The sequence below is a fragment of the Chelativorans salis genome, assembly GCF_025336525.1.
Classification (GTDB): Bacteria; Pseudomonadota; Alphaproteobacteria; order Rhizobiales; family Rhizobiaceae; genus Chelativorans; species Chelativorans salis.
Map to the genome: position 1 here is coordinate 678,458 of NZ_JAOCZP010000003.1, position 57,054 is coordinate 735,511.

At 64.9% G+C, this 57,054-nt stretch carries 52 protein-coding genes and 1 pseudogene (2 of these 53 only partly in view); 13 read left to right on the forward strand and 40 right to left on the reverse strand.

Features of this window, described 5'->3' with window-relative positions; genetic code table 11:
- Positions 1–1,094 carry the 5' portion of an acetolactate synthase 3 large subunit gene (locus N5A92_RS13390; protein WP_260903435.1) on the reverse strand. It extends 709 nt beyond the left edge of the window, so the window shows 1,094 of its 1,803 coding nt (coding positions 1–1,094); its start codon is at positions 1,092–1,094; the stop codon falls past the left edge of the window.
- A gap of 307 nt (positions 1,095–1,401) precedes the next feature.
- Here N5A92_RS13390 and N5A92_RS13395 point away from each other — a divergent pair, with 307 nt between their 5' ends.
- A complete protein-coding gene (locus N5A92_RS13395; RefSeq protein ID WP_260903437.1) occupies positions 1,402–1,968 on the forward strand; it encodes a GNAT family N-acetyltransferase in 567 nt (188 codons plus the stop codon).
- Positions 1,969–2,052: 84 nt separating this feature from the next.
- Complete coding sequence (locus N5A92_RS13400) at positions 2,053–3,828, forward strand: ATP-binding protein (RefSeq protein WP_260903439.1); 1,776 nt, start codon at positions 2,053–2,055, stop codon at positions 3,826–3,828.
- 5 nt (positions 3,829–3,833) lie between these two features.
- Here the strand turns inward: N5A92_RS13400 and N5A92_RS13405 are convergent, their stop codons facing one another.
- Positions 3,834–4,535, reverse strand: coding sequence for a glutathione S-transferase family protein (locus tag N5A92_RS13405; RefSeq protein WP_260903440.1), 702 nt, complete (start codon positions 4,533–4,535; stop codon positions 3,834–3,836).
- A 172-nt stretch (positions 4,536–4,707) separates the two neighbouring features.
- On the opposite strand from N5A92_RS13405, the gene N5A92_RS13410 reads away from it, so the two are divergent.
- Entirely contained in the window at positions 4,708–4,908 is a 201-nt protein-coding gene (locus tag N5A92_RS13410) for a hypothetical protein (RefSeq protein WP_260903441.1), read from the forward strand.
- 46 nt (positions 4,909–4,954) lie between these two features.
- Positions 4,955–6,451 (forward strand): AMP nucleosidase, encoded by a 1,497-nt coding sequence (locus tag N5A92_RS13415; protein ID WP_260903445.1) that lies wholly within the window; start codon positions 4,955–4,957, stop codon positions 6,449–6,451.
- Between the two features lie 322 nt (positions 6,452–6,773).
- On the opposite strand, the gene N5A92_RS13420 is transcribed toward N5A92_RS13415, so the two are convergent.
- Complete coding sequence (locus tag N5A92_RS13420) at positions 6,774–6,995, reverse strand: hypothetical protein (protein WP_260903447.1); 222 nt, start codon at positions 6,993–6,995, stop codon at positions 6,774–6,776.
- An 87-nt stretch (positions 6,996–7,082) separates the two neighbouring features.
- On the opposite strand from N5A92_RS13420, the gene N5A92_RS13425 reads away from it, so the two are divergent.
- Positions 7,083–7,985 (forward strand): LysR substrate-binding domain-containing protein, encoded by a 903-nt coding sequence (locus N5A92_RS13425; RefSeq protein WP_260903448.1) that lies wholly within the window; start codon positions 7,083–7,085, stop codon positions 7,983–7,985.
- A gap of 54 nt (positions 7,986–8,039) precedes the next feature.
- Positions 8,040–9,032, forward strand: coding sequence for an endonuclease/exonuclease/phosphatase family protein (locus tag N5A92_RS13430; RefSeq protein ID WP_260903449.1), 993 nt, complete (start codon positions 8,040–8,042; stop codon positions 9,030–9,032).
- A gap of 102 nt (positions 9,033–9,134) precedes the next feature.
- On the opposite strand, the gene N5A92_RS13435 is transcribed toward N5A92_RS13430, so the two are convergent.
- Positions 9,135–10,817, reverse strand: coding sequence for an electron transfer flavoprotein-ubiquinone oxidoreductase (locus tag N5A92_RS13435; RefSeq protein WP_260903450.1), 1,683 nt, complete (start codon positions 10,815–10,817; stop codon positions 9,135–9,137).
- Positions 10,818–10,989: 172 nt separating this feature from the next.
- Positions 10,990–11,667 (reverse strand): 5,6-dimethylbenzimidazole synthase, encoded by a 678-nt coding sequence (gene bluB, locus N5A92_RS13440; protein ID WP_260903452.1) that lies wholly within the window; start codon positions 11,665–11,667, stop codon positions 10,990–10,992.
- 157 nt (positions 11,668–11,824) lie between these two features.
- Between bluB and N5A92_RS13445 the strand changes: the two genes are divergently transcribed.
- Both N5A92_RS13445 and N5A92_RS13450 read left to right on the forward strand, forming a co-directional pair.
- Positions 11,825–12,415, forward strand: coding sequence for a hypothetical protein (locus N5A92_RS13445; RefSeq protein WP_260903453.1), 591 nt, complete (start codon positions 11,825–11,827; stop codon positions 12,413–12,415).
- A gap of 56 nt (positions 12,416–12,471) precedes the next feature.
- Positions 12,472–13,293: a uracil-DNA glycosylase gene (locus N5A92_RS13450; protein ID WP_260903456.1), complete on the forward strand. Its 822-nt coding sequence runs from the start codon at positions 12,472–12,474 to the stop codon at positions 13,291–13,293.
- Positions 13,294–13,338: 45 nt separating this feature from the next.
- Here the strand turns inward: N5A92_RS13450 and N5A92_RS13455 are convergent, their stop codons facing one another.
- Positions 13,339–13,734 (reverse strand): hypothetical protein, encoded by a 396-nt coding sequence (locus N5A92_RS13455; RefSeq protein WP_260903459.1) that lies wholly within the window; start codon positions 13,732–13,734, stop codon positions 13,339–13,341.
- A 182-nt stretch (positions 13,735–13,916) separates the two neighbouring features.
- Between N5A92_RS13455 and N5A92_RS13460 the strand changes: the two genes are divergently transcribed.
- Both N5A92_RS13460 and N5A92_RS13465 read left to right on the forward strand, forming a co-directional pair.
- On the forward strand, positions 13,917–14,720 hold the full coding sequence (locus N5A92_RS13460; protein WP_260903626.1) for a helix-turn-helix domain-containing protein: 804 nt from the start codon (positions 13,917–13,919) through the stop codon (positions 14,718–14,720).
- A gap of 336 nt (positions 14,721–15,056) precedes the next feature.
- The gene (locus N5A92_RS13465) at positions 15,057–15,602 is read left to right on the forward strand and encodes a hypothetical protein (protein WP_260903462.1); all 546 of its coding nucleotides are present in this window, start codon (positions 15,057–15,059) and stop codon (positions 15,600–15,602) included.
- A 225-nt stretch (positions 15,603–15,827) separates the two neighbouring features.
- On the opposite strand, the gene N5A92_RS13470 is transcribed toward N5A92_RS13465, so the two are convergent.
- Positions 15,828–16,784 carry a DMT family transporter gene (locus N5A92_RS13470; protein ID WP_260903465.1) on the reverse strand — a complete coding sequence of 319 codons (957 nt, stop codon included), beginning with the start codon at positions 16,782–16,784 and terminating at the stop codon, positions 15,828–15,830.
- Positions 16,785–16,852: 68 nt separating this feature from the next.
- The gene (locus tag N5A92_RS13475; protein ID WP_260903468.1) at positions 16,853–19,165 is read right to left on the reverse strand and encodes a xanthine dehydrogenase family protein molybdopterin-binding subunit; all 2,313 of its coding nucleotides are present in this window, start codon (positions 19,163–19,165) and stop codon (positions 16,853–16,855) included.
- A 170-nt stretch (positions 19,166–19,335) separates the two neighbouring features.
- Between N5A92_RS13475 and pepN the strand changes: the two genes are divergently transcribed.
- The 3 genes from pepN to N5A92_RS13490 all read left to right on the forward strand — a co-directional run bounded on the left by pepN (position 19,336) and on the right by N5A92_RS13490 (position 25,803).
- Positions 19,336–21,981, forward strand: a complete 2,646-nt coding sequence (pepN, locus tag N5A92_RS13480) for an aminopeptidase N (RefSeq protein WP_260903470.1) — start codon at positions 19,336–19,338, stop codon at positions 21,979–21,981.
- Positions 21,982–22,164: 183 nt separating this feature from the next.
- Positions 22,165–24,492, forward strand: a complete 2,328-nt coding sequence (locus tag N5A92_RS13485; protein ID WP_260903472.1) for a PAS domain-containing sensor histidine kinase — start codon at positions 22,165–22,167, stop codon at positions 24,490–24,492.
- A 126-nt stretch (positions 24,493–24,618) separates the two neighbouring features.
- Positions 24,619–25,803: a serine hydrolase gene (locus N5A92_RS13490; RefSeq protein WP_260903474.1), complete on the forward strand. Its 1,185-nt coding sequence runs from the start codon at positions 24,619–24,621 to the stop codon at positions 25,801–25,803.
- 27 nt (positions 25,804–25,830) lie between these two features.
- Here the strand turns inward: N5A92_RS13490 and N5A92_RS13495 are convergent, their stop codons facing one another.
- The 32 genes and pseudogenes from N5A92_RS13495 to N5A92_RS13650 all read right to left on the reverse strand — a co-directional run.
- Positions 25,831–28,797 carry a bifunctional [glutamine synthetase] adenylyltransferase/[glutamine synthetase]-adenylyl-L-tyrosine phosphorylase gene (locus tag N5A92_RS13495; RefSeq protein ID WP_260903475.1) on the reverse strand — a complete coding sequence of 989 codons (2,967 nt, stop codon included), beginning with the start codon at positions 28,795–28,797 and terminating at the stop codon, positions 25,831–25,833.
- Positions 28,798–28,875: 78 nt separating this feature from the next.
- A complete protein-coding gene (locus N5A92_RS13500; protein ID WP_260903476.1) occupies positions 28,876–30,279 on the reverse strand; it encodes a sensor histidine kinase in 1,404 nt (467 codons plus the stop codon).
- Positions 30,280–30,287: 8 nt separating this feature from the next.
- Entirely contained in the window at positions 30,288–30,962 is a 675-nt protein-coding gene (locus N5A92_RS13505) for a response regulator transcription factor (protein ID WP_260903477.1), read from the reverse strand.
- Positions 30,963–31,134: 172 nt separating this feature from the next.
- The gene (locus tag N5A92_RS13510) at positions 31,135–32,640 is read right to left on the reverse strand and encodes a Do family serine endopeptidase (protein WP_260903479.1); all 1,506 of its coding nucleotides are present in this window, start codon (positions 32,638–32,640) and stop codon (positions 31,135–31,137) included.
- Between the two features lie 184 nt (positions 32,641–32,824).
- A complete protein-coding gene (locus N5A92_RS13515) occupies positions 32,825–33,280 on the reverse strand; it encodes a cytochrome c-type biogenesis protein (RefSeq protein ID WP_260903482.1) in 456 nt (151 codons plus the stop codon).
- On the reverse strand, positions 33,277–35,268 hold the full coding sequence (locus tag N5A92_RS13520; protein ID WP_260903485.1) for a heme lyase CcmF/NrfE family subunit: 1,992 nt from the start codon (positions 35,266–35,268) through the stop codon (positions 33,277–33,279). The genes N5A92_RS13515 and N5A92_RS13520 overlap by 4 nt, the downstream gene beginning before the upstream one ends.
- Positions 35,269–35,278: 10 nt before the next feature.
- Positions 35,279–35,713, reverse strand: coding sequence for a cytochrome c maturation protein CcmE (ccmE, locus tag N5A92_RS13525; RefSeq protein WP_260903487.1), 435 nt, complete (start codon positions 35,711–35,713; stop codon positions 35,279–35,281).
- Between the two features lie 7 nt (positions 35,714–35,720).
- Complete coding sequence (gene ccmI, locus N5A92_RS13530) at positions 35,721–36,845, reverse strand: c-type cytochrome biogenesis protein CcmI (protein ID WP_260903489.1); 1,125 nt, start codon at positions 36,843–36,845, stop codon at positions 35,721–35,723.
- Positions 36,846–36,929: 84 nt separating this feature from the next.
- Positions 36,930–37,355, reverse strand: coding sequence for an RT0821/Lpp0805 family surface protein (locus N5A92_RS13535; protein ID WP_260903492.1), 426 nt, complete (start codon positions 37,353–37,355; stop codon positions 36,930–36,932).
- Positions 37,356–37,449: 94 nt separating this feature from the next.
- On the reverse strand, positions 37,450–38,802 hold the full coding sequence (locus N5A92_RS13540) for a sensor histidine kinase (RefSeq protein ID WP_260903493.1): 1,353 nt from the start codon (positions 38,800–38,802) through the stop codon (positions 37,450–37,452).
- Between the two features lie 67 nt (positions 38,803–38,869).
- On the reverse strand, positions 38,870–39,535 hold the full coding sequence (locus N5A92_RS13545) for a response regulator transcription factor (protein WP_260903494.1): 666 nt from the start codon (positions 39,533–39,535) through the stop codon (positions 38,870–38,872).
- Between the two features lie 70 nt (positions 39,536–39,605).
- Positions 39,606–39,896 carry a hypothetical protein gene (locus N5A92_RS13550; RefSeq protein ID WP_260903495.1) on the reverse strand — a complete coding sequence of 97 codons (291 nt, stop codon included), beginning with the start codon at positions 39,894–39,896 and terminating at the stop codon, positions 39,606–39,608.
- 120 nt (positions 39,897–40,016) lie between these two features.
- Entirely contained in the window at positions 40,017–40,223 is a 207-nt protein-coding gene (locus N5A92_RS13555; RefSeq protein ID WP_260903504.1) for a hypothetical protein, read from the reverse strand.
- Positions 40,224–40,255: 32 nt separating this feature from the next.
- Complete coding sequence (locus tag N5A92_RS13560) at positions 40,256–44,149, reverse strand: baseplate multidomain protein megatron (protein WP_260903507.1); 3,894 nt, start codon at positions 44,147–44,149, stop codon at positions 40,256–40,258.
- A gap of 5 nt (positions 44,150–44,154) precedes the next feature.
- The gene (locus N5A92_RS13565; RefSeq protein WP_260903511.1) at positions 44,155–44,610 is read right to left on the reverse strand and encodes an NlpC/P60 family protein; all 456 of its coding nucleotides are present in this window, start codon (positions 44,608–44,610) and stop codon (positions 44,155–44,157) included.
- Entirely contained in the window at positions 44,607–45,491 is an 885-nt protein-coding gene (locus tag N5A92_RS13570; protein WP_260903512.1) for a DUF2163 domain-containing protein, read from the reverse strand. Before N5A92_RS13570 ends, N5A92_RS13565 begins: the two co-directional genes overlap by 4 nt.
- Positions 45,491–46,129: a DUF2460 domain-containing protein gene (locus N5A92_RS13575; protein WP_260903513.1), complete on the reverse strand. Its 639-nt coding sequence runs from the start codon at positions 46,127–46,129 to the stop codon at positions 45,491–45,493. The genes N5A92_RS13570 and N5A92_RS13575 overlap by 1 nt, the downstream gene beginning before the upstream one ends.
- Before the next feature lie 128 nt (positions 46,130–46,257).
- Positions 46,258–46,821: a phage tail tape measure protein gene (locus N5A92_RS13580; protein ID WP_260903515.1), complete on the reverse strand. Its 564-nt coding sequence runs from the start codon at positions 46,819–46,821 to the stop codon at positions 46,258–46,260.
- Positions 46,811–46,999: pseudogene (locus N5A92_RS13585) on the reverse strand (phage tail assembly chaperone); the annotation flags it as partial. The gene N5A92_RS13580 and the pseudogene N5A92_RS13585, both read right to left, overlap by 11 nt.
- 41 nt (positions 47,000–47,040) lie before the next feature.
- Positions 47,041–47,376, reverse strand: a complete 336-nt coding sequence (locus N5A92_RS13590) for a gene transfer agent family protein (RefSeq protein WP_260903517.1) — start codon at positions 47,374–47,376, stop codon at positions 47,041–47,043.
- A complete protein-coding gene (locus N5A92_RS13595; protein WP_260903518.1) occupies positions 47,373–47,789 on the reverse strand; it encodes a phage major tail protein, TP901-1 family in 417 nt (138 codons plus the stop codon). The genes N5A92_RS13590 and N5A92_RS13595 overlap by 4 nt, the downstream gene beginning before the upstream one ends.
- A 51-nt stretch (positions 47,790–47,840) precedes the next feature.
- The gene (locus N5A92_RS13600) at positions 47,841–48,245 is read right to left on the reverse strand and encodes a DUF3168 domain-containing protein (RefSeq protein WP_260903520.1); all 405 of its coding nucleotides are present in this window, start codon (positions 48,243–48,245) and stop codon (positions 47,841–47,843) included.
- A complete protein-coding gene (locus tag N5A92_RS13605; RefSeq protein ID WP_260903522.1) occupies positions 48,226–48,417 on the reverse strand; it encodes a hypothetical protein in 192 nt (63 codons plus the stop codon). Before N5A92_RS13605 ends, N5A92_RS13600 begins: the two co-directional genes overlap by 20 nt.
- A complete protein-coding gene (locus N5A92_RS13610; protein WP_260903524.1) occupies positions 48,414–48,749 on the reverse strand; it encodes a phage head closure protein in 336 nt (111 codons plus the stop codon). The genes N5A92_RS13605 and N5A92_RS13610 overlap by 4 nt, the downstream gene beginning before the upstream one ends.
- Entirely contained in the window at positions 48,749–49,318 is a 570-nt protein-coding gene (locus N5A92_RS13615; protein ID WP_260903526.1) for a head-tail connector protein, read from the reverse strand. The genes N5A92_RS13610 and N5A92_RS13615 overlap by 1 nt, the downstream gene beginning before the upstream one ends.
- Before the next feature lie 230 nt (positions 49,319–49,548).
- Positions 49,549–50,805 carry a phage major capsid protein gene (locus N5A92_RS13620; RefSeq protein ID WP_260903531.1) on the reverse strand — a complete coding sequence of 419 codons (1,257 nt, stop codon included), beginning with the start codon at positions 50,803–50,805 and terminating at the stop codon, positions 49,549–49,551.
- 10 nt (positions 50,806–50,815) lie between these two features.
- Positions 50,816–51,484, reverse strand: coding sequence for an HK97 family phage prohead protease (locus N5A92_RS13625; protein ID WP_260903537.1), 669 nt, complete (start codon positions 51,482–51,484; stop codon positions 50,816–50,818).
- On the reverse strand, positions 51,481–51,813 hold the full coding sequence (locus N5A92_RS13630) for a DUF6107 family protein (RefSeq protein WP_260903539.1): 333 nt from the start codon (positions 51,811–51,813) through the stop codon (positions 51,481–51,483). Before N5A92_RS13630 ends, N5A92_RS13625 begins: the two co-directional genes overlap by 4 nt.
- A 58-nt stretch (positions 51,814–51,871) precedes the next feature.
- Positions 51,872–53,044 (reverse strand): phage portal protein, encoded by a 1,173-nt coding sequence (locus N5A92_RS13635; protein ID WP_260903540.1) that lies wholly within the window; start codon positions 53,042–53,044, stop codon positions 51,872–51,874.
- 301 nt (positions 53,045–53,345) lie between these two features.
- Positions 53,346–53,633: a hypothetical protein gene (locus tag N5A92_RS13640; RefSeq protein WP_260903543.1), complete on the reverse strand. Its 288-nt coding sequence runs from the start codon at positions 53,631–53,633 to the stop codon at positions 53,346–53,348.
- Entirely contained in the window at positions 53,630–53,797 is a 168-nt protein-coding gene (locus N5A92_RS13645; RefSeq protein ID WP_260903545.1) for a hypothetical protein, read from the reverse strand. Before N5A92_RS13645 ends, N5A92_RS13640 begins: the two co-directional genes overlap by 4 nt.
- Before the next feature lie 230 nt (positions 53,798–54,027).
- Positions 54,028–57,054, reverse strand: partial view of an L-type lectin family protein gene (locus N5A92_RS13650; RefSeq protein ID WP_260903546.1) — the 3' portion only. 519 nt of this gene lie beyond the right edge of the window; only the last 3,027 of its 3,546 coding nucleotides appear in the window; the start codon falls outside the window, past its right edge; it ends in the stop codon at positions 54,028–54,030.

A 57,054-nucleotide genomic window follows, 5' to 3' on the forward strand; every position in this document is an offset into this window, starting at 1 on the left:
TCCCACCAGGGTTTCAGCGCCGCCTTGTCCGCATGTGCGCTCGCCCGCCACAAGCGCACCATGTCTTCGAGTACCCGTCCCGCGTCGCCGATGATGGGGATGTCGACATGCACGTTCTTGTTGATCGAAGAGGGATCGATATCGATGTGGATCTTCTTTGAATCGGGCGAGAAGGCATCGATGCGGCCGGTGATGCGGTCGTCGAAGCGCGCGCCAATGCACACCATCACGTCGCAATCATGCATGGCCATGTTGGCTTCGAACGTGCCGTGCATGCCCAGCATACCGAGCCAGTTCTTGCCGGACGCCGGATAGGCGCCGAGCCCCATCAAGGTCGAAGTGATGGGGAAGCCGGTGAGATCCACCAGCTCGCGCAGCAGGTGGCTCGCCTCCGGGCCGGCGTTGACCACGCCGCCGCCCGAATAGATGACGGGGCGCTTGGCGGCTGCCATCAGCGCGATGGCCATCTTGATCTTGTCCTGGTCACCTTCAACGCGCGGATTGTAGCTCGTGCGCGGAGCCGTCTGCGGCGGCGTGTAGGTGCCCTTGGCAAACTGAACGTCCTTCGGAATGTCGACCACGACCGGCCCCGGCCGCCCCGTATGGGCAACATGGAAGGCCTCGTGAAGGACTGCCGCAAGCTGATTGACGTCGCGCACCAGCCAGTTGTGCTTTGTGCAGGGGCGGGTGATGCCCACTGTGTCGCATTCCTGGAAGGCATCGGAGCCAATCAGCGTCGTCGGCACCTGGCCGGTGATGCAGACCAGCGGAATGGAATCCATCAGCGCGTCCTGCAACGCTGTGACCGCGTTGGTGGCGCCGGGACCGGAAGTGACCAGCATGACGCCGGCCTTGCCCGTCGATCGGGCATAGCCTTCGGCGGCATGCCCCGCCCCCTGCTCATGGCGCACCAGGATGTGCTGAACCTCTTCCTGTTGGAAGAGCTCATCGTAGATCGGAAGCACGGCGCCGCCCGGATAGCCGAAAATGTGCTTTACGCCGTTGTCCTTCAGCGCCTGCACCACCATTTCGGCGCCCGTCATCTCCTGCATGCCCGTTTCCTGCCCCTTGGGCGCCGGCACTTGTGCGTTCATCGCTTTCGTGTCCCGTCTCGATCCGTCGTCTTCGCTGTCGTTCGGCCAATAAAAAAGGCCCCCGGAGGAGCCCATCTTTGCACATGAGTGGCTGTCGCCCGGCGGCTACGCCGCCCTGCTCATGTGCGTTCCTACTACGAGAATACCTGTGGTCATCATGGTCGCGGACCATAAGGGGCAACCGCCCATGGTGTCAACGCAGAAAGCGCGCCAAATGCGACACGGATCGATTTTCCGGCACCGGGTGGCCTTCTCCACCGGCCAGGTTTAGTAGAGTCGTCTCCGCAAATCAGATTCTGAGCCGGCGATGAGACTGACGACCGAACGCCTGATCTTGCGCCCTTGGGAGGATCGCGACCGCGCGCCGATGGCCGCCATCCACGGCGATCCGCATGTCAGGCGCTTCTTTCCCAGGCTTCTGACGCCAGAGGAGACGAACACCGATATCGACCTCGCTATCTCGCGCGCGCGGGCGAACGGGTTCCACTTCCAGGCAGCGGAGCTGAAGGAAACGGGTGAGCTTGTCGGGCTGATCGGGATCGGAGTCCTGCCCGACGTGATGCGCGAGGCAATTCCAAGCCGTCCACAAGTCGAGATCGGCTGGGTGACTGCCGAGCGGTTCTGGGGCCGGGGCTTGGCGCCGGAGGGTGCACATGCCTGGCTCGACTACGCTTGGTCGATCGGCCTGCCCGAGGTAGTGGCCTTCACCGCGCGGGTGAACCTGCCAAGCCAGCGGGTGATGCAGAAGATCGGTATGGAGCACGATCCTTCGGACGACTTCACGCATCCCAAGCTGTCCGACGGCCATCCCCTGCGCCCACACGTGGTGTACCGAAAGCGGAACCCGGCACTTCAAGGGCAAGTTCCCGGTTAACCCCACCTCAACCATCCCCCCTCATCCGGCTTTAACCTCGCCGCGATAGCTTGCCGCGATCCAAGGGGCAGATGGGGCGGGCAAATGTATATCGATGGCGATGCCATGCAGGGCGAGACGACATCGCAGGAGCGCAGGATGGCGGGCCAGCCGGCCGCCCGGGTGCTCGGTCACGTCGTGCAGTGCGACGGGGCGCGGGCCGTCATCGCCGCCACCATCGGCAAGGACGAAGTAGGCATCGCCGGCACCTGGACGGTCGGCAAACTGATCTCCATCAACCTCGGCACCACCCGCACGGTCGGCCTCATCTACGCCATCGAGCGTCCGCAGCGGCGTTGGGACGATGAGGGGGGCAACCCCATCATGGTGTGCGTCGAACTGATCGGAGAGGTGCGCGACGGCGACGGCGCGCCCATCTTCGACCGCGGCATTACCGAGTATCCGCATATCGGCGCACTTGCCCACCGCATCCGCGCCCGTGACCTGCGCGCCATCTACGATCTCGGCGGGCGGCGTTCCGTCACTATCGGCCAGCTCTCGCAGGACAACGCCATCGACGCCTGTCTGGCGGTGGACGAGACACTCAGCCGCCACTTCGCCTTCGTCGGCACCACGGGCGTCGGCAAGTCGACCGCAGTCTCGCTGCTTCTGCGCAAGACAATCGAGGCGCGGCCGGATCTCAGGGTGCTCATTCTCGACCCGCACAACGAGTTCGCCGCAGCCCTTCCCGAACATAGCGTGCGCATCGATACCAACTCGCTCGACCTTCCCTTCTGGCTGTTCCGGCTGGAGGAGTTCGTCGAGGTGCTTTACCGCGGGCGCGAGCCGGTTATGGAGGAAGTGGAGCTTCTGCGTGACCTGATCGCCACCGCCAAGCACGCCTACCGCAATTCCGGCGCCGGCGTGCTGAAGCGCGGCGGCGACAGCGGGATTACCGCCGACACGCCCCTGCCCTACCGAATGGCCGACCTCGTGCATGAGATCGACGAGCGGATGGGGCAGTTGGAGACGAAGACCGAGCGTCCCTACTACCGCCAGCTGCGCGCGCGCATCGAGGCGGCGCTGAACGACCCGCGCTATCGGTTCATGTTCTCCTCGCATCTGATCGAGGATTCCATCCACGAGACGGTCGGACGTATCTTCCGCATCCCGAGCGAGGGGCGGCCGGTGACCTGCTTCGAGATGGCCGGCTTGCCATCGGAGGTGGTGAACTCGGTCTGCTCCGTCTTGGCGCGGCTCGCCTTCGACCTGGCGCTTTGGAGCGATGGCAGGTTGAAGCTTCTCGTCCTGTGCGAGGAGGCGCACCGCTATATGCCGGCCGACCCCAGACTCGGCTTTGCGCCGACGCGCCATGCGCTGTCGCGCATCGCCAAGGAGGGGCGCAAGTACGGGTGCTATCTGGGCGTCGTCACGCAGCGGCCAGGCGATCTCGATCCGACCGTACTTTCGCAGTGTTCGACCGTTTTCGCCATGCGGCTTGCCAACGAGCAGGACCAGTCGATCATCCGCTCGGCGATTGCCGATTCCTCCGCGTCCACGCTTGCCTTCCTGTCGGCGATGGGCCAGCGCGAGGCGATCGCATTCGGCGACGGGGTAGCGACGACCATGCGCATGAAGTTCGAAAAGCTGCCCGACGAACGCCTGCCCGGGATCAAGGACAAGCTCGCGGACGCTGCACCGGCATCTGACGGCCGCTCGGTCGACGGGGTCGACCTGGCGCGGATCGTCGAGCAGATGCGCAGCTCCGGCAAGCGCACCCGCACGACCTCCGGCGTCTTCGGAGCAGGCACCCTCGGCTCCGTCCGCGACCTGCCGAGGGACGAGGAGATTGCCGTCCCCCGCAGCCGCTTCACGCGGTAAGGCGCTCAGCTCGCGCGCTGGCCGAAAAGCACCTTCTTGGCTTCCTCGTCTTCAGCGATATTGCGGCGGTGCTCCTGGCCGACGGCAAGGCCGCGCTCCACCGCGGGACGCGCCGTGATCGCTTCAAACCAGCGCTTCAAGTTGGGGAAGTCGTTCAGGTCCTGCCCTTGGTTCTGGTGCGGCTTGATCCAGCCGACGCAGGCAATGTCGGCGATGGAATAGTCGCCCGCCAGATAGTCGCGGTTGGCCAGACGCTTGTTCATGACGCCATAGAGGCGATTGCACTCATTGGTGTAGCGCTCGATGGCGTAAGGCACCTTTTCCGGTGCGTACTGACGGAAATGGTGGGCCTGGCCGGCCATCGGCCCCAGTCCGCCCATCTGCCAGAACAGCCACTGGTCGACCTCCACCCGCTGGCGCTCATCCGTGGGGTAGAAGCGGCCAAACTTGCGTCCGAGATACTGTAGAATGGCACCCGATTCAAAGATAGAAATGGGTTCGCCGCCAGGCCCCTCGGGGTCGACGATGGCGGGCATCCGGTTGTTGGGCGCGATCTTTAAGAACTCCGGCTGAAACTGCTCGCCACGGCCGATGTTGACGTAGCGCACCGTGTAAGGAGCCCCGAGCTCTTCCAGCATGATGCTGATCTTCCAGCCGTTGGGGGTGGGCCAGTAATGCAGCTCGATGGGACGGGACTGTTCGGTCATGGGCGTCTCCTAGATCTACGCCTTTTGAGGTAAGGGCAAAGTGCGGCCTTCGCAATTGCGGGCCGCGTCAATAATCTTGAACGCAGCATGAACGGTCATCTCAGCGGCCATTCAGTCGCGCCGGGGCAATCTCGTGGAAGGGACGAAGAGATGACCTTGGGAACAGGTACCAATGCCGAACATGAAGACGATGATCACACACTTGCGCCGGGCCGCGCCGCGGGCGCTGATCCTTCTCTGCCTGCTGGCGCTGCCCATAGCGGCAGTGGGTATTGTGCACAACGGCAACGACGGGAAAGCCATGGAAAGCGCGTACCGGATGCCAGGCGGCATTGGGCCGGCGGGCGGAATGTCTCCGCAGCGCATGCGGTGAGGCGATCACACCTCGAAACCGCCACGGGAAACTCCTATAATGGGTCATGGACAAGCGAATCTATCCTCAACCCATTGAAACCATCTCGAGCCCGGAAGCGGTCACCCGGAAAGGCTTCAACGATGCCAAAAAGGCCGTCGAAGCGCTGAAGACGGTCTACGAGCGCAATACCGCCTTCCTGCGCGACGCCTTCGCCCAGGTGTCTTCCACTGGGGCAAGCAACCACCGCTACCGCGCCTTCTATCCTGAAATCAGCGTTTCCACCTCCTCCTTCGCGCAGATCGACACGCGGCTCGCCTTCGGCCATGTGCCGTCGCCGGGCACCTATTCCGCCACGGTTACGCGGCCGGATCTTTTTGAGAACTATCTGACGGAACAGCTCGACCTCATCATCCGCAATCACGGGGTGGAGGTGACTGTGGCTGAATCGGAGGTGCCTATCCCCCTCCACTTTGCCTTTACGAAGGACACCTATGTGGAGGCGTCCATCCCGGACCAGTTGAAGCGGCCTTTGCGCGACCTTTTCGACGTTCCCGATCTCAGCGCCATGGATGACGACATCGTCAACGGCACCCATGAGAGCACGCCGGGCGAGCCGATGCCGCTGGCGCCCTTCACCGCCCCGCGCATGGACTATTCCCTGCACCGGCTGTCGCACTACACGGCGACGGCGGCGGAGCACTTCCAGAACTTCGTGCTGTTCACCAACTACCAGTTCTATATCGATGAGTTCTGCGCCTTCGCGCGGGAGATGATGGCGGGCGGCGGCGGCGGTTACGATTGCTTCGTGGAGCCTGGCAACATCGTCACGCGCGCCGGTGAGGCGCCGCCGGAAACCGCGCTTCAGCGCCTGCCGCAGATGCCCGCTTATCACCTGAAGAAGGGCGACCATAGCGGCATCACCATGGTCAATATCGGCGTCGGTCCATCCAATGCCAAGACCATCACCGACCACATCGCGGTCCTGCGCCCGCATGCCTGGCTGATGCTCGGCCACTGCGCCGGCCTGCGCCACACACAGGCGCTCGGCGACTATGTGCTGGCGCACGCCTATGTGCGAGAGGATCACGTCCTCGATGACGACCTGCCGGTCTGGGTGCCGCTGCCGGCGCTTGCCGAGGTGCAGGTGGCGCTGCAGGAGGCGGTGGCGGAGATTACCGGGCTCTCGGGCTACGAATTGAAGCGCATCATGCGCACGGGCACGGTCGCCACCATCGATAACCGCAACTGGGAGCTGCGCGACCAGCGCGGACCGGTGCAGCGGCTTTCGCAGTCGCGGGCGATCGCGCTCGACATGGAGTCGGCGACGATTGCAGCCAACGGCTACCGCTTCCGCGTGCCCTACGGCACGCTTCTGTGCGTCTCCGACAAGCCGCTGCACGGCGAGTTGAAGCTGCCAGGCATGGCGACGGATTTTTATAAGCGGCAGGTGGCGCAGCATCTGAAGATCGGCATCCGCGCGGTGGAAAAGCTGGCCGCCATGCCGCCGGAAAGGCTGCATTCGCGCAAACTGCGAAGTTTTTCGGAGACGGCGTTTCAATAGGGCTCCTTCCGAGGACTGGCGCACACTATCGTTGCCACGCGCCCGGCTTCACCGTCTGCCTTTTGGTTCGACGAGTTCACCATGAGGTGAGTTGGGAAACGGGGCGCGTTGTCCGTGCCTCTCAGTTTAATTTAGTGGCGCGGGCAACGCGCCCGCCGGCCGCTGTCCCGCCGTCGACCGGTCTAAGGGTCCTTCAAGCGACACCGCTCGCCCATCCCCTGGGCTTGCGACGCCGGACCCCGCGCCTTTTCCGCGCCCAGGGGAGTTGGGGAAATGGCGCTGGCTTGTCCGATGGCTCTGCTCTTAAAAGCAACGAGCGGCCCTAGCCTCGACCGCGTCTTCGCCGTTTACCCTGGCGGCCATGCTCGCCCGGCGTGCCCTTCAGAAGCAGCGACCATAAGACATGGTCGGCAACGCCTGGCGGGCCGGGGATCAGCAGCGTGGTGAGCTTGCGGGAAAGGTCGGGGTCGTTCTCGTCCGGCGGAATGTCGGGCGGCGGATGACGCTTGCGGAAGGCAAGTCTTTTGAAAAAATCTCTATACATGAGCTCGAAGACCAGTCCAAAATAGCCTTGGCATCAAACGCGAAGATTTCAGTTGGCATTTGAGCTTTTCTCAATCGGAGGCAACTGATGCGGCGACTTCCTTCCCTGCGCGGGCTGCAGGCCTTCGAAGCGGTGGCGCGGGCTGGCAATCTCGCCGGCGCGGCGGAGGCGCTCCGCATCACGCCGAGCGCAGTGAGCCACCGGATTCGCGGGCTGGAGGAAGAACTGGGTGTGCAGCTGCTGCGGCGGACGCCCAGCGGACTGAGCCTGACCGAGGCGGGGCGCCGATACCGGAGCGGTGTCGAGGACGCCTTCGCCCAGCTTGCCCAGGCTACGAGCGACCTGCTCGGCCCCGACCTTTCGCGGCCGCTGACGGTGAGCCTCACCTCCGAGGTCGGCATCCGGTGGCTGATGCCCCGGTTTCACCGCTTCCGGGAACTGCATCCGGACATCGACATCGCCATTCTCAGCACCTACAGGCCCGTAGACTTTTCTGCCGGTGAGGCAGACCTGGCGCTGCGCTGGGGTGCAGGGGACTGGCCCGGACTACAGGCTGAGCCGGTCCTGCGCTTTAGCGTGACGCCTCTTTGCGCACCGGACCTCAGGCAAGAGGTAAGCGACCTCACGCCAGCCGAAATGGTGGAGAAATACGTTCTGATAAGGGACATCCACGACAGCTATGACGAATGGGATGTCTGGCTGCAGGCAGCGGGTGCCGACGATGCCAGGCCCGCGCGTCAGCTGCGGTTCGAGGATTACTCAATGGCGATAAAGGCAGCAATCGACGGACAAGGAGTTGTCCTCGGCTATCTCGGCTATGTCGAGGCCGAGACAACCGCCGGCACACTGGTGCAACCGTTCGACCTGACCGTGCCGGTGAAGAAGGGCTACCATCTCATCTATCCGGAGGAGCGTCTGAACGATCCCAGGGTCCGCGCCTTCCGGGACTGGGTGATCTCGGAGAGAGAGCCGGCACTGGGGAGGCAATAAGGGTAATCATCCGCCTCCTTGCTCCCGCCGCAATCGAGCCGTTACAAACGCCTCATGTACGACAGTCGGCGCCTTCTCCCTCTCCTCGCCCTTTCGGCGACGCTGCTCACCGTGCCGCTGGTGATGGGGTACTGGGGCACGGTGCATCCGGCTTTCGATTCGCTGGCGCATTTCCGGGTGCACCTGGCGGCGCTGGTGGTGATTTTGGCGCTGCCCTTGCTTTTCGCTCGCGGATGGCGGCGCATCGGACTTGCAGCGGTCGTGCTCGGGGGTGCGGCGATCACATCGGTGACGGCGCTGCCGGCAGGCGAGGTGCATGCAGGGGGGGAGATGGGGGCTGCGCGTTATCGGCTGTTGCAGCTCAACCTGCGCTACGACAACCGTACGCCAAGGGAGGTGCTCTCCCTCATCGGCCGCACGCAGCCGGACGTGGTGACGCTGAACGAGGTCTCGTCCGCCTGGCTGCCGGAACTGCAACTGGTCGAGAATGCCTATCCGCACCGCATCGTCTGCCAACCGCCCTCACCCATCGGCGGCGTGGCGATCCTGTCGCGAAGGCCGTTTTTGCACCCGTCCAGGGCGCAGTGCTTCGACCGGGGCTCGCTGGCGATTGCCACGGTGAATTTCGGCGGCGCGGCGGTCGATGTCGCGGCGATCCATCTGGGCTGGCCGTGGCCGTTCGAGCAGTCATGGCAGATAGACGATGTGGTTCCCGTTCTCGAGCGGCTGTCGGCGTCGGCCATCATCGCAGGCGACCTCAACGCCGCTCCCTGGAGCCTGACAGCACGGCGTGTGGCGGCAGCGGGCGGGCTGACGTCAGTCGGCAATGTCGGCCCGACATGGCTGGTGCGGTCCGCGCCGGATTTCCTCCGGCGCTTTGCCGGACTGCCAATCGACAACATTTTCACGAAGGGCCGCGTGGTGCCGATCGCCACGAGGCGGTTCGAAAGTGTCGGCTCCGATCACCTGCCTGTGTTGCTGGAGTTCGCGGTGAGGCCGGAGGAAGAAGCGGCCGAGGTGATGCAGGCAAGAATTGCAGGGGAGTAGTACAAACGGTCTTGATCGTTTTGTCTATCGGAGCGGTTCAGGCATGAATCCTCGGGCTTGGCTCGAGGATCCATGCCGGAACATCGGCCGCGCCACCTGCCCTCACATATTCTGGTAGACAGGCCCCTCGCCGCCCTGCGGTGGGACCCAGTTGATGTTCTTGTTCGGGTCCTTGATGTCGCAGGTTTTGCAGTGCACGCAGTTCTGCGCGTTGATGACGAAGCGGGCGTCAACGTTCTCGCGCAGAGCGTCGGCGGTGAGCGCGTTGCCTTCGGCATCCACCCATTCATAGACGCCGGCCGGGCAGTAGCGCGCCGAGGGGCCGGCAAAGACGGCATATTCCGAAGCCCTCTGCAGATCCATATCCTTCACCTTAAGGTGCACCGGCTGGTTCTCCTCATGGTTGGTGTTGGACAGGAACACCGAGGACAGGCGATCGAAGGTGAGGACGCCGTCGGGCTTGGGGTAATCGATGGGGCTGTACTTTTCGGCGGGCTCCAGGGTTTCCGAATCGGTCTTGCCGTGCCGCAGGGTGCCGAGCGGGGAGAAGCCGAAGAGCGTATTGAGCCACATGTCGATGCCGCCGATGGCGACGCCGGCATAGGTGCCGAAGCGCGACCACAACGGCTTGACGTTACGCACCTTCTTCAGGTCCTTGCCGATGTCGGAGGCGCGCCAGGCTTGCTCGTAGGAGGACAACTCGTCGTTAGCGCGGCCGGAGGCTATGGCCTCGGCCACGTGCTCGGCGGCCAGCATGCCCGACAGCACCGCATTATGCGAGCCTTTGATGCGCGGCACGTTGACGAGGCCGGCCGAGCAGCCCATCAGGACGCCGCCCGGAAAAGCCATCTTCGGCACAGACTGGAAGCCGCCCTCGGTGATGGCGCGGGCGCCGTAGGAGAGGCGCTTTCCCCCCTCGAAAGTCTCGCGGATGGCGGGATGCGTCTTGAAACGCTGGAATTCCTCGAAGGGCGCGAGATAGGGATTCTTGTAGTTTAGGTGGACGACGAAGCCGACGGCCACGAGGTTGTCGTCGAAATGATAGAGGAAGGAGCCGCCGCCGGTTTTCTGGTCGAGTGGCCAGCCGAAGGAGTGCTGGACGAGGCCGGGCTTGTGGTTCTCCGGCTTCACCTCCCACAATTCCTTCAGGCCGATACCGAATTTTTGCGGCTCACGGCCTTCGGCCAGGCCGTATTTGGCGATCAGCTCCTTGGCAAGGGAGCCGCGCGCGCCCTCGCCGATCAGCACGTACTTGCCGAGAAGTTCCATGCCCGGCTGGTAGCCGGGGCCGTGGGTGCCGTCGCGCTCGACGCCCATGTCGCCGGTGGCAACGCCAATGACGGAGCCTTCTTCATTGTAGAGCACTTCGGCGGCGGCGAAGCCGGGATAGACCTCGACGCCGAGCGCCTCGGCTTTCTCGGCGAGCCAGCGGCAGACATTGCCGAGCGAGACGATGTAGTTGCCGTGGTTGTTCATTAAGGGCGGCATCAACATATTCGGCAGGCGGGCGGAGCCGGCCGGCCCCAGAAGCAGGAACCGGTCGTCCGTGACTTCGGTCTTGAAAGGATGGTCGGACTCCTCGCGCCAGCCGGGCAGAAGCCGGTCGATGCCGATGGGGTCGACCACGGCACCGGAGAGGATGTGGGCGCCGACTTCGCCGCCCTTTTCGAGCACGACGACGGAAAGCTCGGGATTGAGCTGCTTCAGCCTGATCGATGCCGCCAGCCCCGCCGGCCCCGCGCCGACGATCACGACATCGAATTCCATGCTCTCGCGTTCGCTCATCCAATCCTCCACGGGTCGCCACGATGGCTGCCTTGTCCGGCCCGGCTATAGCGCATCGGGTCAAGCGGTTAAACCGCCACGGTCGCGCGGGAAAGCAATTCCTTGCGCCTATCACGGGGCTCGCCCGAAAATTTTTACTAACACGTAAAAGTAAATTTGCGCAAAGGGTGCCTCACCGCTCTATGCGGAATGTATTGGCGGATGCGCGTTTTTCCCACCCCGCCCTCTCCAGCGCCGGCACGCTGTCCTCGGCCGCCGGGTATCCGAGGCAGAGGTAGCCGATGAAACTCCATGCGGGCGGTACGTCGAGTGCTGCGATGACGTCCTTCGGTTCCAGGATCGAGACCCAGCCGAGGCCCACGCCCTCGGCACGGGCCAGGAGCCAGAGCGTGTAGACCGCCATTACCGCCGAATATTCGATCATCTCCGGCATGGTGCGGCGCCCCAGGCCGTGGCCCTGCCCGGTCGAGCGGTCCGCGAACACCGCCACGTGGCAAGGCGCCTCGTCCAGGCCCGCCAGTTTCAGGCGTGCATAGCGGCCGGCGCGCTCGGACGGCTGGGCCGCAAGGGCCTTGGCGTTGCAGCGCTCGAAATTCTCCCTGATCATGGCGCGCCGCTCGGCGCTCCTGACGATGACGAAGCGCCAGGGCTGGCTCAACCCCACGGACGGCGCGAGGGAGGCGGAATCGAGGAGACGTTCCAGAAGACCGCCGGGCAGCGGCTCGGGCCGGAAACGCCGCACATCGCGGCGCCAGGAGAAAAGGTCCCTGAGCTTCTCCCGGAACGCCGCGTCGAAGGCCGGCGGTTCGGTGGAAGGACCGGCATTGCGGAAGGATGCGGCCTTGCTCATCGTTCCATTCCTCGCTCCGGCGTCCTTGTCCTAGGCGTCTCGAATAGCTTCAAAAGAGCGCGGCGGCAAACTCCTTGCGCCGGGGGCACTATCAGATGAACGCCGTTGTGCGGTATAATCACTTGTGCCCGCAAGGGCGGGCACGGGAGGCACTGCAATGCGTGGCATTGCGCGATGGGCAGCGGCCATCGCTGCTGTTTTCCTGCTGGGCGCGGGCCCGGCGGACGACGGGCGCTGGCTCGCCGGCGGCTATTCCTTCTCCGACGAGCGCGGCGGCTTCCGCATTCGGGCGATTGACGGCAGCGGCACCAGGGACGATCCGGTGGTGCTGACACAGGAGCTTTATTCAGCGAGTTCGGTGGTGCTCGTCATCCGCGAGGTCGCGCGGCCCCCGCCGCAGCCTGGGGCCGTGCACTATGCCGGCACGCGGCTTTATCTCAAGCTGGAGACGGTGAATGCGAGCGGGCTTGCCTGGATCGAGTTCGCCTACGAATTGCAGGAAAAGCCCGGGCTGCCTAGTACCTATGGCGACGGCCTTTCCTTCGACCAAAGGCGCACGCAAGGGGACGCCGTCTCCTCCGACGCCTTTTCCGCCCACAAACGTGACTTCGAGCCGCACGATAGGCTCCTGTTCAGCAAAGGCAAAAGCGATCCTGGAGAGATGGCATCCTTCTCCTTCCTCGTCACCGACCTGACGCCGGTCGCCACCTTCTATCTGGTGCAGGATCCGCGCATTCCCTTCTCGTGACCGGAGAATGCGGTTCAGCGCTTGCATTGGGCGGCCGGGCGGACGACATTCATGCCATGATGCCAATCCGCGACCCCGCGCAACTGCGCGACATTCTCTCCTTCTATGCCGATGCCGGTGCCGACGAGGCGCTGGCCGAGGAGACGCAAGACCGCTTTGCCCAGCCGAAGGAAGCGTCGGCGCCCGCGACGACCGGGGAGAAGAGGCCGGCGCGGGAAGCGCCCCCTGCCCCACCCAGGCAGGCGGTGCACGCCGCCGTCCCCGACGAGGCACAGGCCGCGTGGGCGCGCGCGCTTGCCCGCGAGGCTGGATCGCTGGAGGAATTGCAGGCAATCCTCGCCGATTTCGACGGCTGCAACCTGAAATACACGGCGAAGAACACGGTGTTCGCCGACGGCAACCCGGAAGCCGACCTGATGCTGGTGGGTGAGGCGCCGGGGCGCGACGAGGACCTGCAGGGACTGCCTTTCGTCGGCCGTTCGGGGAAGCTGCTCGACCGTATATTGGCTGCGATCGGCCGCGGCCGCACGAGCGCCTACATCTCCAACGTCATCCCCTGGCGGCCGCCCGGCAACCGCGATCCCTCGCCGCTCGAAACCGAGATTTGCCGCCCCTTCATCGAGCGGCATATCGAGCTGGCGAAGCCGAAGGTGCTGGTGACGCTCGGCAACCCATCCACAAAGCTTCTGCTCAACACGCAGACGGGCATCATGCGCATGCGCGGCACCTGGGCCGTCCACACCACTCCGGATGGGCAGGAAGTCCCGACGATGCCGACGCTGCACCCGGCCTATCTCCTGCGCAATCCGGCGCACAAGAAGCTCGCCTGGCGCGACTTCCTCGCCATCAAGGCGAAGCTTGAGGAATTGGGCGGCTGAGCGGGGATGCCCGGCCGGCGCGTGTCCGGCCGGGGCATGCGGCATTCAGGCGGCCACGGGAGCCGTCCGCAGGGCGGCGTATTGCAGCACCGCGAAGAGCGCCACGGCAAGTGCCTGGGCGGTAATGAAGGCCACGCCCAGAAGGTTGGGCGAGATGATGCCGGCGAGCATGATCGCGAGGCTTCCCACTACCCACAACGCATTGACCAGCACGATGTCGAGCACGAGAAGGCGCGGCGCGGCCTGGCGACGAGCGACCGTGATGAGGAGGGCGACGAAGGGGACGAGCGCGACGCCCGCCCAGAACAGAAGCGGGCCCGGCAGCGCCAGAAGCGGCCCGAGGATGCCAGCGCCAGCGATCATGAGCGCGGCGGCCGCGCCGCTGATTGCTGCGTCGGCCAGGAGTGCCTTGCGAAGGAAGGGGGGGATGGTGAGTGTCATTCTTCGGCTCCTGATGAAGGGTTTTGGGGCCGGCCGCGGTTTCGTCCCCAGCCGGTCGTGGGGAAGAATGGCGTAGAGGGTGCGGTGTGGCGATTACCTGGGAGGTAATGGTGTTTGCGCGGGCGCTTGGTTAGAGAGGTGGGGATGGACAAACAGACGGGTTTCACCCGATGCAGCAGAACATGGACATGGAACGGACGAACGTCGGCGGGCTGCTGCGGGAATGGCGGCAGCGGCGGCGGCTGAGCCAGCTTCACCTGGCGCTCGATGCGGGGGTCTCGCAGCGGCATTTGAGCTTCGTGGAAAGCGGGCGCGCCTTGCCCTCGCGCGACATGGTGTTGACGCTGGCGGAGAGCCTCTCGGTGCCGCTGCGCCAGCGCAACCGCCTGCTATTGGCGGCAGGCTATGCCCCCTCCTTTGCCGAGCGCGCGCTGGACGACCCGGCGCTGAAGCCGGCGATGGAAGCGGTACAGCGCGTGCTCGACGGCCACGCGCCCAACCCGGCGCTGGCCATCGACCGGCATTGGAACATGCTTGCCGCCAACGGCGCGCTCGCACCGCTCCTGCAGCCGGTGGAGGATAAATCGCTGCTTACCCCGCCCGCCAACGCGCTCAGAGTGAGCCTGCATCCCCGGGGCCTGGCGCCGTACATCGTCAATCTGGCGGAATGGCGGGCGCATGTGCTGGAGAGGCTGCGGCAGATCAACGACCAGGTGGCGGACCCAGCGCTCAGCGAACTGGAGCGGGAGCTTGCCGCTTATCCGGGCGCGCCGCATGGGCCGCAACGTGGTAAGGGGAATGCCATCGCCGTGCCTTTCCGCTTGCGGCTGGGCGGGGCGGAGCTCTCGTTCATCACAACAACCACGGTATTCGGCGCGCCGCTCGATGTGACGCTGTCGGAGCTTGCGATTGAAAGCTTTTTCCCCGCAGACGAGGCTACGGCGCGGTTTTTGAGAGAGGCGCAGGACGAGGAGCGGACGGGCTGAGACGCTGGCTGTTCGGCTGGCCTGATAGTGGTTGAATTTCGGCTATGGGCGGGAAGGCATCGTCCGCTGCTCCTTGGGTAAAGAGCTGCAGCGTGCCATTTGCTGTCCTGCTCCGCGCGTCTCGAAAGCCGCCATTCGCGGGCCGTCGGAGCTTCTCGAATTCCTGCGCCACCCACCGCGCGAACTTCATTAGTTCCGCCGAGTCCGCCTAGCTATTTTGGCTAGCTGGCGGGCCTATTCGGCGGGGCGTAAAGTGGTTTTTTGGTGCGTTCGGTTGTTGTGGGCGTACCGGTATTGAGACGGCAGCGCTCACCCCGACAAATGTGGGAGGATGAAATGCGCGTGTGGTCAATGTACTCCATGGCCGCTCTTGCCGGACTTGGCCTTTCTACGGCCGTCCTGGCAGCCGAAATGAGCGACGAGGAGCTGATCGAGAATGCAATGTCCGCGGCACCGGAGGCTGTGGCGCGCGACGCGACGATCATCGCGATGGACGAAAACGGCGAGATGCGGACGCTGAGGCAGGGAACAACCAACTTCACTTGCATGGCGGACGATCCGGGTCCCGGCAACAATCCGATGTGCCTGGACCAGAATGCCATGGCCTGGGCGGAGGCCTGGATGAACAAGACAGAACCGCCAAAGGGCAAAGTGGGATTCGGCTATATGCTGGCAGGCGGTGCAACGCCGAGTAATGTCGATCCCTTTGCCGAACCGGCTGAAGGCGCAGAGCTGGCGCAGGAGCCGCCGCACGTCATGATCTTCAGCCTGCCAGAAATCCCGGCGGATTATCCCCAGCCCGGAGATACACCGGACATGTCGCAGCCTTGGGTCATGTGGGCAGGAACGCCCTACGAGCACCTTATGCTGCCAGTCGAATAGGGCTTTCGATCGGCGCGGCGGACCCGCATAACCCGCCTCGCCGATCTCCTCCCCGACACCGCATCGCGAAATGGGCTGATGAAGGGCCGCTCAGGGCTCAATCGAGCCATTCATTGCGGCTATCGTAAATGACGGCAAGGGGTCAAAAACCCGAAATTCAACTGAAACACTACTGCGGAATTCCACCTTCCACCGGTGGAGGATGCGGCACTAGCAGACTCCGCCCTACCCGCCCGGCGGCACGAACCTTCGGGCGGCGACGCGTTTGAGGCCGAGTTGGCGTTCGCGCCAGATGATGAAAAGGCCGGCGCCGACGACGATGGCGCCGCCGACGAGCGTGTAGACGGTGGGAATGTCGCCGAAGGCGAAATATCCGACGACGATGGCGAGGATCATCGAAGTGTATTCGAAGGGGGCGATGGTGGAGAGCTCGGCGTGGCGGTAACACTGGGTCATCAGGATCTGCGCCACACCGCCGCAGATGCCGGCACCGACCAGCGCCAGGTATTGCCAGCGCGTCAGCGCTTCCCAGCCGAAGGGGATTGTAAATAACGAGACGACTGTTGCGGTGACGGAGAACCAGAGGACGATGGTCGCCGTCTTCTCCGTTGTCACCAGCCGGCGCACCAGAAGCATGGCGACCGCCGAGGCGGCCGCGCCGCCCAGGATGGCGATGACGCCGAGAGCCTGGCCCTCCTCCAGGCCCGTAGCCCCCGTCAAAAGCGTAAGCTTGGGCCAGGCGATGATGACAACGCCGACGAAGCCCACAAGCACGGCGCTCCAGCGGTAAAGGCGTACCACCTCGCCGATGAAGATGGCGCTGAAGACGACGACGATCAGCGGCTGCGCGTAATTGAGCGTGATGGCATCAGGCAGGGGCAGGCGTGTCAGGCCGAAGAAGCTGAGCCCCATGGCGGCGACACCGATCAGGCCGCGCATGATATGGCCCATGGGGCGCGTAGTGTGGAAGGCGGTCGTGAGCTCCTTCCGCCAGGCCAGCATGACGAGGATCGGGAAGATGGCGAAGAAGGAGCGGAAGAAGACGATCTGTCCGGCCGGCACGGTGCCGGCCGATTTGATCAGGGAGGACATGGCGACGAAGATCGCCACCGATATGATCTTGAGCGTTATACCGACGAGCGGCCTGCGCTGGGAGGCGAGATCGGTGGCGGCGACGGCCATGGCTGCTCACCTGCCCGGCCGCGCGGGGTGCGCCGGCCGGACGTTTCGCGTGCATTCGTCGGATGGCGTCACCGCGTCCCTTGCGCCTCCGCGATGGCGTTCCACACGCGTGACGGCGTGGTCGGCATCTCGATGTGGGAGATGCCGTAGGCGCGGTAGAGCGCGTCTGTCACGGCGTTGAGAACGGCCGGGGTGGAGCCGACGGTGCCGGCCTCGCCGGCGCCTTTCATTCCGAGTGCATTGGTGGTGGAAGGCACGTTGCGCGTCTCGAAATGGATGAGCGGTAGAATGTCGGCGCGCGGCATGGAATAGTCCATAAAGCTCGCGGTTATGAGCTGCCCGTCCTCCGAATAGATCGTCTCCTCCGTCAGCGCCTGGCCGACACCCTGGGCAATGCCGCCGTGGATCTGGCCGGCGAGCAGGATCGGATTGGCCGTGGCGCCGAAATCGTCGACCACTGTATAGGCCACTATCTCCGTCTTGCCGGTGCCTGGATCGACCTCAACTTCGCAGATATGGGTGCCGTTCGGATAGGTCGGCTCCTCCTGGCGGAAATCGCCGAGGCCCTTGATGTCGTCCGGGTTCTTCGCCGCCTTGGCGATGGCAGCGAAATCCATCGCCCGGTCAGTGCCGACGATGCGGGCCGTGCCGTCGACGAGCTCGATGTCGGCGGGCGAGGCTTCCAGCTCGTCGGCGGCGATCTTCCTGATCTTCTCGGCCAGGTTCTCGCCGGCACGCGCCGCCGAGACACCACCGATGGGAATGGAGCGCGAGCCGCCTGTGCCGCCGCCCGATTCCAGCTCGTCCGTGTCGCCCTGGCGGACATGGATCTTGTCGATGTCGATGTTGAGCTTCTCGGCGATGAATTGGGCATAGGCGGTGGCGTGGCCCTGGCCGTTCGACTGGGTGCCGATGGCAAGAGTGACCGTGCCGTCGCCGTTCAAGGTGAGGTGCGCCGGCTCGGAACCGGGGAAGGCGCAGGCCTCGATATAGGTGGCCATGCCGATGCCGCGGATGCGGCCGCGCTTCTTGGCCTCATCGAGCCGTTCCTCAAAGCTCGCCCAGCCGGCGCGCTCCATGGCCTGCGTCATGTGGCCGTCGAGTTCGCACCGGTCGTAGGTGCGGCCGCCGGGCGTGACGTAGGGGAACTGCTCCGGCTTGATGAAGTTACGGCGGCGGATCTCCTCGCGCGGGATATCGAGCTGCCGCGCGCATTCGTCGACCAGCTTCTCGATCAGAAGGGCCGCCTCCGGCCGTCCTGCCCCGCGATAGGCGTCGACCGGGCAGGTGTTGGTGTAGACGCCTTTGACCGTGGCGCTGAGCGGCTGGATGTCATAGACGCCGGTCGCCATCGTCACACCGCCTGTGGGGATCAGGGGGCCGAACTGGTGGATGTAGGCGCCCATATTTGCCAGCACCTCGATGCGCAGGCCGAGGAAACGGCCGTTGCCGTCGAGCGCCATCTCGGCGGTGACGACGTTATCGCGGCCCTGGCTATCCGTCAGGAAATGCTCGCCGCGGTCGCCGTTCCACTTCACCGGCCCGCCCAGGCGCTTGGCCGCCTCCATCACCAGCGCATATTCGCGATAGGTGAAGGCCTTGGTGCCGAAGCCGCCGCCAACGTCGGGAGTAATGACCCGCAGCTTCTCCTTCGGAAGCTTGAAGACCACATCGGCAAGCACCGACCGCATCATGTGCACGCCCTGTGAGCCGGTGGTGAGGACGAAACGGTCCTCGTCGTCGCGCCATTCGGCAATCGCCGCGCGCGGCTCCATGTAGTTGGCGACGAGCCGGTTGTTGATGAATGAGACCTTGACGACGTGCTCGGCATTGTCGAAGGCTTCCTTCGTCTTCTCCTTGTCGCCCTGATGGTAGAGGAAGGCCTGGTTGGAGCCGAGCTCGGGCCACACCAGCGGTGCATCCCCGGCGAGAGCCTCCGCCGTGCCGGCCACCGCCTCCTCGTCCTCGTAGTCGATTTCGATCAGTTCGGCGGCGTCCTGTGCCTGGGCACGCGTATCGGCAACGACGAACGCCACGGCGTCGCCCACATAGTTCACGCGGTCGCGGCACAAGATCGGAATGTCACGCGTCGGCGGAACGGTGCCATCAGGCTGCTCCTGCATCATGCCGCTCTTGAGGTCGCCGAGATGGGCCGTGTCGGCGCCGGTCAGCACCAAATGCACGCCTGGGGCGGCCTGTGCGGCTTCCAACGAGGCTACGGTGAATTTTGCCTTGGCCACGGGCGAGCGCAGCACATAACCGTGCAGCGTGCCGGCCGGGGTGATGTCGTCCGTGTAGCGGCCCTTACCGGTGATAAAGGTCTCGTCTTCCTTGCGCAGCACGGATGCGCCCATGCCGAATTTCGGTGTGAGAACCGTCATGCCGGGATTCCTTGCGTGTTTTGGGGCGTGTTATGGAGCGAGTGAAGTGGAAACATCTGGAGACATTCTGATGGAGACAGTTTTGTCGACGGGCGGCATCGTGTAAAGAGCCACACTTGAATTTGTTGGGCCAATCGGCGCGCGATGCCAGTGGCCGAGGGGAGTAAAGCATGCGCACCGATACCGGCCAAGCGTTCCGTCTCGAAGACTACCGCCAGAGTGACTACCTCATTCCCGAGTTGGAGATGATCTTCCGGCTGGACCCGGAAAAGACGCTGGTGACGACAAAGCTCCTCATCGAGCGGCGCGACGGCGTGGCGGCGGACGTACCACTGGTGCTCGATGGCGACGGGCTGAAGCTGGAGAAGCTCTTGATCGACGGGGGAGCCGTCGAGCACAACGACCACGAGGCGACGGCGGATAGCCTGACGATCACCCGGCTGCCGCGGCAATCCCGCTTCGAGGTGACTATCGTCACGCGCCTTGCGCCGGCGCAGAACAAGGCGCTGATGGGCCTTTACGTGTCAAACGGCGTCTACTGCACACAGTGCGAGGCGGAGGGCTTCCGCCGCATCAGCTATTTCCTCGACAGGCCGGACGTCCTGAGCACCTACCGCGTGCGCATCGAGGCACGGGAGAAGGAAGCGCCGCTCCTGCTTTCGAACGGGAATCCCGCCGAAAGCGGGGCGCTGGAAGACGGCTGGCACTACGCGGTCTGGCACGACCCCTTTCCCAAGCCCTCCTATCTCTTTGCGCTGGTGGCCGGGGACCTGAGCGCGGTGCGCGACCGTTTCGTCACCATGTCGGGCCGCGGTGTCGACCTTGCCATCTATGTTGAGCACGGCAAGGAGGCGCGCGCGGCTTATGCGATGGATGCACTGAAGCGCTCCATGCGCTGGGATGAAGAGCGCTTCGGGCGCGAATACGACCTCGACGTCTTCAACATCGTCGCCGTCTCCGATTTCAACATGGGCGCGATGGAGAACAAGGGACTCAACGTCTTCAATGACAAATACGTGCTGGCCGACCCGGAGACCGCAACTGACGCGGACTTCGCCAATATCGAGGCCATCATCGCGCACGAGTATTTCCACAATTGGACAGGCAACAGAATCACTTGCCGCGATTGGTTCCAGCTTTGCTTGAAGGAGGGGCTGACAGTCTATCGCGACCACGAATTCTCCGCCGACCAGCGCTCGCGCGCGGTCAAGCGCATCAGTGAGGTGCGCACCTTGCGCGCGCATCAGTTCCCCGAGGATCAGGGACCGCTGGCGCATCCGGTGCGCCCGCGCCGCTACCGCGAGATCAACAATTTCTACACAGCCACCGTCTATGAGAAGGGTTCCGAAGTGGTGCGCATGATCCGCACCATCCTTGGTGCGGACACCTTCCGTGCCGGCATGGACCTCTATTTCGAACGCCACGACGGCCAAGCCGTCACCATCGAGGATTTTGTCGCCTGCTTCGAAAAGGCGTCGGGCAAAGACCTCACGCAGTTCGCGCTCTGGTACCACCAGGCGGGCACGCCGAATGTTACCGTCGCCACGAGCTACGACGCTCGCGCCAGAGAATACACGCTGGAGGTCGAGCAGTCGGTACCGCCAACACCGTCCGAGGCGCGCAAGCGGCTGATGCATATTCCCCTCGCCTTCGGCCTCGTCGGCCCGGACGGGCAGGATATGGCGTATGACGGCGTCGAGGGCGCGGAGGTGGAAGACGGCGTCATCCACCTCAGGAAGCGTCGCCACATCGTCCGCTTCAAGGGTGTTCAGGCGCGGCCTGTAGCCTCGCTCAACCGCGGCTTTTCCGCTCCAATCACGCTGTCTCTGGTGATGCGCCAGAAAGACCGCCTGTTCCTTGCCTGCCACGACAACGACCTGTTTTCACGCTGGGAGGCACTCAATACGCTCTTCACCGAGGCGCTGATCGATGCTTCGACGCGCGTCCGCGGCGGCAAGAGCGCCGACTTTGACACGACGCTGCTCGGCTACCCGGCGGAGATTGCGGCGGACGAGGGCCTGGAGGCTGCTTACCGGGCACTGGCGCTGACGCTGCCCGCAGAGGCCGACATCGCCCGTGAAATCGGCAGCAACATCGATCCCGACGCCATCGGCAGGGCAAGGGAGGCGCTGCGGAAGGCGATCGCGCGGGAGGCGCAGGAGACGTTTGCACGGGTCTACAGAGACTTGGGAGACGACGGCCCCTTCAGCCCTGACGCCAAAAGCGCCGGTCGGCGGGCGCTACGCAACGTTCTCCTCGAATACATGGCCGCGGGCTCCGGCGATCCGGCATCCGCCGTGCGGCAATTCGAGACCGCGAGCAGCATGGCAGACCGGGCAGCCGCCCTTTCGGTGTTGGCGCACCAGTTTCCGGGCGGCGATGCGGCCCGTGCGGCGCTTGCCGCCTTCGAGGAGCGCTACCGCGACAATCCGCTGGTGCTCGACAAGTGGTTCATCGTGCAGGCAACCACGCCCGGCGGGAAGACCGTCGATCTGGTGCGGGAGCTGATGGAGCATCCCGCCTTCTCGCTCACCAATCCCAACCGCGTGCGCTCTCTTATCGGCACCTTCGCCTCGAGCAACCAGACCGGCTTTCACCGCTCCGACGGCGAGGGCTACCGTTTCCTGGCCGACGCGGTGCTGGCGGTGGAGAAGCACAACCCGCAGGTGGCAGCGCGCCTCGCCGTCGCCTTCCGCTCCTGGCGCTCGCTGGAAAAGGGCCGGCAGGAGGAGGCGCGCAAGGCACTCGCCCGCATCGCCGGCGAAAAGGAGCTTTCGCGCGATCTGCGCGATATCGTCGAGCGGACGCTGGCTTAGCTGGCTTAGATTGTAGCCGGAAGCGACGGAGCACCTTCGCGCGCGCCTCTCAATATCCAGCAACTCAATTTTCCCCTGCCCCTCTGGACAAGGCGAATCACCTCTGATTCTTTATAGGTGATTCGCGGGTAGGCGTAGGCGGATCGGTCAAGGGGAAAAAAGAGAAGAGAGGGAGCCCTTCGGATGGCGAAGGCGGACACGTGGGCGATGCCCACGGGGGGTATTTTCTCCAGGCGCCGGAACCGCCGCAGGCATGGCATGGGGCTGGCCGGCAATGCCAAGATCATCGCCGCGCCCGCCTATGAGCGTCTGCTCGCCGTCGAACCCTACTTGCGCCGCTCGATCCCCATCCTCGTCGTCATCTTCCTGCTGGTCATCGCCGCCGCTCGTTTCTTTTCGATGATGGCGTGGCGCGAGGACATCGAACGCGACACCAAGACGCTGCTCGGCATGGCTGCAAACAATCTCGCCCAGTCGATGCGGCTCGCCGCGCCGGAAAGCCTGCCGCAGCCGCATGAGGCGGGCGTGCTCATCGACGAGGTGAGCCGCCAAGGCGATATCGGCGGCGACTGGATCCTGGCGGTGACCGACCGGCAATTCATCGTCACCGCCGCCTCGCCGCGCGGGCAGAAGATGGCCGGGCAGCCGCTGGACAGCTTCGTGACAGGCGGCCAGCCGCTCTTCCTGTTCGGCGAGCGGGCCGGCGTACTGGACGTGCGCCTGGACGGCAGGGATTGGTTGGCGGCGGTGGATATCCTGCCCGGCGGGGCGGGTGCCGCGGTAGCGCTTGCCGACCGCGATGCAATTTTCGCCGGCTGGCGCCGCTCGGTCTCGCTCAACGTCACGCTCTTCGTGCTGACGGCCGGCGTACTGATGGCCATCCTCTACGCCTATTTCAGCCAAGCGGCGCGGGCGCTTGCCGCCGACCGCATTTATCTGGAGGCGCATCAGCGCGTCGACTTGGCGCTGGTGCGCGGCAAGTGCGGCCTGTGGGACTGGGACATGGCGCGCGGCAAGATGTACTGGTCGCGCTCAATGTACGAGATGCTGGGCTATGAGGCGGCGGACGTGATGCTGTCGTTCGGCGACGTGGCGAGCATCATCCACCCCGACGACGGCGACCTCTTCACGCTCGCCAACCGCATCGTCTCGCGCGAGATCGACCAGATCGACCAGGTCTTCCGCATGCGCCATGCCGATGGCCGGTGGATATGGATGCGTGCGCGAGCACAGGTGGTCGACGCGGATGCCCCGGAAATCCATCTCATCGGCATCGCCGTCGACGTGACCGAGCAGCGGACGCTGGTGCAGCAGTCGGAAGCAGCCGACCAGCGCCTGCGCACGGCGATCGAGAACATCACCGAATCCTTCGTCCTGTGGGACGCCGCCGAGCGCCTCGTCATGTGCAACACCAAGTACCAGCAGGATACGGGCCTCGATCCGAGCGAGATCGTGCCCGGCGTGCGCCGCCAGGACATCGAGAGGCGGATGAACGCAATCCGCTCGGAGCGGCGGCTGATGAGCCAGGCAAACCCCGGCGCCGGCGCCACCTTCGAGCGGCAGCTGGCGGACGGGCGCTGGCTGCAGGTGACGGAGCTGAAGACGCGCGACGGCGGCACGGTCTCGGTCGGCACCGACATCACCCAGCTCAAGCAACACCAGGAAAAGCTGGTCGACAGCGAGCGGCGCCTGATGGCGACCATCCACGACCTTTCCGTGGCGCGGCGCGCCGAGCAGGAACGGGGCCATGAGCTCATCGAGCTCAACCGCAAATACATGCGTGAGACAGAGCGCGCCGAGGCCGCGAACCGGGCGAAATCGGAATTCCTCGCCAATATGTCGCACGAGCTCAGAACCCCGCTCAACGCCATCATCGGATTTTCCGAACTGATGCAGCAGAGCCTGTTCGGGCCGCTTGGCTCGGAACGCTACAACGAATATGTCGGCGATATCTATTCCAGCGGCACTTACCTCCTCGGCGTCATCAACGACATCCTCGACATGTCGAAGATCGAAGCCGGCCAGTTCTCCATCAACCGGGAGAGCATCGACCTTTGTCCGCTCATCCGGGAGACGGTGCGCGTGGTGGCGCTGCAGGCGGCCAAGAAGGATATCGAAGTGGAGACGGAAATACCCGATTCCATCTCCCTGGTAGCCGACCGCCGTGCCATCAAGCAGATCGTCATCAACCTTCTGTCCAACGCGGTGAAGTTCACCGGCCAGGGCGGCAAGGTGACGGTCAGGGCGCGCAAGGTCTCCGGCGCGCTGACGCTGGCGATCGAGGATACGGGCTGCGGCATACCGCGCGGCGCGCTGGAGAAGCTCGGACGGCCGTTCGAGCAGGTGCAGAACCAGTTCTCCAAGAACCATGCCGGCTCGGGCCTCGGGCTCGCCATCTCGCGCTCGCTCACGGAGCTGCACGGCGGTGCGCTGAAGATCCGCTCCAAGGAAGGCGTCGGCACCATCGTGTGCGTGCGCATTCCCGTCTTGGAGCAGGCCAAGGCGGCTTAGAATCCATGCATCCTGCTTAAATCGGGATCGATTTTCGGGCCGATGCTGTAAACCAAGCTTTGCCGCATTCGGCTGCTTATCTCCGCCGACTGCTCCTTCACGCGATCCTATGGAGGACTCAGTCGGATGCGCACCTTATTCACCCTCGCCGCCATTTCGGGCCTGCTCACCTTCCCGGCAGCCGCCGGTGCACAGGAGCCCGCGGACCCGAAAACCGTACTGAAGCGCCTGTTCGAGGCGCCGGAGTTGGAGACGGAATGGTTCGCGCCGAATTTCCTGGCGCAGATACCGGCCGCTCAAATAGTCGGCGTCGTCGAAGATCTGGAAAAGCAGTACGGCTCGCTTCAATCGATCTCCGGCGAAGGGCAGCGCTTCACCATCACGCTTGAGCGAGCGAAGATACCGACCCGCCTCGTGCTTGACGCCGAAGGACGTATCGCCGGGCTCCTGTTCGAACCGGCGGTGGCCGCCGGGGCGTTGGCCGAACAGGTGGACGCCATTACCGGCCTTCCAGGCCGCACAGCTCTGCTCGTCCTGAGCAACGGCGAGGAACGGGCCGCGCACAACGCCGATGTGCCGCTGGCGGTAGGCTCGGCGGCCAAGCTTGCCGTTCTGAAGGCGGTCGCCGACGCAGTTTCAGACGAGCGCCTGGAATGGGATCAGGTGGTTCCGCTCGACTCAGAATGGCGTTCGCTGCCCTCGGGCATCCTGCAGGATTGGCCGGACGGAACGCCGCTCACCGTCGCCACGCTCGCCAACCTGATGATCTCCATCAGCGACAACACGGCGACGGACGCGCTGATCAAGCTTGTCGGGCGCGAGGCGGTCGAGGCCGTAACACCGCGCAATACGCCGTTCCTTACCACGCGGGAACTCTTCACGCTGAAGGCAGATGGCAACGAGGAATGGCGCTCGGCGTGGATTGCTGGAGACGAGGAGGCGCGGCGAGACCTCCTCGAGCAGATCGCCTCGGCGCCGCTTCCGGGAGAGGATGCGCTTTCGACCGGACCGACCATCGAAATCGAATGGTTTCTCTCGGGCCGTGAGCTCTGCACCCTGATGAAGGAGGTCGCCGACCTCCCCGCGCTTCACATCAATCCGGGGCTCGCGGCATCGAAGGACTGGAGGGAGATCGCCTACAAGGGCGGCTCGGAGACGGGCGTCCTCAACTACACGACCTGGCTGGAAGACGCCGAGGGAACCAGCCATTGCGTCGTCGCAACGTGGAACAACGGCAATGCCGCGATCGAGGAGCGGCAGCTGGTATCGAGCTATCGGGGGATACTGGGAGCATTGCGGGAAGGAGAGTGAGGCGGTCGGCGCGGTGGGAGGTGGGCTCTACCCTTTCCTGCGCAACAGCCGGTCGAAATGCCCCCTCACCCGCCGCGCGGTCTCCGCGATATGCGCCTCCAGCACGCCGAGATCCGGCAGGTCGGCGCCACGCAGGAGGATGTCCGCCAGGCCCGGGGGCACGTCGTCGGGGTCGAGCGGACCGGTGAGGCACAGGCGGATCACCTGGGTGAGCATCATGTAGAGCCGGTGCGCCTCCGCAAGCTCCGTGCGCGTCTGCTCGTCGGCCAAGTCTGGCGCGAGGTGTGAAAGGATATCGCCGGTGCCGGTGGGCGGCGGTTCGCTCGCGCAGCGGCCGGAGAGTGCAGCAATCTGGGCGATGAATTCCAGGTCGATGATGCCGCCGGGAATGAGCTTGAGGTCCCAGGTGTCCCGGGGCGGTTTCTCTTCTTCGATGAGGTCGCGCATCTTCACCGCATCGTGCGCCAACGTCTTGTAGGTACGCGTCAGAGAGAGGATCGCCTCCACCTCCGCCCGCGCCTCCTCGCAGAGCGTCTCGTCGCCGGCCATCGGGCGCGCCCGCGTCAGTGCCATGTGCTCCCAGGTCCAGGCGTCCTTGCGCTGGTATTTACGGAAGGCGTCGATGTGCGTGGCAACCGGCCCCTTGTTGCCCGAGGGGCGTAGCCTGAGATCCAGCTCGTAGAGAACGCCTTCGGCGGTGGGGGCGGAGACGGCGGCGATCAGACGCTGGGTGAGGCGGGCGTAGTAGTGCGAGGGTGCCAGCGGCTTGCGGCCGTCGGATTCCTCCGCATCCGGAGCATGGTCGTAAAGCAGGATCAGATCGACGTCGGAGCCGGCCGTCAGCTCGCGGCTGCCGAGCTTGCCCATGCCGAGGATCGCCGCCCGTCCGCCGGGCACCCGGCCGTGGGTGAGTGCGAATTCCTCCTCTACCGCCTCCAAGGCGGCACCGATGGTGAGGTCGGCGAGGTCGGAGAAGGCCTTGCCGGCGCGCACGGCATCGATGCTTCCAGTGAGCAGGCGGATGCCGATGAGGAACTTCTGCTCGGCGGCGAAGATGCGCAGCCGGTCGAGCACCTCCTCGTAGACGCGCGCCGCCTCCAGGAACGATTCCAGCCTTTGCGCCAGATAGGCCCGGTTGGGGAGTTCTGACAGCAATGCCGGATCGAGAAGCCCGTCGAAAACGTGCGGGCGGCGCGTGATGACCGCGGCCAGCCGCGGGGCAGCGCCCATGATCGTGGCGAGCAGCTCCAGAAGACGCGGGTTCGACTGCAGGAGCGAGAAGAGCTGGATGCCGGCCGGCAGGCCCGACAGGAACTGGTCGAAACGAAGGAGCGCTTCGTCCGCACGGCGCGTGCTGCCGAAGGCCTCAAGCAGCGCCGGCGTCAATTCGGTCAGCCGCTCGCGCGCTTCCGCCGACCGGGTGGCGCGGTAGCGGCCGAAATGCCAGCCGCGGATGACGCGGCAGATGTCGCTCGCCCGCTCGAAGCCGAGCTCGGTAAGTGTCTGCAGGGTGCCGGGGTCGTCGACATCGCCCGTGAAGACCAGGTTGCCGACCCCGCGCGAAAGCTCCGGCGCGGTCTCAAAGAGCGCGGCGTAGTGCCGTTCCACCGTTTTCAGCGCCTCGCGGAAGGCCGCGGCGAAGGCCTCGTCGTCGGCATAGCCGAGCAGAAGGGCGATGCGCCGGAGGTCGTCGACATCCTCCGGCAGTGTGTGGGCCTGCTCGTCGGCGATCATCTGGATTGTGTTTTCGACGTCTCGCAGGAACCAGTACTGCTCGACCAGCCCCTCGCCGACCTCCGCAGTGATCCATCCATGCTTGGCCAGTTGCCTCAACATGGTGACTGTCTCGCGTCCGCGCAGCTCAGAAAACCGACCGCCGGCGATGAGCTGCTGGGTTTGCACGAAAAACTCGATCTCGCGGATGCCACCGCGCCCGAGCTTGACGTTGTGGCCGAGCACGGCGACCTCGCCGTGGCCCTTGTGGGCATGGATCTGCCGCTTGATGGAGTGCACGTCGGCGATCGCCGCATAGTCGAGGTATTTGCGCCAGACATAGGGCTGCAATTCGCGCAGGAAGGCCCCGCCCGCCTTGCGATCGCCGGCGATGGCGCGCGCCTTTATCATCGCCGCGCGCTCCCAGTTCTGGCCGCGGCTTTCGTAGTAGTTGAGCGCGGCCTCTATTGGGATCGCCAGCGGCGTCGAGCCGGGATCGGGCCTGAGCCTGAGGTCAGTACGGAAGACGTAGCCGTCCTCGCTGCGGTCCTGCAGGATGCGCACCAGCCGCCGCGTCAGGCGCACGAAGAGATCGGTCGCCTCCAGGGGATCGAGGACGGCGGGAGCGTGCGGGTCGAGCAGTACGATGAGATCGATATCGGACGAATAGTTGAGTTCGCCGGCGCCGAGCTTGCCCATGGCCAGAACCACCCAACCCGAGCCGACAGCCGGCTTTTCCGGATCCGGCAGTTTCAGCTTGCCCTGCCGGTGGGCGTCGCGCAGGAGGAAATCAACCGCCGCGCCCACGCAGGCCTCGGCAAGCGCGGAAAGCCGCGCCACGGTGGTGGCGGCGTCGGCTTCGCCGGCGAGATCACCGAGCCCGATCAGGAAATGGGACTCACGCTTCAGCCGCCTGAGCCCCTTCATCACCGACGCCTCGCTGGCATCCTCGGCGAAGGCCGCCGCGCCGATGGCCGCGTTCAGGGTGGCCAGCCGGGCATCGAGCTTTTCGTCGAACAGCGCCTCAAGGTTCCGCGGGTCACGGCGGGCGCAGTCACGCAGGTAGGACGACAGGTCGAACACGGCGCCGAGAAAGGCCGCGAGTGGGCTATGACCGGATAATAGCCGGGCGAGGCGCGGACAGTCTTCCTCGGCGGCAGTTTCGGCGAGGGAGGCAAGCTCGGCAGCGGCGCTGTCGGCATCGAGCGGGGCGAGCACGCGCACCGGCATGCCGAACCAGGTGGAGCCGTCCTCGCCTTTCAGGGCAATGTCGCTGGGCATGAGCCTCCTCTTCTGCAAGCCGGCGCGCGGCAGTCTCGTCCTGCCTTCCCGTGAAGGGGACGGGGGTCGTCGACCTTTCTACCCATTCTTGCCTGTCGGAAACACCATCGCAACCGAAAGGCCCTCCCCGTCTCCGGAAAGCTCCAGGCTGCCTCCGTGAAACGTCATCACCGCCTTGGCGAGACTCAGCCCTATCCCGGAACCGGGCTGGGTGCGGCTCGCCTCCAGCCGCACGAAACGCTCCGTCGCCCGCTCCCGGTCGGCTTCGGGGATGCCGGGGCCGTTGTCGCGTACCGTCATCCGCACTGCATCCGCTTGCTTCTGCAACGAGACGGAGACGGCTGGCTTCTCGTTGGCACCGCCGGCGGAATATTTAATGGCGTTGTCGACGATGTTGGACAGGGCCTGGCCGATGAGTTCACGATTTCCGTCGATGCGCATCGGCACGTCCGCCTCCGCTTTCAGCTCCACGCCCATTTCCTCGGCCGCTGGCTCGTAAAGTTCCACCACGTCGGCGACGATGGCGCTCAGATCGACGCTCTTCGTCGTCTCAGCGGAATAGCCGGCCTCGAGCCGCGAGATCATCAGAATAGCGTTGAAGGTGCGGATGAGCTGGTCGGATTCGGCAATTGTCTGTTCCAACGCTTCGCGGCAGGCCGCCTCGTCCTCGCGGCGGTTGAGCGCCGCTTCGGCGCGGTTGCGCAGGCGCGTCAGCGGCGTCTTCAGATCGTGAGCGATATTGGCGGAAACCTGTTTCAGCCCTTCGTTCAGAGCGGCGATGCGGTCGAGCATGGCGTTGAGGTTTTCTGAAAGCCGGTCGAACTCGTCGCCGGCACCCGATACCGGCAGCCGACGGGAAAGGTCGCCGCCCATGATCTGCCTGCTTGCAGCCGACACGTTGTCGATGCGCTTCAGCGCCCGGCGGCCGACGAAATACCAGATGAGGAGTGCGCCGAAGCCCATCATGCCGAGTGCCGCCATCAATGCGTTGCGCACCACGTTGCGGAACCGTTCCGGCTCGCCGAGATCGCGCCCGACGAGCAGGATCATGCGGTTGGGCAAGCGGATGACCTGCGCCACCGCCGTGTGGCGCGAACTCTCGCTCCTATCCTCGCCATAGCGGCGGTAGGTGAAGGGGCGTTCGGTCCAGCCGACTGTGTCCAGCACGCCGGGCTGAATACTCTCCACGTTGCCGGAAAGGATGAGCCCGTTGGGATCGGTGATTAGGTAGAGGTTGGCGCCCGGCTGTCGGGCGCGCATCTCCATCGCCCGCACCAGCGTCGGCAGGCCGCCACGCTGATAGGCGCGGCCAAGACCGCTGACCTCCTCGGCGATCGCCTCACGCGTCTGCGTGGTTATCATGCGCACCGAAAGCGAGGTGACGTAGATGACGAGCACGACCGCGCAGATGGCGAACAGGATAAGATAGAGGGCGGAAAGCCGCGCCGCGGTCGTCTTCATGATGGCCGGCAGGGCAGGCATTACGGATATCAATCCGCCCGGAGCATATAGCCGGCGCCGCGTACCGTGTGCAGTACGGGTTTGTCAAAACCCCTTTCGATCTTGCCGCGCAGGCGCGAGATATGCACGTCAATGACGTTGGTCTGCGGGTCGAAATGGTAGTCCCAGACGTTTTCGAGCAGCATGGTGCGGGTGACCACCTGGCCGGCGTGGCGCATGAGATATTCGAGGAGGCGGAACTCGCGCGGCTGCAGGGTAATCTCCCGGCCGTCGCGGCGCACCGCGTGGGACAGGCGGTCGAGTTCCAGGTCGCCGACGCGGTAGACCGTTTCGATATCCTTAGCACCTGCGCGACGCTTCAGCACCTCGATGCGGGCCAGAAGTTCGGAGAAGGCATAGGGTTTTGTGAGGTAGTCGTCACCGCCGGCGCGCAGGCCGGTCACCCGGTCGTCCACCTCGCCGAGCGCCGAAAGGATAAGCGCAGGCGTAGCGTTGCCCGTGGAGCGCAGCTCGGCGATGATCGACAGCCCGTCGCGTCGCGGCAGCATGCGGTCGATGACGAAGACGTCGTAGCTGCCAGCCTCTGCGAGGGCGAAGCCGCTCTCTCCATCCGGTGCGATATCGGCGGTATGGCCGGCCTCCGCGAAGGCCTTCTTCAGAAATCCCGCCGCTTCGCGGTCGTCTTCGATAACCAGAATCTTCATGACAAGAGGTTTTATACCGAACGGCCCCGCACAGGCGATAGGTCAGGCCGAGTGGTTGAAGAGACGCGGCGGCGAGAGGGCCCGCCGCCGCGCTGGCTCAGGAGCAGTGGTTAAAAGGGGCTAGCGCCCACCGTCCGTATCGCCAGAGGGAAACTCATGACAGCCTTGCCGATCAGCCGATCGGCAGGGCCATGAACCGGTTTGAGTTCTCCCGCTCAACCTGCACCAGCACTGCGCCGCGGCCTGCATTGGAGGCTGCCTCGACGGCTGCCTTCATATCTTCCACGGAGCTCACCGGTTGCGAGTTAACCGAACGGATGATGTCGCCAGGTGCCACGCCGACATCCTCGGCCGCACTGCCCGGCTCGACATCAGTCACGACCAGCCCTTCGCCATCCTCGGCCGGCGTGACCGAAAGGCCGAAGTCTGTCGACGTGACCGAAGGCTCGGAGCTGCGGGGAGCCGCTGCCAGCTGCTCGGTGGTAGGCATCTCGCCGAGTTCCACATCGAGGTTTGTGGCTTCGCCGCTGCGCCACACGGTCACCTCGACTGTCTGGCCGGGATCGTATTCGGCGATGCTGCGTGCCAACTCGCGCGGCGAAGCGATGCCCTTGCCGTCAACGGCGATGACCACGTCACCTGGACGGATACCAGCCGAACCCGCCGGCTCGTCCTTTTTGGCGTCGACGATGAGGGCGCCCTTGGCCTCGTCCAGGCCGAGAGATTCGGCTATCTCGTCGGTGACATCCTGGATCTGCACGCCCAGCCAACCGCGCTCGACGGTGCCCTGACGGATCAACTCCTGAACGACCGAGTCCGCAAGCGAGGCGGGGATGGCGAAGGCGATACCCACATTGCCGCCCGAAGGCGAGAAGATAGCCGTGTTGACGCCGACCACCTCACCCGACAGGTTGAACGCCGGGCCGCCGGAGTTGCCACGGTTCACCGCCGCATCGATCTGGATGAAGTCGTCATAGGGACCGGCGCCGATCTCTCGGCCGCGCGCCGAGACGATGCCGGCGGTCACGGTGCCGCCGAGGCCAAAGGGATTGCCCACCGCAACCACCCAGTCGCCAACACGGACGGCGCCGTCGTCGGCAAAGTCCACATAGGTGAACTTGCGGCCGTTTTCCTTGACCTTGAGCACTGCAAGGTCGGTGCGCGGGTCGGTGCCTACCAGCTCTGCATCGATCTCCGTGCCGTCGTCCATGACCACCATATATTCGGAACCGCCCTGGACGACGTGGTTATTGGTTACCAGATAGCCATCCTCGGAGATGAAGAAGCCGGACCCCTGCGCGACCGGACGCGGGCGGCGGAGACGAGGACCGGAACGCTCCGAGCGCCGGTCCTCGCGGAACTGGTCGAAGAAACGCTTGAGCGGATGGCCGTCGGGCAGGTCTTCCATACCCGGCATCTCGAAGAAGGGGGCAGAAACGGTTCCCGTCTCCGCCGTCTCGCCCCTGACGCGGACGCTTACGACGGCCGGGGAGACGACCTCCACCACATCGGCGAAGCTCGGTGCCTGGAGAGGCTTATCAAGCTTGACCGGATCGGCCAGCACAGGCACCGTTCCCGTACTTATCGCGCCGAGGCCGACGGCACCTGCGATGGCTACCGAGGCCACCGCACCGATCAGGCGCACGCGCGTTCTTGAAGTGGTTTTGTTTGAACTCATGTCGGAATTCGCTCCTTTTGCCAATCGAAGCCGCAATGACAGCGGTCTGCTCGGCACACTTCGTCGTGCCGGGATGGTTCAAAGGTAGGAGCATACACCTTACGGTGCCATTTCCGTGGCATGAAACTTTGGTAATGTTGCGTCGCCAATGCCGCTGAACCGCGAAAGAGCCTTGAGCGGGGGGTCAGTCGCGCTCGTCCAGAACGTCCTTGAGAGCGGCTTCCTCCTCCGCCGACAGGGTCGCCGCACGGCGCTCCGTCCACCGCCGTAGATTGACGAAGGCGATGAGGCCGCCGCCCAGCAGAACCAGCATGGGTGTCGCCCAGAGAAGCGCATTGCGCGCGCTCATGCGCGGCTTCAGGAGCACGAACTCGCCGTAGCGGGAGACGACATAGTCGAGCACTTCCGCGTCCGTATCGCCGGCGCTGATGCGGTCGCGCACGAGAATGCGCAGGTCACGGGCAAGGGCGGCGTTCGAATCGTCGATCGACTGGTTCTGGCACACCATGCAGCGCAGTTCGGCCGAAAGCGCACGCGCACGCTCTTCAAGCGCTGGATCGTCAAGCATCTCGTCGGGCTGCACCGCCGCGGCGGGCCAGGCGAGCGCCAGAAGCAGGAGAAGGAGGAACGTCCGGATCATGAAGCCTCCTCGCTGGCAGCCGCAAGCGCGGCCTTGCGGCGGGTTGGCGCGCCGACGCGCAATCTGCGGTCGAAGAGGGAAATGCCGCCGCCGGCCATCATCACCAGCGCACCGATCCAGATGAGCGTCACCAGCGGCTTCCACCACATATGCACGACAAGCCCGCCATCATTCGTGGAGTCGCCGATGGACACGTAAAGCTGGCTGAGCCCGATGGTCCTTATGCCGGCCTCGGTGGTCGGCATGCCACGCGCGGTGTAAAGGCGTTTGGAGGAGATGATCTCGCCCAGCCGCACACTATCGGCTCGGGTGAGGACGAAATGGGCGCGATCTTCCGTATAGTTCGGGCCCGTGAAGGGCTGTAGCCCCTCGAACCGCAGCGTATAGCCGCCGATCTCGGCAGTTTGGCCGGGCTGCATCGTCAAAATCCGCTCCGTCTGCAACGTGGTGACGGAGACGACGCCAAGCGTGGTGAGCCCCAGGCCCGCATGCGCCAATGCTGTGCCGAAGACGGAAAGCGGCAGGCCCCTGAAGCGGCTGAATGCGGCCGCCGGCTCCACTTTGCCGACGCCCGACTTGAGCGCCAGGTCCGTGGCCGCGCCGAGAATGAGCCACAGGCCGAGCCCGATACCGAGTGCGGCGAAGGCCGAGCTGCGGTCGATGAGGAAGAAAGCCAGCAACGCACTGATGACGGCCGCCGCGAAGGCGAAATGCAGGCGCTGCGCCGCCCCCATCAGGTCGCCCCGCTTCCAGGCCAGAACGGGGCCGAAGGGAACGGCGGCAAGCAATGGCAGGAAGAGCGGCACGAAGGTTGCGTTGAAGAAGGGGGCGCCGACGGAGATCTTCTCCCCCGTCACCGCCTCCAGCACAAGCGGATAGAGCGTACCGACCAGCACCGTCGCCGTCGCTGTCGTCAGAAGCAGGTTGTTGAGGACCAGCGCACCCTCGCGCGAAATCGGATGGAACAGGCCGCCGGGGGCAAGTGCTGCCGCGCGGAAGGCGAAGAGCGCAAGCGCGCCGCCGATGAAGAACACCAGAATGGCCAGGATGAAGACGCCGCGCGTCGGGTCGGAAGCAAAGGCGTGCACCGAGGTCAAGACGCCGGAGCGGACCAGGAACGTGCCGAGAAGCGATAGCGAGAAGGTGAGGATAGCCAGAAGCACTGTCCAGATCTTCAGGGCCGAGCGCTTCTCCATGACGATCGCCGAGTGCAGGAGCGCGGTGCCCGCCAGCCACGGCATGAAGGAGGCGTTCTCCACCGGATCCCAGAACCAGAACCCGCCCCAGCCGAGCTCGTAATAGGCCCAGTAGGAGCCCATGGCGATGCCGCCCGTCAGGAACGCCCAGGCGGCCAAGGTCCACGGCCGCACCCAGCGCGCCCAGGCCGCGTCCACGCGCCCATCGATCAGGGCGGCGGCGGCAAAGGAGAATGAGATCGAGAAGCCGACATAGCCGAGATAAAGCAGCGGCGGGTGAATAGCGAGCCCGATATCCTGCAGAATGGGATTGAGGTCGCGTCCCTCGATGGGCGCCGGCTGCAGGCGGGCGAACGGATTCGAGGTTAAGAGGATGAAAAGTAGAAAAGCGCTGGCAATCAGCCCCTGCACGGCCAGCACATTGGCCTTCAGCGTCGGCGGCAGGTTACGGCCGAAGGCGGCGACCAAAGCACCGAAGAACGACAGGATCAGCACCCACAGAAGCATGGAGCCTTCGTGGTTGCCCCAGGTGCCGGTGATCTTGAAGAGCAGCGGCTTGGCCGAGTGCGAGTTCTCCCACACGTTGGCGACGGAAAAATCCGACTGCACATAGGCAAGCATCAGCGCAGCGAAGGCTGCGGCGAGAAGGGCAAGGCCGGTTATGGCGGCAGGTTCGCCCACGCGCATCAGCGAAAGACTGCCGATCCGCGCGCCGACAAACGGCACGACTGTCTGCACCAGCGCCAGCGCCAGTGTCAGGACGAGAGCGAAATGGCCGAGCTCGATGCTCATCGATACCGCCTCATTCCTCCTGCCAAACGCCTCTCTCCTTCAGGCTGTCCGCCACTTCCCTGGGCATGTAGGCTTCGTCATGCTTGGCCAACACCGTATCGGCCAGGAGAACGCCCTCTTCGCCGAAGGCGCCCTCCACCACAACGCCCTGCTCCTCGCGGAAGAGATCCGGCAGGATGCGGTCGTAGACCACAGTTACGGTGTGCTCGTGGTCGGTGACAGCGAAACGCACGCGCGTCCCCTCGCCGCGCACGATCGAGCCCTTTTCCACCAGCCCGCCAAGGCGGATGCGGTCGCCGGCAACAGCCGGCTGCGTCAACAGATCGACCGGCATATAGAAATAGGACGTCTGCTGGCCGAGCGCATAGAATGTCAGCGCCGCTGCCAACGCTAGGAAGCCCATGCCGGAGCTGATTACAGCTAATCGCTTGTGCTTGCGCGTCACGTTACACCTACTCGCCTTGCGGGACGCCCAGCGTCTCCGCATATTCCGTCAACGTCTCGGCCTCCTTGCTGTCGGCGCCGAAAGCAGCCAGCGCCCGCTCCAGCGCCTCGCCCGCTTCGTCCCTCCTGCCCAGGACGACATAGGAGCGCAAAAGCCGCCGCCAAGCTTCGATGTCGGCGGGATCCTCACGCAGCCGCGCGTCGAGCCTGGCCACCATCCCTTCTACCATCTCCTGGCGCGCTTCGGGCGTCATCTCCTCGGCCGCCGTGATATCCGCCTCGGAAGGCTCCTCCGGCACCTCGCCCCCGCTGCCGGTAAGGCCGGCGATGGCCTGCCCGGCGACCTCCTTCCACGGCGAATCCTGCGGAAGCCCAGCCGCCATCTCCTCCCACATGGCGCGCGCTTCCGCCGTATTCCCTTCTTGCGCTCGCGCCATGGCGATGAAGAAGCGTGCACGGGGATTGGCCGCGTCGATCTCTAGCGCCCGTTCGAACCCCGCCTCCGCCTCTGCGGTGACGATACCGCCCGCTTCGCCCACCAGGGCCTCGCCAAGAGCCGCCTCGCGCGCTGCGCTCGGCCCGGTGAGCGCGATTGTCCTGCGATAGGCCGCCGCCGCATCGCCGTAGCGCCCCAGCCGCGCATAGATCGGTGCCAGCACCTCCCACCCCCGGGCATCCTGCGGATTGTCCGCGAGATGCGCTTCCGCGCGGGCGACCAACTCGTCGAGCGAAGCCTGCGAGGGATCGATCGTCAGCCGCGCCTGCAGGGGAAGGGCAGGCATGCCCGGTGAACCGAGGAATGCATAAAGGCCCCAGCTAACCAATGGCACCGCCAGCACGGCGGCCGCGGCAATGGCGCGGGCCGAGCGGCCGCCTGCGCCGCCGCTATCGGCCTTCCCCGCCCCTCTCAGGCGCAGGATGCGGCGCCCGATCTCGGCGCGCGCCTCGGCCGCGTCGGCCTTGGAAATCAGCCCGCGCCCGACTTCCTGCTCGAGTTCAGCAAGTTGATCGCGATAAACGGCAAGGTCGTGCTCTACGCCTAGGCTCCGGTCCCCGCGCCGGCGCAGGAAGGGCAGCATCACCGCCAACGAGGCGATGAGCGTCAGAAGCGCAGCTAGGACCCAGAACAACATGTCTGTTCAAATATCCGTCACGCCGGGCCGTGCCAACTCCCCCGGCATGCGGCCTTTTGGCATGACAGAGCCTTGCTGGTGGCGTCAATTGAGCAATGTCCAGGTTCCATCTGGATTGCGGCAGGCGGTGCCGCGCACGGAGCGCGCCGATCCGCCTGCGTTCACCACGTGCGAATAGGGCCGGCAATCCTGCGAGCCCACGCGATAGGGCTGCGCCGCCGTCACCGTGCCGCCGTGGCCGGTCTTGTCGTCACGCCAGACCACCGGCTCGCCGGCAGGTGCCGATTCGAGCGCACGGTACTCCGCATTGATGGCTTCAAGCCGCTCTCGGCGCGACAGGTCGGCGCCGGTGCTCGCCACCAGGCCGCCACCGATGATTCCGGCAACCGGCTCGCCGGAACCCGCGCCGATGGACCGGGTAAGCGATGCATCGGCGGTTCTGGACAGGCCACCCATGGCGCAGCCCGAAAGCGCAAGAATCGCAAAAGTGACAAACGCCGGGAACTTCATCGCCGCATCAAGTCCTTCAACCCGCTCCACAAAAAGCGCCGTCGCCTATAGATCATGTTTGACGGAATTTTGTCTACCTTCCAGCGCCCTAGCTTCACGCGCTCAAAAGCGTCACTTCCGCCCTTAACCCGCCAAGCTGCGAGCGCTCAAGCGAGAGCCCGCCGCCGTACTCCCCCACTAGGTCGGCGACAATCGCCAAGCCGAGACCTGTTCCAGGCTTGGTTTCATCCAGCCGCCTTCCGCGCTTCAGCGCCTGCCGCGCCTGGTCCTCCGGTATCCCCGGCCCGTCATCCTCGACGATGATACGGAAGCTGCGCTCGTCGCCCTCTTCCTGCGGCGGATGGAGCGACAGCGTGACGCGGCCACGCGCCCATTTCATCGCGTTCTCCAGGAGGTTGCCGGCGATCTCCTCCAGGTCCTCACGCTCGCCGGCGAACACCACTGCCTCCTCCGGCATGCGAACCGTCAGCTCTTTCTCCGGGTTGAGCTTCTCCGTGACCCGCACCATGCGCGCCAGCGTCTCGTTCACCGGGCTGCGCTGGGCAAGGGCGCTACGCTGGGCGGCGGCGCGGGCGCGCTGGAGATAGTGGTCGATCTGCTGCTGCATGGCCGAAGCCTGGGTGGAGATCAGCGTCCCCTGCCCGCCACCCATGGCGCGGCCCTCGTTCATCAGCACCGCCAGCGGCGTCTTCAGCGAATGGGCGAGGTTGCCCACCTGCTTTCGCGAGCGCTCGATGATGCGGCGGTTGCTCTCGATCAGTGCATTGGTTTCGTCCGCCAGCGGCGCAATCTCCCCGGGAAACGGCCCGGAAAGCCGCTCCGCCGTACCGGCACGAATACTGGCCAGTGCCTGGCGGATACCCTGCAGCGGCCTCAGCGCAATCAGGATGGCAAAGGCGTTAATTGCCACCATGCCGAGCCCGAAGATGGCCAGATAGACAAAGAGCTGTTGCGCGAAATCTGCGATTTCCCGTTCCAATTCGCTGCGGTTGCCCATGACGCGGAAGCGGGCGATGCGGTCGGCCTCATCGAGCACGATCTCAGCCTCCAGCACCTGGATATCCTCCCCGCCCGGCCCTTTCGCCAAATAGGTGCGCTGAAATTCGCGGCTGAAGGGAACGACGTTCTGCGGCGGCGAAGGCACCGTCCCCACCAGTGACGGCGAACGCAGCGGATTGCGCAGAGCCTCGGACGCCGGCTCTACGGACCAGTACCAGCCCGATAGCGGTTCAGAAAAGCGCAGATCGCCGAGATTCGGGCTGCCCACAAGGCTGCCCGCCTCGGACGCGCTCACAGAGGCGATCAGATTGAAAAGATGGGCGGAGAGAACTTCCTCGAAGCCCCGGTTGCTGACCTGCCGGAACAGGGCGGAGATCACGGTGGCGATCACCACTAGTGCGATGACGGCCCAGATGGAAGAGAAGGCAACGACACGAAACGTCACCATACGCGGCAGCCGCCGAAGCCGCGATAGAAACGCCGTCAGAGGCGAATTTGCCCGTCGCGCAGCCTGTTCAGGCATTCGGCTCGCGCAGGCGGTAGCCCATTCCGCGCACGGTCTCGATGAGGTCGGAACCCAGTTTCTTGCGCAAACGTCCCACAAATACTTCTATCGTATTGGAATCGCGATCGAAATCCTGATCATACAAATGCTCGACCAACTCGGTGCGCGAGACTACCGAGCCCTTGTGATGCATGAGATAGGCGAGCATCCGATACTCGTGCGAGGTCAGCTTCAGCGGCACCCCGTCCACATCCGCCTTCGATGCCTTGGTGTCCAGCCTGAGCGGCCCGCAGAAAAGCTCCGGCGAGGCATGCCCCGCCGCGCGGCGAATGAGGGCGCGCAGGCGCGCCAGGATCTCCTCCATGTGGAAAGGCTTGGTCACGTAATCATCGGCGCCCGCGTCGATGCCGGAGACTTTGTCGCTCCAGCGGTCGCGCGCCGTCAGGATGAGCACGGGCATCTTGCGCCCGTCCTGGCGCCACCGCTCCAGTACACTAATGCCATCCATCTGCGGTAGGCCGATGTCGAGCACCGCGGCGTCATAGGGCTCCGTGTCGCCGAGAAAGTGCCCCTCCTCGCCATCGAAGGCGCGGTCCACCACATAGCCGGCGTCCTCCAGTGCACTGCAGATCTGCCGGTTCAGGTCCTTGTCGTCCTCGACAACGAGTATGCGCATGGTCGCTCGCTCCAGACAGGAAATCGGTGAAGCAGGATAGCCGATCCGCCGGAAACATCACCCCTGATTTTTATTGCGCCGGAACGGTGAACTCCGCGCGCCGCGGCCTTCCGCCATCCTTGCCGGGCACCAGAACGACGATCCTGCAGACGGTCTGACCGCCGCGCGATTCCTCCGAGGCTTTCGCCAGCGTACCGCCCTGTTCAGCGGCGATCTGCTGGCCGATGGCATAACAGTCCGCGCCCTGGGCAAGAAACACCGGCTCCCCGGCCCGCTCTTGGCCGGACGCACCCGTGGCAAGAAGCGCTACCGCCAGCGCGGCCGATGCGGTCAGAAGGGATATGGAGCGAAGCTGTTTCATGTTGCCGTGTTTAGCTCACCAGGGCTGAACGGAGAATGAACAATAAAACGGACAGATGCCAAAGCTGCAATTCTGAAGCCGCATGCGCGGAGAGTGTCCCCGCGCATGCGGCCTCGGGTACTAGTTGATGCGGCGATCGGCTGCCAATCGCCCGAAGATCGCCAGCAGGCCAGATATGGCGGTGACTGCCTGCAGCAACGTCTCCACCAGCGCCTGATTGTCGACCTCCTCGACGGGCAACCCTAGGAGACCGCCCATGCCGGCGACGACGGTCACCACGGACGCCCAGATGGTGCGCGACAGATACCAGGGTTTTGTCTCGTTCATAGCAAACTCCTTTCCAGCTGATTCTTGCTTCCTCACGCCATTGCGACCGTCCGCCGCACGGGTATGCCCGCGCCGATTGCCGTGCTCACTTGGCGCACAGTCACGTCGACCGCCGGCGGCGATTCGGCGAAGTCCGCCGCGGCCATGGCCGCCGTGTAGGTCCATTGGGCGCTGTCTGTGTCCACACTGCGTACCGCAGCACCGCCCACCGGCGCGATCTCGACGCGGTAATGCTCCTGTGTCTCGCCGAGCGGGATGTCAGCGCCCAGCCAGCCATCGGCATCGATGCGCCCGCGCCGTTGCCAGGAAAGGGCAAGGTCGCCGCGCTCAATCCGCCCTTTGAGATGCACCGGCGACAACGGCAGCAGTGCCCGCTTTCCGCCGGCAACACGCTCAAGCACGAAATTCTCTTCCGAAGGGTCGAACCCCGCCGGCCCCACCCGCCAGTTGAGATCAAGGCCGATCTCTCCGGCCTTGAGCCCCGCCGGCGCCACCGCCTCGTCGAGAAGCACGAAGGGTGCTCCATTCGCAGCGCCCGCCGCCATCGCGTCATTGGTCCCGAGTTGCCCGCGCAGCAAGCCAGTAAGCCGCCACACCGAGAGTGCGATCTCCTCTGCTGTGTCGAACTGAAGGATCTCCCATCCCCCCGCCAGCGAACGAACGGCCGCCGTGTTCCCGCCGTTCAGCACTTGACGGCGCGATAGGCTCTGCAACTCGCCGTCATAAAGCCGCACCGTCACCGCGGCCGCCCGGTCGCTCCTTCCTTCCGCCGCACCGCCGGACAGTGTCTCGACAAGAGTGCCGATCACGGCCCTGAGACTCAGGGTCGAGCGCAAGGCAAACCCCGTCTCCTCCGGCGAAACCAGCACCGCCTGGCTGCGCCAGGGCTTCGCCCGCGCAGCGAGCCGCAGTTGGTCCTGCGGCGCGTCCTCGCTCGTGCGCACCGGCAGGTCGAGAAAGACCGCATGTGGACGGCTAGGCGCAAAGCTCTCCCCGGCCTCGTCGCGCTCGGGAATGCCGGCGCCGGTGGCAGGTGCTGCCGCCACGCGCACGATGCGCCGCGCCCTGACCAGTCGCGCCAGCCCGTCCTCGATCTCCGTCGCCAGATATTCCGGCCCCTGCGGTGCATCCGGCAACCGGAACACACTACCGACCTCCAGCCGCTGTTCCGTCAACGGCACGGAAAACGCCACTCTCTCACGCCCGTCCCAGCTGCGGCGCAGAAGATCGCGCACCAGCCCGTTCGCCTCATCGGCGGAAAGTACCCCAGGGAAGCTGACGAAGCTCGTCCCGTTTCCCTTCGCGCCGACATAGTCGGCCGCCGCCGTCGCCGACTGGTGGTCGTTCAGCGGATTGCGGAAGTCGAGCTGGACCAGCGCCGGCAGCGTATGATCCGGCGTGCGCACCCGCTCCACCGTCTCGCGCTCCTCCTCCACCACCAGTTCATCGAGCAGAAGCGCTTCACCCGCCCCCGCTCCCTCGGTGGCGAACACCAGTCCCTCCTCGCCGTCCTGCGCACTGATGCCGAACAGCGTCGCCACCGGCTCGATTGCCGCGCGCGCCGTCGTCGGATCTGTGACGACGTACCCCGCCACCGTCCCATCCGCCCGCGCGGTGTCGGCGGCCGGAAGTCCATGGTCGGCAAGGATTGCCTCTATCAGTGCAGCCACTGAAACGCCGCTCAGTCGGCCATTCAGCCAGTGCCCGTGCGCCCAGTTTTCCCCGTCACCCCAGACATCTGTATAAGTCGGAAAGGCCGGAAACGGCCGCGCGTCCCACGCCCACAGACTGATCGCGCTAACGTCCACCATCGGCCCGCCATAGACTGCTGAGATCGGGTTGGCCGCCGCCCCGCCATCCTCCCAGTGTGCATAGTGAGCGGCCAGAAACCGCTGCTGTGCCAGGTCAGAGCGCCCGCCGTTGGAGAAGTAGGGAAGCGTGTTCTCCGAAGATTTCCGGTCGGGAAATACGTTCGGCTGGTTGGTGCCCTTGTCCACTGCGGCGCAGCCGACCTCGGTGAAGTGGAACGGTTTCGACTGCGGCACCCAGGCAGTCGGCTCCGCCGCCTCCACGCCGCCAACGCGGTTGAAATGCTGGTTCGACCACCAGCCCGCCAGATCCTTGTAGCGGAAGACCCAGTCCTTGCCGTAAGCCGCGTCACTGATGGACGAGCGCAGCCTCGCCGCCCGGTCGGCCTGGCTTGCATAGTACCAGTCGAACCCCTCCCCCGAGGTGATCGCCGCGCGCAACCCCTCCAGATCGTAAGGCCCGGCAAAACCGTCCGGATTCCCGCCGCCGACGTCGGAATCCTGCCAGTCGGAAAGCGGCATGTAATTGTCGATGCCTACTGCGTCGACATCCGGATGCGCCCACAGACTGTCGAGGTGAAAGAACGTGTCCCCCGATCCATCCGCCGGCTGATACCCGAAATACTCGCTCCAGTCCGCGGCGTAGGTAATCGTCGCCGCCGCCCCTAGAATGCCGCGCACCTGGCCCGCCAGTTGTTCCAGTATCTCGACAAAGGGAAAGCGGTTCTCCCCGTCGCGGACCGTCGTCAGTCCACGCATCTCCGAGCCCAGAAGAAAGGCATCCACCCCGCCCGCCGCCGCCGCCAGATGCGCATAGTGCAGCACCAGACGCCGGTAGCTCCATTCGTCTGCATCGCCCGAGAAACGCACGGTATCCTCTGCCGGCGAGAACTGCCCCGGCGCGGCCAGCCCCGCCAGTCCCCCAATCTGGGCCCGTGCAAGGGCCGTCTTGTCCGCCGTTCCCGGCTGGCCGGGTGCCGGATGGCAGGTGATGCGCCCGCGCCATGGGTAGGCCGCCTGCTCTGCGCCGCCATAAGGGTCCGGCAGGTCATTGCCCGCCGGCACATCCATCATGATGAAGGGATAAAGCCCCACCCTCAGCCCGCGCTGCCTAATGGCGGCAATCGCTTCCATCACAGACGTGTCCGTGGGCGTCCCGCCATACGAGGCCTGCCCGTCCCCTTGCGAGACAAGCTGTGCCTCCTCCCGGTCAATGCCCGAAACACGCCACCGCTGCGAAAGCCCCTCCGGGTTTGCCTGCGTCACCATCGGGCGGATGGTGCAATGGCCGGCATTCAGGTTCGTCCCGAACCACGCCACCACCAGCGACACGCTCTCAAGGTTCGGGCACAGCGCCTGCAGCTCGTCAAGCGCGGCCTCGAAGTCCGTCGCAGCCGCCCTGTTGTGCCGGTTCACCGCCCTCGTCTCGCCGGGATCGCCGGTCTGCTTCACCAGCGTTGGTGAAAGGCCGTACTCGGTCGCGCCTGGTATCAGCGATACCGATCTGACGCGTCGGTTGAGCCTGTCCACAGGCCGCATCACCTCGAACTGGAACTGCGGAATGCGCCGTCCGTAGTCGTCGATGGGAAATCGCTCGATGACCAGATAAGCCGTGCCGCGATAGGCCGGCGCGTTGCCGGCGCCCTGCTTCGCCTCGATCAGCAGGTCCACCGGCTGATCCTGCGAGCCCGGATAAACCCGTATCTCCACCCGATCCCTGTCGAGCTCTTGCCCGTCGGCCCATATCCGCCGTACGCCCGCGATCTCGCCCTCGCACAGCGCAAAGGCCGCGTTGGCGAAATAGGAGTAGGTCGTGACCTTTGGGCCCCCTTTTCCGCCTTGCCGCTCCGTCCTTCTCTCCTCGAAGCGCGTCGCCCAGATCAGCGTCCCGCCGACACGCGCAGTGCCGTAGACCTGTGGCAGTGGAGCGCCCTCCTCCGCCGTCAGCGGCCGCGCCGTCGAAAGTCGCGGCCCCTCGTAGCGCTTGGTCGAGTCGATGATCGCCCGGTCGATCATGTAGCCCGCCATGGCTCCCGCTGCCGAGCCGATGGCCGAGCCGACCGGCCCCAGCGCGCCGCCCAGAAAGGCGCCGGCGGCCTGCAGAACGATTGTCGCCATCTGGCCTATCTCTCTCCCGTTGCAGGAAATGCGAACACGCCGGCGATCCGCCGCCGCCACTGCGGCACGATTTGGGAAACCACAACCGCCCGCCCCTCATAGGCATGGACGAAGGCGTCCTCCTTCACTAGGACGCCCACGTGCTTGGCCGGCAGATGCGGACGCCAGCGGAAAAGCACCACGCGCCCCGCCTTAAGCCCTCCGTCTGGGCATTCCAGGAAGTGCCTTCGGGCCGCCGCAAGAAGCTGCTCCCGGCCCCCCGTCTCCGCCCAATCCATGCTGTAAGGGCCGGCGGCTTCCGGCTCCGTCCCATGGAGTGCCCGCCACACGCCGCGCACCAGTCCAAGGCAGTCGCAGGCAATCCCCTTGCGGCTTGCTTGGTGCCGATAGGGCGTGCCCACCCAGGACAATGCTTCCGCCACCACCGCCTCTTCCAAAGAGGCGCTCTCCGCTCTGCTCATTCCACCAACGGCCCGCCGTCGAACGTCTGCTCCTCGGTGACGTAGCCATAGGCAGCGTCATCCCCCGGCAGATGCGGAAAGCCGCGGAAATTCGCGCTGTTGGCAAATTTCGCCTTACAGGTCGAAAACCGCTTGTCGCAACCAGCCACGACCGTAAGCGCATCTCCCGGCGCCACCGTCGCCGCCGTGTCCCGCCAAAGGTCGAGCACCACGCCGTCCACCCCCTTTCGGTGCGCCGCCACGCGCTCCCGCCGCCCGGCGCTCGCGCCGGACGCCCAGGTCACGATCCCATTGGTGAACCAGCCCGTTTCAAACGTATCGAGCCCGGAGACGACAATGCTATTTCCTTTCACCGCGTCCAGAACCCCGTTTCCCTTGAATCCTCCGGCCTCCAGATCCACCCCGCACCGTTCATCCCCCAACTCGGCATCGCAGCCGCGCCGCAGCGTGCGCCCGTTCGTCTGGTCAAGCGCCCGCTCCGGGCTTTCCAGCTCCGCCACGAACCGCCCGTCGCGCCTGGCGATCTGGCCGATCACCGCGCGACGCAGCCGTGCGAACTGCCCGGCGTCCTGCCAGTTGACCAGCAGCGTCTCGACCGTCGCCCCGTCATAGACCCCCGCCAGGATATCGGCCTCCTCGATATCCAGCGCCGACAGCGCCCCCTCCACGTCCACTGTATCTACCACCAATCCTAGCGAACGCCGCGCCTCGCTCGCCGAAAGCCCCGTCTCCGGCGTGAACGTCGTGCCGTCGCAGAAAACCTCCTGGTCATGGTCTGTAAAGCCCATCACCATGCCGTCGCCGCGAGTCAGCCGCCAGCAATGGCAGAGCGACGTCACCTCGCCTTCCAGATGCGCCGCAAGCGCCGCCGGCACGTGCATCACAACACCTCCACCAGTGGAATGGACGGGATCTGGCCCGCCTTGAACGCCGTCATGCTCGCTGACAACCGTTCGATGTCAAAGCGCACCGGAACGTCGAATTCGTACCCCGCCGTCACTCCCTCCCCCTCCCTAGGAACAGCCCCACCAACGAAAAGGACCTCCCCTGTCTCTCTATCAATCGAATAATCGGCTGAAATCGCCTTTGGCACCCCTGCCACGGCAACCAGCATGCTCTCCGCCACCGGCCTTGTGATACCCCGCTCATAAGCATCCGCCCCCTCCCCATAGGTCTTCACGAGGCGAAACCGCTCCCGCACCCCATCACCCACGCCGATCACCTGATCGAACGCCGAAGGCGTCTCATGCGGGCCACACGACTTCCAGTCGAACGGATCGCGGAACCGAAAGGCGTGCAGCGATCCCCGCCGCGCCTCGAAAAACGCCAGCACCGCGTATAGATCCTCGATCGACCGCACTCCCGTTCCCACGTCATAGTGCCGGCGCGAGCGGCTCACGCGCGCATTGCGCTTCTCCCGCCCCGAGGAAAGCTGCACGATCTCATTACGCCGCTCTGGCCCGCCGGTAGCGCCAAAAGAGACGCCGAGCGGAAAGCGGACGTCGTGAAAGCTCTGCATTGGCTCCTGCTCTCGCATTAGATGTGGAGTTTTAAGACGCTGTTTTGCGTACGGTTTGAATCCCTTAGCCACGGATCCTCAGGCGTGACCCGAAGATCGACGGCTGTGAGCCATAAACACCGATCACGTTACAGCCCCCGCGCCCCCCGCGAGACCGCCCGCGTCAGCATTCCGGTGACCTGCGCCTCTGACTTCCGGAACGAAGCCGCATCTTGCGTCGTCACGTTGAAAACGATGGTCGGCGCCGCCGCACCGCCGCCGGACGCTACGCCGAGCCGCCCGTCCGCCGTCCTCTGCAGTGGCAAGATCGCTTCCGCCCCCGCCTCCCCCATCAGCCCGATGTTCCGCCCGGCTGGAAAATAGGTCGGCGCTGAAACTACGCCCCCGCCCGCAAAAGGCACGACCCCGCCCTTGGCAAAAGGCAACACACCACCGATCCCGCCGAGGAGCCGGCTGAACAGCCCGCCCGTCAGGCTCTGCAAAGGTCGCAGACCCTGCTCCAGCGCCATACCTGCAAGGCTGAGCCCGATCTTGCGCAGTACGTCGTCCAGCGTCTTGCCGCTCACCACCGCGCCCTTCAATGCGCCGGTCAGTTGCGTCCCAAAACTCTCCGAAAGCCCTGTCAGGTTCTCCAGTGCCGCCTCGAACGGTGCCGTATCGGCGACGATCGGCACCCGCACCTCATCCACCATCCCATTTCTCCTGATTGTCCGGGAAAAGCCGCATCAGCTGGTGAAGCTCTGCCCGCCCGGGCGCTTGCCCACGCGCAAGCCCCAGCGCCTCCAGTGCTGCGTTGAATTCAAGTGGCGTCATCCCCCAGAAGGCGGCTGGTGATAGCCGCAGCAGGCCGAAGGCCATTCCCATAACTTCCCGCCAGGGAAAGGGCCTCCTTCTTGCTCCCGCTGCGGCATCTAAGGGTTTCCACCCTCCGGCGCCCCCGCGCCGAACGTCACCGAGAGCAACTCTCCGACAAGCGCGGCAAAACCCGCCGCGCCTCCCTCACAACGCATGGCCTGCACGTCCTCGTCGCTCACCTCATGCCCGCCGCCGCGCAGACCCGCCGCGAGGACCGCCGCCATATCCCCCGCCGAGAGCCGCCCACTCGAAAACCGCTCCACCAGCCGGTTCAGATCCTCGGCTTCGAACGCCGCCTCCAGCTCCGCCAGCGCCCCCAGCGTCAGGCACAGCCGGTACTCGCGTCCGTCGAGCTTGGCCGCCACCTCGCCTCGTCGCCTGTTCACGCTCATGGCGCCACCGCGAAGCTCACCGGCCCCGCCGATTCCAGCGCGATCTCGAACGTCACCTCGCCATCGTGGCTGCCCGAGTACTCCAGCGCGGTAATCTGAAAGCCCCCTGAAACGGTCCCGAAATCGGGAATGGCGAACTGCCAGCCGGCGATCTCGCCGGCAAAAAATCGCTCCCTGATCATCGCATCGGATTGCGCATCCTTGAAAATCCCCGACCCGCTGACGGAAGCCCGCTGAACGCCGCTGCCGGCCAGAAGCTCTCGCCATCTACCCACCGAGTCCGCATCGGTGATATCCACCGTCTCGCTGTTGAAGGCGAGCCTCTTCGTCCGCAGCCCCGCCACGGTGACGAAACTTCCCTGCCCGTCCTCATCCAGCTTGAGGAGCAGGTCCTTCCCCTTCTGCGCACCCATCCATGGGCCTCCTTCGATGCAAATGAAATGCTGTGGAGGGCGGGCGAGGCGCTATGCCTCCACCACCGCCCGAAAATGCAGCCCTCCATGATACGCCCCCAGATCCTCGTCGTACCTGACTTCGGACGTCTCCAGCCGCAGATTGACGAGCCGATGCCCCGCCAACCCCAGTTCCCCCTCATGCAGCGCGCCGCGCACCAGCTCCATCAACGCCAGCACCTCCCGCCTCCCCTTCTTCTTGGACCACACATTGAGCGTGAAGAAGTGCTCGCTCCCTTCCTCCGTCCCTGTGCTCCAGTCATAGGCCGTGGCCCGACCGAAGGTGACGTAAGGGAAGGCAAGTCCTGCCGGCGTCAGGTCGTGAAACAGTGCCCCGCCAAGCGTGGCCACCAGCGCCGCATCGTCCGCGAGTGCGGAAAATATCGCCTCCTGCAGGTCAAGCGTCGTGGCGGTCATGCCGTCCTCCCTTCCTGCGTGAATTCCCTCGCCTGAGCGCCTGGCGGCGCATTTGCACTGCGCTCTCGGCCTCCGGCCGCGCTCCACTCTCCATGGCCCCCGCCACCGTGTGCACCTTCGTCCGCATGGCCCGCACCAGCCCGTCCAGCGTCAACCGCATCGTCACCTTCATCGTCCTTCCTCCCGCGCACGGCAGACGAGGTAGCGCCCCGTCTCGTCCGCATCCCGCACCGTAACGATATCGAGCACCCGCCCATCCCGCACGAAACGCATGCCGCTTGCCACGTCTTCACGAAAACGCAGCGTCACCCGGTGCGTCACCGTCTCGTGCGCCTGGCCGGCGCCGAAGCGGCTTGCCTCACCCACCGGCTCGACATCGGCGAACACCGTCGCCACCACCTGCCAGTCCTCCGTGTGTCCACCGGCTCCGTCCGCTGTCGTTACCGCCGCCTCCAGCATCAGCTCGGTGCGCAGCCGCCCTGGGTCGATAAACATGATACCCATCAAAGCCTCGGCCCCTGCCAGGCGGCCATCAGCCGCCGATATTCATCGGGGACGGAAACCGGCTGGCTATCGGCTCCGAAAGCGCCGCGGAACTCGTACCAATGCGCCACCAGGATCAGCATCGCCCGCTTCAAAAGATCCGGAATGTCCGTCCCCGCCTCGCCGAAGCCGGCCGAAAAATCGATCTCGATCCCGTTCAGCGCCGGTCCCGGCGCCGGCTGTTCCCTGAGATAAAGCCGCGCCGGTGAAGATACGGCGTCGAGCTGACGGTCTTCCGGCGCCAACACCGAAGCGGCGCCGTCGCCGTCAAACACCGTCACCGACAACACCTCCCGCACCGGCGTGCGCCTCAGAAGCACGATCCCGCCCTGAGGCCACCGATCGAGCACCAGCCGCCAGGCCTGGTCGATCAGCGCCAGACCTGCCGCCCGCTCCACTTCTTCGCGCGCAGCGCGGATAAGCCCGGAGATCAAGCCGTCCTCGCTGTCGTGGGCAACGCGCAAATGCGCCTTCGCCTCGACAAGCGAAACCGGCTCGGCGGCCGGCTCGACCGTTCGAAACAGCGTCATCGAAAACTCTCTCTTCAGGATGATCGAATGAAAGACGGCCCCGGCGGGAGGAGACCGGGGCCGTCAAGGGCCGCTCGCAGCCGCACCGCCGCCCTAGGTCGGAGCGACAGCGAAGGCTATCCGGTGCCCAATCCGAAACATTCACGCTACGGATTCGATCCCGGCTCTAGCCCCGCAGCGTCCGACTGGGACGATACGCCGCAGCAGGAGAAGCCCGTCTGCGTCGCCGCCTAGGCTTCAACCTTCAGCAGCTTGATCGCTTCGAAGTTCTGAATGCCGCCACCCACGCGCTTGGTGGTATAGAACAGTACATAGGGCTTCGCCGAATAGGGATCGCGCAGCACCCGCACGCCCGTTCGGTCGACCACCAGATAGCCGCGTCCGAAGTCGCCGAAGGCGATCGGCGTCGCATTCGCTGCGATGTCCGGCATCTCCTCGGCCTCCACTACGGGAAAACCCGCCAGCATCGCCCGGCTGCCGGGGGCCGCCGGCGGCTGCCACAGATAATTGCCGTCGCCGTCCTTGAGCTTGCGCAGGGTGGCCTGGGTCTTCCGGTTCATCACCCAGTTCGCATTTTGGCGGTAGCTCGCCTTCAGCGCATAGATCAGGTCGATGAGCTTGTCCGACGGCGCCGTTGCCGGCAGGCCGGCTGCGTTTCCCGTCGCAAGATTGCCGACATTGCCCCAGCTCCAGTCTGCATCGTCGACCTGCGGATAATCGAGGAAGCCGCGCGGCTTGTTCGTCCCGTCGCCGTTGACGAACGCCGCCCCCTCCTGTTCGGCGAACGCCGTCTCGATCTCCCCGGCGATCCACGCGTCGAGATCGACCACGCTGTCTTCCAGAAGGGCTGCGGTCGCCGCTGGCATGGCGTAAAGCTCAGCCGTCGGGAAGGAAAGTTCGTCCAGCGTGCTCGAAGCCGTCTCCGGCCGAGGCGCCGTCTCGCCCACCCAGCCCGTAGCCGGTCCGGTGACGGCAAACGGTTTCTTCAATACCGCCGTGGACACCTGCCGCACGGAAGCGATCGAGCGGATCGGCGAAATCTCGGCAAGCCTCTTGCCGATCATCGCCTCCGTCTCCTCCGGCACAAGATAGCCGCCGTCCTGGCCGGAGCCGTAGGACATGGCCTTCTCCTCCAGCGCGCGCAGCTGCCGCTCGTCGCCGGTCCGGATGTAGCTCTCGAAGCCCTGCTTGTGCTCCAGATGCTCAAGTGCGCCAATGCTGTCGCGCTGCCCGAGCGCCGGCCGCGCCCGCTTCAGCACAACCCGATCCAGCACCTTCTTGTGCTCGTCGAGCGCCTGCGAGATGCGGTCGACCTTCTCGCTCGTCACCGGATCGGCGGCAGAGCGCCGCTCGATCTCCGCCAGCCGCTTGTCATTCGCTTCCCTGAAGGCCTCGAAGGAGGTCATGAAGTCCTCGAAAGCACCGCTCACGTCGCCAGCCCCCCCGGCTGACTTCACTTCCAGGACGCCCTTGCTCGTCTCAGTCATTTTCCGATCCTCATTGGTGAAAAAGTTTGGCCGCCTGGCGGATAGTCGCCGCCAGGCGCTCCGGCGTTCCCGGCGCGGCGTCCCGCTCGCGCAGGAGATGGGTGAAGCCTCGCGCAATCACCGTCTTTGCCTCGCTTCGCGTCAGCCCCGCATCCCGCGTCAGCCAACGTTCGAATTCGCGCGGGCTCGGAAGGCCGGTGAAATCCTTCACCGCCTCCACTCGCGCCTCCGGCAGCATGGGAAACGTCACCACGGAAATCTCCCAAAGGTCCGCCTTCCTGATGCGCCTGATCCCGGTTCGCGGCTCGCTCACGGCCCGCACCGTGCGGAACCCGATGGACAGCCCGTCCAGCGCCCCGTCGCGCATCAATTCCAGCACCTCACGCGCCTTGGTGACGCCAGTGGCCAGCTTGCCGCGCACGAAGAGCCCCCGCGCATCCTCCCGGATCTCCTTCCAGGCGCCGATCGGCTGGTTCGGATCGTGCTGGAACAACATTCTGATCCCACCCGCCCCGCGCTTCTGAAGGGATTCGGCAAAGGCGCCCCGCTCCACCACGTCGCGGCCCAGATCCACCCGCCCGAACAAGCTCGCATAGCCGGAGAACGACCCGTCACGCTCCACCTGCTCCACGTCGAGCCCCGCATATTTGCGCTCGTCCGCACCGATAGAGATGCTCATCGCCCGTTCCTCGCTTCCCGCCGCCTTGCCGCACTCGCAAAAAGTCGCATCACGAAGCCGATGGCGCTCCAGGCACACAAGCTCGCCGCCGCCGAGCCCATCAGCACCACCTCGCCGGGCGCCAGCTTACCGGCAAGCTCCAGTTCGGCGGCGATCTTCAGCCCCGCTGCACTGCCGAAAATAACGCCGCAGACCACGCCTACAGCGAAGCGGATAGCCGCCTCCCGTCGGCCCGTCGGCAGCAGATAAGCGAGAGAGATCGCCGATCCGGCAATCGCCCCCAAGGCCTTGGCTGCCCACAGCCAGCCTGCCTCGCTCATTCCGATCATCCCTTGATCCTTCGTTCCGTCACCCCGGCCCCACCGGCGCCCTCGCCGGCACGCAGGCTCAACCGCCCACGGCGCCATAGCCCACCGCCTCGCGCTTCTCGTCGTCGCTCAGGAAATTCGCCTCGCTCACCCGCGCCCACAGCGCCTCGCGCTCGGCCGAGAGCCCCTCCACCTGGTCGGCGTCGAACCACAGCCGCACATCGCCGTCGAGACGGGGGGCGAGAAATCCGCCCAGCTCCTTGGCGATCCTGCCGACCAGCGGCAGCACCGTCAGTCTGTAGAAAGCCCTGTTCGCCTCCTGGTAGTTCGCGTAGGTGTTGTCGCCGGGTATGCCCAAAAGCATCGGCGGCACGCCGAGTGCCAGGGCGATGTCCCGCGCCGCGCCGTTCCTCGCTTCCATGAAGTCCATGTCACGCGGCGAGAGGCTCATCGCCTTCCAGTCGAGCCCGCCTTCAAGCAGCAGCGGCCGCCCGGCCTTCGCCGCACCGGAGTAGCCCTGCTCCAGTTCCGTCTTCAGCCGATCGAACTGCTCGTCGGAAAGGTTCGCCCCCTCCTTCGTCGCATAGACCAGCGCGCCGGAGGGCCGTGCCGAGTTGTCCAATAGCGCCTTGTTCCACCGCGCCGCTGCATTGTGGATATCGAGCGCCTGCAAGGCGGCCGCCAGCGGCGCGAATCCGTAATGATCGTCGAGCGGATGAAAGAGCGTCAGATGCAGCCCCGCTCCTTCCTCCTCCAGCGACACCCGCCGCTTGACACCCCCTGCCCGGTGTTCCAACGCCACCGGCCAGCCTGCGCTGTCGGCGACCACCGTCACCTTGTCCGGCCTGAGCAGGTGCATCTCGCGCGCACCCGTCGCCGCCTCCACAAGCTCCACATAGGCGTTGCCGGAAAGGATCAAGTGCCCGTAAAGCACCTCCATGAACGTTGTCCCCGCCTGGCCATGGTTGGGCCGCGCCAGGAGCTCGAGCAGCGGATGTCGGTCAAGCTCCGCTTCCCCTTCGTAAGCCACCCACGGCACTGCCGCGGCGGCTTCGGCGATCATCCGCACCGCCCGGTGGGCGACGGGATTGCGCATGAACCCCTCGCGCGCCAGCGAGGCATAATCCCGCCGCGTCCATAGCGCCTCACCCTCCCGGTGAAGTGCCACGAAGCCGTAGCCTGCCGCCTGCTTGCGCTCGACAGCAATATTTCTCTCCCCCGGGGTTCGTGCCCAGGGCCAATTCCAAGCCATATGCGGTTCCTATCGGATTAGATTGGGGCCGGCGACGGCGGGCCGCGCTTCACACCTGCACGGCCACGCCGGCGCCCGGCGCGCGTTATGCAGGCTTGGGCGCTTCCGTCCCGGCATCGACCTCCGTAGCAGGTTGCCTCAAATTCTGAGAACGCGCATCGGGCGCCTGGTCATTGATGGACCGCCCGTCGTTCTTCGCCGAATTGGACAGCGGCGGTACGATACCGCCCCCCCGTACCGCATTCACCGCAAAACGTTTTCCGCATCCACAACCCATGTCAGACTCCTTTCTTTTCTTAGGTTAGTTCACCAAGATTCCGATCAGCAGCCCGAGCACAAACCCGCCCGCCGCACCGATCGTCATGAAACGAAACCCGAGACAACACGGGCAGTCTGCCCACAGAAGCTCGGTCAGGCGCACCGTCCAATGGCTTTCGACGGTGCACCAGCGGGGCAGCGCATGCGCGGCCGCCCATGCCATGAAGTTGGACAGGCGGTTGTCCGCCCAGTCTTCCTCCCCGTCCGCCCCCGGCCGATCCTCGGGTCGGAAGCGGAACGGATTTGTTTTCGGAGAGAACCGACCGATCACGGCAGGCGCGCGGTAAGGTATACGGTCGCCCCCTGGTGGGCGGCGGTGCGCCGAGAACCGTGATCCCGGGCAGCGTCACGCCGCTCACCCGCCCTGGCGCTGCGAATTTTGTCGTTGAGAAGAACGCTTTCGCACTCCTCATGCAGACAGACGACCTCTGCCATTTCTCTCGCTCCTTTGAGGAAGAATGATCAACGAACCAAGCCCACCTGGTATTGGGCTTGACTATGACTGCTGGTTTCAAGGATGCGCGGCCCGGCATCAGCTCCGTGATGCCCTAGATGAGCTCGTCCACTTGGCTCCGGCGGGTGTCCTGCGATGCCCGCCGGGGCCGAAGTCGTGCATCTCGTCCTTAGTTCGGGTAAGCGCCGTGTTGGCGCCCACCCTTGCTCGCTCAGTCGCAAAGCTGAGCCTGCCCCTTTACGTCGTAGTCAGAGCCATCCAGCTTCATGTTCTTTACAGAAAGCACCTTCCCGTCGCAGTCGATGGTGATGTGCCGAAGGAATTGCTCGGGAGCGGTAGCAGCGGGTGTAATGGTCAGATATGACATTCCCCAACTGGGTGACGCTGCTCCACCAGTATCCGTTGCTGTGAGAATCAAGCTCCTGGTGTTCGTCAGACGAAATTCATTGTGTATGTGGTTCGGATTGCCCTGAACCTCATGACATAGTTGCTTGGTACTGCTATCCCAACCGTATTCTGGATTTATTTGAACGCTTTCCACCTCGGACGGCAGAGTTAAACAGCTTTCTGACGAATATACGATATCACCTGTCCCGAATTTCATGTCTACAGGCCTATCGAATGTCCATTCTACTTGATCACCAAACACGCATGCATAGGTAGCACCATCAGGACCTGGCGTGAATCCTTGTACTATTTCCGTTACACTCCACCCTACACCGTTGGGTGCTGTCCCGGAGTACGCACACGGTGGTTCCTCGCAATCATCCCTAGGCCAATCTGCAATGGTCGTGAAGTCGAACGAGTACGCCTCATCGGTCCGCACATCGCAAAGCACCTGCGTCGTCGACGTCACACAGTCGGAGCCGCCTCCGCCAGAGCATTCGCCGCAACTGCAGCAGGGGCCGGAAGCGTAAGTCAGACCCCGGAAAGCTGCGGCATGGCAGGCAATGCCGCCGCCCATATTGCGGTAGAGGTGGGTGATGGTCTCCGGCGGATTGTTGTAGTAGGCGCGCGCCCTGCTGTTGTCGACTGTAGCGTTTATCCGGTTGCTTCCTGGCTCCCAAGTGCCGGCTCCTTCGATAAACTCGACATGGTCCGGCACCGGGTCGAGTTCCCGCACACCTTCAAATGTATCGAGATCGACGAAGTCCAGGCGCAGGCTCGTCATACGTCGCGCCGCCTCGTCCAACTTAAAGGTGAACCTGCTGTCTGAACTGGGGTTGCCGGGGGGGGCATTTGCGGACACATCCTGTCCGGGTTCCCAGTTTGAACCACAGCTGTCGGCGATGTTATTAAAGGTATTGAACTTGATCCTCGCCTCGTCGCCCGTCCTGGGATTGGTCACGATATAGATGAAATCGTGTCCTTCCTCCCCATCCGGATCCCGGATCACGTCCGTCTGCGGCCACTCGAGCTCCACCAGGGACGGTATGAGGCCATCGGGGCAGTCGGCGACCGCGACCGGCTTATATTCCTGCCCCTCGGCATCCGTGTCGTAGTGCCGTACGAAGTTGCCTTCACAGTCATAGACATAGTTGCGGAAGAACAGCACCGCGCAGCGCTGCCCCTCCTCGTTGGGCTCGACATCGGGTCTCAGGTCGCGCATCTCGCGGGCATGGACCGTCGAGGCACACGGCTCTTCCGCCGGCGGCTGCACCACCACCTCGCCGTTGGGGTCGACTATATAGTCCTGCCCGTCGAGCGTGGTGTCTTTGGAGGACAGAATGTTGCCCTCGCAGTCCACCACCGTGTCGCGCCGGAACGGCACCACCGTTCCGTCGGCCCGGATGTCGTAGAGAAGCTGCGTCGTTGGCGTCGGCGCGCAGCTTTCACACTCGCCGGCGCTGACTGGCCCTGCGGCTTCGTAGTGTGCGCCGTCGAGCTTGGTGTCGAAGAACTGGTCGGTCGGCTGCCCGTCCCTGGTGACATACCAGCGCAGGAACGTCTCGGTCCCGTCGCACATCACCTCCTTCTCGAGGTCGTACGAGTTCGCTTTTTCCTTCACCTCACCAGCGGGCTCATAGGGTTGCCCATCGAGCGTGGTTTCGCTCACGGAGAGCACCGCCCCGTCGCAGTCCACGGTCATGTGCCGCAGGAACGGCAAAGCCGTACCGTTGGGAAGCATGTCGTAGAGCAGTTGGGTCGTCGGTGTCGGCGCGCAGCCGGGGTCGACCGGAATCGGGCAGGGCGCGGAGATGGCGACGGTCTTCTGCGGCTCCGCAGGGCACAGCGCCGTCACCTTGACGTCGAGGCCGTGCCATTCGGTGCCATAGCCTCCCGCCTCGTCACGCCGGTCCGCGCCGACATAAAGCCGAAGATCGGGCAAATCCGCTGCATTCACGGTTTCTTGGACACACAGCGTCCGGGGTATCCCGTCCGGCGGAACCGCCGAAGCCTCGGCTGCCGAGATGACCGTCTGCGTTGCTGCATTGACCAGCCAGAAGAACAGCTCCGGGCTCGCATTGGTCGCAGCCGCGTCCGTCTGCGTGATCGTCGCATTCACGCAGGCCCGCACCTTTGCCTGCGTCGCACAGGCCGGCAGGGAATCTGCAGTAATTTGCAACGCCCGCCACGCCTGCACGCCGGCCTGCTGGATCGTCAGATCGCTCAATTCGTGACGGGACTGGAAGGCACCGCCACTTGAGGCCGAGAAGCCGGTCCGCAGCGTTGCCGGCGCGATCAAGCCGCCGCATTCCGCCGTGACGTTGAAGCGGGAAATATACGGCACGAACCCGTTTCCGTCATTCCAGTCGATCGCTGCGGAGATGAACGTCTCGCCATTCTCGGTGACGATCGAGGTCCGCAACCGCGGCTCGTCTCCACGTGGACGATTGCCGATAGGATTTGGAAGCGGGACTGTGTGAATATCCCGGTAGCTGTTCTGCGGCGGCGTGGGCCCACCTGGGTCGAAGCAGGCCTTAATGCGAAGACTATTACCCGAGTGAGATCCGCCCTGGCCTCCCGAACCACCATATTCATCAAGTACGACTGCGAGGAACGGATAGTCGATGTTGAAAAGGCCGAGATTGCCGCCCCCGCCAAGGGCGTTATCCTGTGGCGGCTGGGAGCCATCGGAGAAGAATTGCATCCAGCCGTCACCGGCTCGGCTGGTGCCATAGCTTGCCCACGACACCTCGGTGGTGATGTTGTCGGCATTGGAGAATACGGGAATGTAGATCGCCGCGCCGTTGCTGAAGGCATTAAGGTTCGACAGCTGCAACCGGCCCTCCCCGGC

Coding starts and splice junctions, on each gene's coding strand:
- N5A92_RS13395 (WP_260903437.1), top strand. CDS start 1,402: ATGAGACTGACGACCGAACGCCTGATCTTGCGCCCTTGGGAGGATCGC.
- N5A92_RS13400 (WP_260903439.1), top strand. CDS start 2,053: ATGTATATCGATGGCGATGCCATGCAGGGCGAGACGACATCGCAGGAG.
- N5A92_RS13405 (WP_260903440.1), bottom strand. CDS start 4,535: ATGACCGAACAGTCCCGTCCCATCGAGCTGCATTACTGGCCCACCCCC.
- N5A92_RS13410 (WP_260903441.1), top strand. CDS start 4,708: ATGCCGAACATGAAGACGATGATCACACACTTGCGCCGGGCCGCGCCG.
- N5A92_RS13415 (WP_260903445.1), top strand. CDS start 4,955: ATGGACAAGCGAATCTATCCTCAACCCATTGAAACCATCTCGAGCCCG.
- N5A92_RS13420 (WP_260903447.1), bottom strand. CDS start 6,995: ATGTATAGAGATTTTTTCAAAAGACTTGCCTTCCGCAAGCGTCATCCG.
- N5A92_RS13425 (WP_260903448.1), top strand. CDS start 7,083: ATGCGGCGACTTCCTTCCCTGCGCGGGCTGCAGGCCTTCGAAGCGGTG.
- N5A92_RS13430 (WP_260903449.1), top strand. CDS start 8,040: ATGTACGACAGTCGGCGCCTTCTCCCTCTCCTCGCCCTTTCGGCGACG.
- N5A92_RS13435 (WP_260903450.1), bottom strand. CDS start 10,817: ATGAGCGAACGCGAGAGCATGGAATTCGATGTCGTGATCGTCGGCGCG.
- bluB (WP_260903452.1), bottom strand. CDS start 11,667: ATGAGCAAGGCCGCATCCTTCCGCAATGCCGGTCCTTCCACCGAACCG.
- N5A92_RS13445 (WP_260903453.1), top strand. CDS start 11,825: ATGCGTGGCATTGCGCGATGGGCAGCGGCCATCGCTGCTGTTTTCCTG.
- N5A92_RS13450 (WP_260903456.1), top strand. CDS start 12,472: ATGATGCCAATCCGCGACCCCGCGCAACTGCGCGACATTCTCTCCTTC.
- N5A92_RS13455 (WP_260903459.1), bottom strand. CDS start 13,734: ATGACACTCACCATCCCCCCCTTCCTTCGCAAGGCACTCCTGGCCGAC.
- N5A92_RS13460 (WP_260903626.1), top strand. CDS start 13,917: ATGGACATGGAACGGACGAACGTCGGCGGGCTGCTGCGGGAATGGCGG.
- N5A92_RS13465 (WP_260903462.1), top strand. CDS start 15,057: ATGCGCGTGTGGTCAATGTACTCCATGGCCGCTCTTGCCGGACTTGGC.
- N5A92_RS13470 (WP_260903465.1), bottom strand. CDS start 16,784: ATGGCCGTCGCCGCCACCGATCTCGCCTCCCAGCGCAGGCCGCTCGTC.
- N5A92_RS13475 (WP_260903468.1), bottom strand. CDS start 19,165: ATGACGGTTCTCACACCGAAATTCGGCATGGGCGCATCCGTGCTGCGC.
- pepN (WP_260903470.1), top strand. CDS start 19,336: ATGCGCACCGATACCGGCCAAGCGTTCCGTCTCGAAGACTACCGCCAG.
- N5A92_RS13485 (WP_260903472.1), top strand. CDS start 22,165: ATGGCGAAGGCGGACACGTGGGCGATGCCCACGGGGGGTATTTTCTCC.
- N5A92_RS13490 (WP_260903474.1), top strand. CDS start 24,619: ATGCGCACCTTATTCACCCTCGCCGCCATTTCGGGCCTGCTCACCTTC.
- N5A92_RS13495 (WP_260903475.1), bottom strand. CDS start 28,797: ATGCCCAGCGACATTGCCCTGAAAGGCGAGGACGGCTCCACCTGGTTC.
- N5A92_RS13500 (WP_260903476.1), bottom strand. CDS start 30,279: ATGCCTGCCCTGCCGGCCATCATGAAGACGACCGCGGCGCGGCTTTCC.
- N5A92_RS13505 (WP_260903477.1), bottom strand. CDS start 30,962: ATGAAGATTCTGGTTATCGAAGACGACCGCGAAGCGGCGGGATTTCTG.
- N5A92_RS13510 (WP_260903479.1), bottom strand. CDS start 32,640: ATGAGTTCAAACAAAACCACTTCAAGAACGCGCGTGCGCCTGATCGGT.
- N5A92_RS13515 (WP_260903482.1), bottom strand. CDS start 33,280: ATGATCCGGACGTTCCTCCTTCTCCTGCTTCTGGCGCTCGCCTGGCCC.
- N5A92_RS13520 (WP_260903485.1), bottom strand. CDS start 35,268: ATGAGCATCGAGCTCGGCCATTTCGCTCTCGTCCTGACACTGGCGCTG.
- ccmI (WP_260903489.1), bottom strand. CDS start 36,845: ATGTTGTTCTGGGTCCTAGCTGCGCTTCTGACGCTCATCGCCTCGTTG.
- N5A92_RS13535 (WP_260903492.1), bottom strand. CDS start 37,355: ATGAAGTTCCCGGCGTTTGTCACTTTTGCGATTCTTGCGCTTTCGGGC.
- N5A92_RS13540 (WP_260903493.1), bottom strand. CDS start 38,802: ATGGTGACGTTTCGTGTCGTTGCCTTCTCTTCCATCTGGGCCGTCATC.
- N5A92_RS13545 (WP_260903494.1), bottom strand. CDS start 39,535: ATGCGCATACTCGTTGTCGAGGACGACAAGGACCTGAACCGGCAGATC.
- N5A92_RS13550 (WP_260903495.1), bottom strand. CDS start 39,896: ATGAAACAGCTTCGCTCCATATCCCTTCTGACCGCATCGGCCGCGCTG.
- N5A92_RS13555 (WP_260903504.1), bottom strand. CDS start 40,223: ATGAACGAGACAAAACCCTGGTATCTGTCGCGCACCATCTGGGCGTCC.
- N5A92_RS13560 (WP_260903507.1), bottom strand. CDS start 44,149: ATGGCGACAATCGTTCTGCAGGCCGCCGGCGCCTTTCTGGGCGGCGCG.
- N5A92_RS13565 (WP_260903511.1), bottom strand. CDS start 44,610: ATGAGCAGAGCGGAGAGCGCCTCTTTGGAAGAGGCGGTGGTGGCGGAA.
- N5A92_RS13570 (WP_260903512.1), bottom strand. CDS start 45,491: ATGCACGTGCCGGCGGCGCTTGCGGCGCATCTGGAAGGCGAGGTGACG.
- N5A92_RS13575 (WP_260903513.1), bottom strand. CDS start 46,129: ATGCAGAGCTTTCACGACGTCCGCTTTCCGCTCGGCGTCTCTTTTGGC.
- N5A92_RS13580 (WP_260903515.1), bottom strand. CDS start 46,821: ATGGTGGATGAGGTGCGGGTGCCGATCGTCGCCGATACGGCACCGTTC.
- N5A92_RS13590 (WP_260903517.1), bottom strand. CDS start 47,376: ATGAGCGTGAACAGGCGACGAGGCGAGGTGGCGGCCAAGCTCGACGGA.
- N5A92_RS13595 (WP_260903518.1), bottom strand. CDS start 47,789: ATGGGTGCGCAGAAGGGGAAGGACCTGCTCCTCAAGCTGGATGAGGAC.
- N5A92_RS13600 (WP_260903520.1), bottom strand. CDS start 48,245: ATGACCGCCACGACGCTTGACCTGCAGGAGGCGATATTTTCCGCACTC.
- N5A92_RS13605 (WP_260903522.1), bottom strand. CDS start 48,417: ATGAAGGTGACGATGCGGTTGACGCTGGACGGGCTGGTGCGGGCCATG.
- N5A92_RS13610 (WP_260903524.1), bottom strand. CDS start 48,749: ATGGGTATCATGTTTATCGACCCAGGGCGGCTGCGCACCGAGCTGATG.
- N5A92_RS13615 (WP_260903526.1), bottom strand. CDS start 49,318: ATGACGCTGTTTCGAACGGTCGAGCCGGCCGCCGAGCCGGTTTCGCTT.
- N5A92_RS13620 (WP_260903531.1), bottom strand. CDS start 50,805: ATGACTGAGACGAGCAAGGGCGTCCTGGAAGTGAAGTCAGCCGGGGGG.
- N5A92_RS13625 (WP_260903537.1), bottom strand. CDS start 51,484: ATGAGCATCTCTATCGGTGCGGACGAGCGCAAATATGCGGGGCTCGAC.
- N5A92_RS13630 (WP_260903539.1), bottom strand. CDS start 51,813: ATGATCGGAATGAGCGAGGCAGGCTGGCTGTGGGCAGCCAAGGCCTTG.
- N5A92_RS13635 (WP_260903540.1), bottom strand. CDS start 53,044: ATGGCTTGGAATTGGCCCTGGGCACGAACCCCGGGGGAGAGAAATATT.
- N5A92_RS13645 (WP_260903545.1), bottom strand. CDS start 53,797: ATGGCAGAGGTCGTCTGTCTGCATGAGGAGTGCGAAAGCGTTCTTCTC.